Genomic DNA, 57,671 nt, shown 5'->3' with positions numbered 1-57,671 from the left:
AATATATACATTTAATAGAGGGAAAGGTATTCCTAAACTTTCAAACCATGCAGCTGTATCAGAAATACTATTCCATTTATTTATTGCAGGATCTAAAAAACCATAAGCAATTGTAAGTCTTGCAAGGAGTAAGAAAAGACTTTGGAAGTTTTGAAGAATTCTTTCTGAAAGATTATTGATTTTATTAATCATAATATGTCCTTTATATTTTTGTTATTAGTATAATATACTATCAGTATTTAGTTTACGTGTAGTTATAAAGGATTTACTAATATTTTTCTAGTAAATCATTAATTATAACAGATGTAATTCCCCATATAATCTCATTTTCATATTTATAAACCCAAATTTTATGTCTTTTATTTCCCCAAGGTTTTTTATACATATCAGGTAAATCCAATTCTTCAACAGGGAATAAAATCTCTTTTTCACCTTTTTCATTTATCTTATAAGGTTGAATCTCATGGGCTAGTGTATATTCTTCTGCTTTTGTATTCTTAAAAAACGATACTGGAATTAAAAGAGTTTTTTCAACTTCATTTTTATCAATTACCATCGTTTTTAAAACACTTTTTTTTATTTTAGCTACAAAAGGCTCAATAATAGCTCCAATTGGTGCAACATAAGTATCAAGTTGTCCAATAATCTTTATATCTTTTTCTTCTATTCCTAACTCTTCATATGTCTCTCTTAAAGCAGTATCTCTAAAATCCTTATCGATTCCTTCTTCAAAACCACCCCCAGGGAAACAAATATCACCACCTTGTCTTATATGAGCTGCTCTTTTTTGAAAAAGTAAGAAATATTCACCATTAATCTTAATAAGAGGAATTAGTACTGCAGAATTAAAAAGTCTTTCTCTTCCTAATACACCTGGATTCTGGGGTAAATTTTTTGATAATTTTTTTAAATTTTGTTTTTTCATTATTTTGTCTTTACTGATTTAATTGCATCTATCATAGTTTTTATTACTTTTCTTAAATCTTTTTCTTCTATATTATATGCAACAATTGAATAAATAAGTTTACCAAAAGGTCTTATCCAAACTCCATGATTTACGCAATAATCTTGAATTTCTTGAGCATATGACTCCTCTTTTAATTCAATAACACCTATTGCACCAATATTTCTTACATCTTTTACTATTTTTAAATCTTTTGCATTAACTAATTCTTCTTTAAATATCATTTCAATATTTAAAACATTTTCTTGCCACTTACCATCATCAAGTAAATTTAAACTCTCAATTGCAACACTACAACTAAGTGCATTTCCCATAAAAGTTGGTCCGTGCATTAAAATCCCAAGATTTGAATTTGATATCGTATCTGAGACTTCTTTAGAAGTAATCATAGCAGCCATTGTCATATAACCACCTGTTAAACCTTTTCCAAGTGTCATAATATCAGGTTTTATATCTGCCCATTGGCATGCAAACATTTTTCCAGTATGTCCAAAGCCTGTTGCAATTTCATCAGCAATTAATAAAACATCATATTTGGTACAAAGCTCTCTAGCTTTTCTTAAAAACTCTGGATTATAAATCCTCATTCCTCCTGCACCTTGAACAATAGGCTCTAATATAAATCCAGCAACTTCCGAATGATGCTTTAAAAATGTTTCTTCTAAAGCTTTGATAGAAGCAGAACAATCACTTTTAAATCCTAAAGAAGGAGCTTTTGTAAAGATATGTTTAGGTAAATAAGAACCATATATACTGTGCATTGAATTATTCGGATCACATACACTCATAGCTGCAAGAGTATCTCCATGATAAGCGTGTTCTAAAGCAATAAACTTATATTTTTTTAAACCTTTTGCTTCTTGATATTGAATTGTAGTTTTTAATGCTACTTCAACAGATACCGAACCTGAATCACATAAAAATACGCTATTTAAACCTGTAAGTTTAGCGAGTTTTGAAGCTAATATAGAAGCTTTTTCATGTGCAATACCACCAAACATAATATGAGGCATAATATCAGCTTGATCTTTTAATGCTTGCGTTAATTTTGGATGATTATATCCATGAATACAACTCCACCATGAACTCATACCATCAATTAATTCTCTTCCATCTTCTAAAAAAATTGATGTTTTATTTGTACTTTTTACGCTTAACAAATCACTTCGTGAAGGTAAAGAATTATATGGATGCCATACGTGTTGTTTATCTAATTCAATCCAATTCAATAATATTCCTATGTATTTAAATTCGCTTTACAAAATGTTTACATTTCTGGATATAAAGTAATTATAGTTTCTAAACCTTTATACTCTATATCTTCATAAATATATATTTTGTTTGTTGATTCAATTTTACCATTCATATGCTTTGTAATCATCTCTTCACACATATAAAGACCAATTCCTGTTCCCTGTGCTTTGTGTTTAGTAGTAAAATATGGTTCATAAATTTTATCTAAGATTTCGTCCTTTGCTCCACCTGCATTATCTTTTATTCTTATAATAACATTCTCATCATCATTTGTCACATCTATAAAAATAAATTTTTCTTGATCTCCAAGGGTAGAAAATGCATCTCTTGAATTATTTAAAATGCTCATTATAACTTGAATTAATTCACTCTCGTATGCTACAAGTTGAATACTTTCAATGTTTTTAATTATTCTAATATTTTTAGTTTTAAGTTTAGAATTTAATAAATCCAAAGTTTTATTACAACATTCAACTAAAGAAAATTTACTCTTTTCTCTTGTAGGTTTAAAGAAATCTCTAAAATCATCAATTGTAGTTGATAAGTTTGTTGCAGAATTGATTATGGAATCTAATGTATCAATTAAAAATTTATCTTCTAAAACACCTAGTTCTTTTTTTATTTTCAAACCACTTGAACCTGTAGTAATTAAAGATAATGGTTGTCTCCACTGATGTGCAATATTTTCCATCATTTCACCAATTGCAGCCATTTTTGATTGCTGTGACATAATCCTATCTTTTTTTAAGTTTTCCTCAACTGCTTTATAAATTCTTTGTTCTAATTCTTCATTAATAACTTTTAATTCTTTTGTTTTTTCTTCAACTTTTAGAGTCAATGATCTATTCATTTTCTCTAAAAATTTTTGTCGATATAGAATTGCAAATAAAATAATCCCTATAAATATTAATACTTGCCATAACGTTTTATAGTCAAAAGCTTTTTTATATTGAATAAATAACCATTTATTTGTAATATTTTGTTTTAGTTCATCATCAATATTTATTACAAGTTTATTTAAAATCTTTAGTAAACTTTTATCTTCTTTTTCTATTCCCATTCGAACTTCAATTACTTCATCAATTTTTCCAGATATTTTTAGTTTATCAATATAATGTGATTGTAGTTTAATCCAAACACTTGCATTTATTCCAATATATGCAAATACTTCTTTATTTTTTACTTTTAAAAGCCCATCATCTAAGTTTTCTACTTCAATAAAATCAATATCTCTATATTTATTTTTTAGTATATTTAGAATTTCATGATCTTTAGAAACTGCAACTTTTTTATTTTTTATTTCTCTTATATCTGAAATAAAAGGAACAAAATTCTCAGTAACAATTACATAATGTATTTCATTATAAGCTTGCGTAAAATTTAGATGCTTTGCTCTTTCTTTACTGTATGCTAAAGATGGGATAAGATTACATTTATTATCTTCTAAATATTCTAAACTTTGAGATAAAGAGTTTGTTTCAACTGGGAAAACTGCTAAAGCTAGTTTTTCTTCAACTAAACTCATAAAATCTGAAATCGCGCCAATAAATTTACCATCTTGGATATCACTATAAGGCATAAAATCACGAATAACACAAACTTTTATTTCTTTTTTATTTTCTAAATACTCTTTTTCTTTTTCTGTAAACTTTAAATTTTCTATTTTTTTATCAAAATAAATAAATTCATCTATATTTATTCTTTGGCTAGCTAAGCCCATTACATTATACAGATCATAAATTCTTTGCATTTTTTCTTTTTTTATTTCACCTATTTTACTAGTTTTAAAATATGATAATTTTTTTAATTCTTGACCTTCATATTGTAATTCTTCTTTTGTTAATTTTAGGCTATTATATTTCTTAAAAATCAAATCACTTGCTTCTTCAATATTCGAGTATGCATATTCCCAACCTTGCAAAGAAGCTTTTTTAAATTTGTCAACTGTATTAATGTCACTATTAAGTAATTTCTCACTAGTAAATAAAAAATCACTATACATATCAAAACCAAATTTTTTTGGATCAAATATATTATATTCAATACCTTTCTTTTGAAGGTAGAAAGGCGCTTTTGACAAATATGCAGAAATCACATCAGTATTTTTATTAATTAAATCATTAATATTATGTGTATGTTTAATAAAATTTATTTCTTCTGTTTTAATATTATGAGAATTTATCATTGATTTTAAAGAAACTTCACTTGCATCATCTATTGTAGTCATAATAGTTTTGCCTCTGAAATCTTCAATGCTATTAATATTAGATTCTTTTGTTGTTAATAAGATTAAAGGTGTCGCTTGAAATAGTGCATATAAAGCAACAATCTTTTGATCTTTTTTTCTTTCTAAAAGAAGTGTTTCTCTACCAACTGCAAAGTCAGAAATTCCAAGACTTACTTCTTTTGGAATATTTATTCCAAATGCAAAAGGTTTTATTGTTACATCTAATCCCATTTCTTCATAAAAACCTTTTTCTTTTGCCATATAATAACCAGCAAATTGAAACTGATCAAACCAAGACAATTGAATAGTTACAGGTTTTAACTCTTTTGAAAATAAAGAGGTACATAAAAATATTAATATAAAGAATAATGATTTAAAATGTTTAGAAAGCAAAACTGTCCTTTTAAAATAATAATTATGTTTAATATAAGACTTTAGCATTTATTTGATTATATTAAATTAAAATAAGAAAGGAAAGTAAAAAATAAAGAAGAAAAGATAATTTATAAAATATATATAAATTATCTTTAATATAATAAAGTCTTAGTGTAAGAAGTGTCTTTTACCTGAGAAATATAAAGCCATACCAAATTCATTTGCAGCTTCAATAATTTCATCATCTCTTATACTTCCACCTGGTTCAATTACACATTTAACACCAGCTTCTTGTGCAGCGTCAATGCTATCTCTAAATGGGAAGAATGCTTCTGAAGCTAAAACAGAACCAGATACATCAATTCCTAAATCTTCTGCTTTTCTTAAAGCTGCTTTTGCTGCATCAACTCTTGAAGTCATACCCATACCAACAGCTACCATTGCTGAGTCTTTTACATAAACAACACAATTTGATTTTGTTAAAGAAGCCACTTTATATGCAATTTCCATATCTTTTACTTCTTGAGTTGTAGCTTCTCTTTTTGATTTAAGTTCAGAATTTGTAACTTCATCTTCTTCAACTTTGTCAGCATCTTGATAAACAAATCCACCATCAAGAATCTTAAAATTAAATGCATCATTTGACATTTCAAGTTTTTTAGTACCTTGCTTGAATAATTTAATTCTTTTTTTCTTATTTAATTCTTCCTCAGCTTCAGGAGTAAAATCAGCGGCAAATACAACTTCTAAGAAAATTTCATTCATTTTAACTGCTAGTTCTAAATCAACTATACCATTAACAGCAACAACTCCACCAAAAGCAGAAATAGGATCACATCTTAAAGCTTGCTCATAAGATTCAAATAAACTATCTTTAATTGCAAAACCACATGGATTACCATGCTTTACAATACAAACAGCATTATCATCACCAAATGCAGATGCAATTTTAGCAGCTCCACTAATATCACCCATATTGTTAAATGATGCTTCACCTTTTAATGTGATGAATTTATTTGATAAGTGCTTATCAAACTCATATAATGCACCTTTTTGATGTGGATTTTCACCATATCTAGTATCAAATACTTTTTCACCAACAATAAATTGTTTTTGTCCCATACCGTTGTTAAATCTTTTATTCATATAATTAGCAATCATTGAATCATAAGCTGCAGTATGCTCATAAGCTTTAATCATCATATCTCTTCTAAATTCAGCTGTGTTAGTGTCATTTTTAAGATTGTTTAAAACAACATCATAATCAACTACATCTGTAACAATAATTACAGAATCATGATTCTTTGCAGCTGATCTTACCATTGCAGGACCGCCAATATCTATATTTTCAATAATTTCTTCAAAATCATCTGTTTTTTCAATAGTTTCTTTAAATGGATATAAATTTACACAAACTAAATCAATACCTTCAACACCAAGTTCTTTTGCTTGATCAAGATGAGATTGTTTATCACGTCTATGTAGAATTCCACCATGGATATATGGGTTTAAAGTTTTAACTCTACCTTCAAAACACTCAGGAAATTTTGTAACTTCATTTGCTTCGATAACTGCAATACCCGCATCTTTTAATTTATTGTATGTACCACCAGTAGAAATGATCTCATATCCTAAACCAACTAACTCTTTTGCAAAGTTTTCAACACCACTTTTATCACTTACACTAATTAATGCTCTCATATACACTTATCCCTTTGATATATTAAAATTATTTGTCTTTGTCCTTGCGATTATATAAAACAATTAGTTAGTACTAGCTTTTGCCGTATAAACAAAGTTTCTATTTTTATCATTAAAATTAATAAATAATAATATAAAGATAAAAAATTGTCTATTAAATAACTATTTTAAAGATATTTTTATTATTGTAACTTGATAAAATAATTAAAATTAACACAATGGAGTTAATAAATGTACAACTTATCAAATATTGATTTATTATGGATTTTAATAAGTTCCTTTCTTGTATTCTTAATGCAATTTGGTTTTGCCTTAATTGAAACAGGGACAGTACGAACAAAAAACACTATTAATGTTGCAATGAAAAATCTAATCGATACGGTTTTTGGAATAATCTTTTTTTGGATTATTGGCTTTGGGATTATGTTCGGAGTAGATACTTCGGGATTAATAGGTACAAATAACTTTCTAATTGATGGAAAAGATTTAGAACAAAATGCACTATTTTTTTTCCAAGCTATGTTTGCAGCAACTGCAATTACAATAGTTTCAGGTGCAGTTGCAGAAAGAATAAAATTTAATGGATACATTCTTGTTTCTATTGTTGTTAGTGCAATAATATATCCTTTATATGGACATTGGGCTTGGAATGAAAATGGTTGGCTTGCACAAATGGGATTTATTGATTTTGCAGGATCTACTGTTGTTCACTCAATTGGTGCATGGATTGGATTAGCAGGAACAATAGTTTTAGGGCCAAGATTAGGAAAGTTTAAAGATGGGAAAGTAAAACATTTTGCACCAAGCAATCATAACTTTATTGTATTTGGTGTATTTATATTACTTTTTTCATGGTTTGGGTTTAATGCAGGAAGTTTATTTAAATTTAATTTTGATACAACATTAATTTTATTAAATACTTTAATATCTGCTGTATTTGGTGGTATGGGAGCATGGCTACTTACACTATTTAATAAAGAAAAAGTAGCTGTAGAAATATTTAGTTTTGGTATTTTAGCTGGACTTGTAGGAATTACTGCGGGATGTTATGAATTTACATTAATGCAATCTGCAATTGTTGGATTTATATCTTCAATTCTTATGTATTTTTCGGATCAATTTATTTCAAAAAAAATGAGAATTGATGATCCTTTAAGTGTAATTAGTATCCATGGAGTAGCAGGAGTTTGGGGAACAATTGCTGTTGGTATATTTGCAAAATTGCCAGAAGGATTAAATAGATATGAATTTATAAGTGTTCAATTAATAGGTGTTATAACCGCATTTATTTTTGCTTTTTCTTTAGGTTTAATTTTATTTTTTATCTTATTTAAATTTAACTTATTAAGAGTTAGAAAAAAACATGAAGTTATTGGACTTAATGTAAGTGAGCATAATGCAAAACTTCCTTGGGTTGATACAATTGAAAGTATTACAAGTATTATGAAAACAGGTAATTTTGATAAAAATGTTTATGTAGAAAGAGATACCGAAGTTGGGATAGTTGCAAAATTCTTTAATCATTTGCTAGGTCAATTAAGACTTAAAAATGAGAAACTTTCTAATTCAAATAAAAATTTACGACAAAAAGCTTATACCGATGTACTCACGGGAATATTTAATAGAAGAGGTTTATTAGAATATATCAAAACAAAATTATTTGAATACAAATATTCAGTTGTAATAATTGACATTGATAATTTCAAACATGTAAATGATTCATTTGGACATGATGTTGGAGATGAAGTACTTAAACATTTAGCAAAAATAATATCAAAGAATATACGTAAATCTGATGTAATCGCAAGGTGGGGTGGAGAAGAATTTGTTTTACTTGTTAAAAGCTCTGAATTGGAAATTGTTCAAATTATTGCTGAAAAGCTAAGAGTTGACATTGAGAAAGAAAAGTTTCCCGTAGTAGAGAAAATTACAGCTTCTTTTGGAGTTAGTAGTTTTAAAAATAAAGATCAAACCTTTGAAGATGTATTTAAACATGCAGATGATGCTTTGTATCAAGCAAAAGAAAATGGGAGAAATAAAGTATTTGTATATTAAGAAGTTTTAAACTTCTTAATATTTTATATTATTCTAAGATTATAAATCTTGTTCAATAACATTTTTGAATTTATTAAAGTAAACATCAGATGCAGAATCTAACTCTTTATAAATATCATTGATAGAAATTTTATCTCCTTGAACTAAACCTAATTTAGAACAATGAATATCTTTACTATCAGCTAATTTTTCAAAAGCAGCACAATTTTCAGGTTTAACTTCAACAATTGCTCTACTTAAAGACTCAGAGAAAATATCTCTTGATTCATCTAATGAAATACCTGCTTCTACTCCGATTTTACCAACTACAGCCATTTTTGCTAATGCAATTGCAATTCCACCAACATTAACATCTTTTGCTGCTTCTAATAGTGAAGCTTTATTTGCATCAATTACTGTATCCCAAAGTTTTAATTCATTTGAGTAATTTACTTCAGGATGAGCTCCTGCGACTACTGAATACATTTTTTTCATATATAAAGATCCACCAAATTCGCTTTTAGTATCTCCTAAGATATATAAAACATTTCCTGATTGTTGAACACAAGAAGGTAAGACTTTATTTGCATCATCATTAATACCAACCATTGCAATAGAAGGAGTTGGGAAAACACCAACACCATTTGTTTCATTATATAAAGAAACATTTCCACCAATTACAGGAGTATCTAACTCTTTACAAGCTGTTTTAATTCCTTCACAAGATTGAGCAAATTGCCACATTACTTCAGGATTTTCTGGATTACCAAAATTTAAACAATCAGTAATAGCTTTTGGTCTAGCACCGCTCATTGCAACATTTCTTCCTGATTCCATAACAGCAGCTGCAGCTCCTAATTCTGGATTTATGAAACATAGTCTTGTATTACAATCAGCAGACATAGATAATGCTTTTCCTGTCTCTTTAATTCTAATAGATGAACCATCTAATGAACCTGGCCCTTTAATAGTATTTGTTTGAACCATTGAATCGTATTGATTATAAACCCAAGATTTATCAACAACTTCCATATCAGAGAATAAGTCATCAAATGCAGCTTGATTTGAAATTTCTTTATCTAATTTAATATCTTCTAAACCATCTAAATAAGCTGGTTTTGAAGTTGGTCTATCTAAAATAGGAGCTTGTTCAGATACAGGTTGAACTGGAACTTCTGCACATTTTTCACCATGCCAGAATAATTCCATATTTCCTGTATTTGTAACTTCACCAATAACAGCTACGTCTAATTCCCATTTTTCAAAAATATCAATAATAGCTTGCTCACTACCTTTTTTAGCACAAATAAGCATTCTTTCTTGAGATTCAGAAAGCATGAAATCATAAGGAGTCATTCCTTCTTCTCTTGCTGGAACTTTATCTAAATGCATAATCATTCCAGATTCACTTCTTCCTGCCATTTCAAATGAAGATGAAGTAAGCCCAGCAGCACCCATATCTTGAATACCAATAATTAAATCTTCTTTAAATAATTCTAAACAAGCTTCTAATAATAGTTTTTCAGTAAATGGGTCCCCAACTTGTACAGTTGGTCTTTTTGCTTCATTATCTTCTGTAAATGAAGCTGATGACATTACTGCGCCACCAAGACCATCACGACCAGTTTTTGAACCTACGTACATTACTGGATTTCCAACACCTTCAGCAAGTCCTAGAAAAATTTCGTCAGCTTTTGCAAGTCCAATTGTAAATGCATTTACAAGATTATTACCTGCATAACACTCTTCAAATGTAGTTTCACCACCAATAGTAGGAACTCCCATACAGTTACCATATCCACCAATACCAGCAACTACACCACGTAAAAGAAATCTATGTTTTTGTGCAGTTTCACTATCGCCTTCAATACCAGCAAATCTAATTGAATTCATATTTGCAATAGGCCTTGCACCCATAGTAAATACATCTCTTAAGATTCCACCAACACCAGTTGCAGCTCCTTGATAAGGTTCAATATATGAAGGATGATTGTGAGATTCCATTTTAAATACAGCAGCATATCCATCACCAATGTCGATAACACCAGCATTTTCACCTGGACCTTGGATTACCCAAGGAGCTTTAGTTGGAAAACCATTTAAGTATTTTTTACTTGATTTGTATGAACAATGTTCAGACCACATAGCAGAGAAGATACCAATTTCAACATAATTTGGTTCTCTTCCTAAAATTTCTTTAATATTATCTAATTCTTCAAGTGTTAAAGAGTGAGCTAATGCCATCTCTTCTAAGTTCATGTCTTTTTTTTGCATCTTTAGCCTTAAATATGGTTGTTATAGTTAAGGCGATTATATCAAAAAAAGAGTTAAATTTACTTTTAATCTTCAGTTAAAATTTTAACTTCATTATTTACTATTTCTAAAAATAGTTCTTTTTTCCCTTTAAAATCAACTGCAGGACTCTTATACATTTGATCCATAATTATTTTAAACATTCTTTTATTTAGTGAGTTTGGGTAAGGACTTATATTAATATTAGAAAAATGGATTTTTTTTCTCTCTTTCTTTCTAAATATTCGCTTCTTATATTTTGCAAATTTTTTAAAATCACTTCCATCATATTTTTTAAATTCAGGAGAATAGTATTTTAAATATTTATCAATATCAGATCTTTTCCAAGAATCTTTCCAATTGTAAATTGAAGAAAGGACTAATGAGATTTCTTCTTTATTTGCTTTTTGAAATTCATCTTGACTCGTTAATAAGATTGCATTTTCTAAATCTATATTTTTTTCAAGATTTTCTAATTCAGGATTATCTAAAGCAATACAACCTCTAGTATATTTTTCTCTTTCACTATTTTCCAAAGGCATACCATGAATCCAAATACCATGACCTTTTTTATCTAAGGATTTATCAAAAGTATTTGGATATGAAGTAACTAAAGCGAAAGGACCATAAAATTGATCAAGTCTTGTTTTTTTACTAGTTAAATCATAAACACCTTCTGGTGTTTTTTTATCACCCTCTAAATATTTATCACCCTCTTTTTCTCCTACAATAACATTATTTTTTGTAACTAAAGTTGTTTGGTGATTATTTATTTTATATAAAGCTAATTCAGATCTTTTTTTTTGTGTTAAGATAATATATTTTTTTGTTTCATAATAACCTAATTCTACATTTTTATTTTTTAAATAATTGTTCCAATATTCTTTATCTTTCAAACTCTCTTCAAGTTGTTGCTCAACAGCACTTAGTCCTTGATGTCTATATAAATCTACTAAATCACTTGCAAATATATTTATAACCATAGCTAATAAAATTATGATTTTACTCAATTGCTTCTCCATATTATTTTTTAAGTTGTGCAATTGTATAATAGTTGTTCTAATTTCTATATAAAAAGTGAATTTAACAGTGAAAAAAATCATAATAAGTATTATTTTATTTTTAAACTTTCTGCATTCTGCAGAAGTGCAAGAATTACCATGGCCTAAAGGTGAAAGCTTTCTTACCTTCTTAGAAAAATATTCAATTCCTCAAAAACTATATTTTGATCTTGAAAAAGAAGACAAAGAGTTATGTTCTGAGATTGTTGCTGATAAAAGATTTTATCTTTATACTGAAGACAATGGTGACTTTAATCAAGTTTTAATTCCTGTTTCAGATGATATACAATTACATATTTATAAAGAAAGTAATGGACAGTTTAAATTTCAAACACTTCCTATTAATTATGAAGAATATACAGAAACAATCGCAGTGCCTATTAGTGTTTCTGTTTCACATGATTTACAACAAGCAACAGGAGATGTTACTCTAGCTTTACAATTAAAATCATTATTTAAAGGTGTTGTTGATTTTAGGAAAATGCAAAAAGGTGATTTTGTTGCACTAAAATATAAGAAAAAAAGTCTTTTAGGAAGACGTTTAGGATTACCAGAACTAGAAGCAGCAATGGTAGAAATAAGAGGAAAAAAATACTATAGAATCAAAAATAGTAGAGATGATAAATACTATAATGAAAAAGGAAAAGGTTTTACAAAATCATACTTTTTTAAGATACCTTTAACATACAAAAGAATTTCAAGTGTATTTACAAAAAAAAGATGGCACCCTGTATTAAAAAGATATAGAGCTCATTTAGGAACAGATTTCGCAGCTCCTAGAGGAAGAAAAATATATGCAGCAGCTGGTGGAAAAGTAGAATTTAAAGGTCGTAAAGGTGGATATGGAAATACTATAATCATTAATCACCATAATGGATATAAAACTTTATATGCTCATCAAAATGGATTTAAAAAAGGTCTTAAAAGAGGTCAAAGAGTTAAAAAAGGTCAACATATTGGATATGTTGGTACTACAGGACTTAGCTCTGGACCTCACTTACATTTAGGTCTTTATAAAAACGGAAGAGCTGTTGATCCAATGAAAGTAATAAAAAGACCTAAAACAAATGGCTTAAGTGGTAAAAAGAAAGCGACTTTTATTGCTAATGCAAAAAAGATTATAAGCAACTTTAATGATGAAATGAAAAGTGAGAATAGAACTCAAGCTACAAAATTAAATAGACTTACATATAAAAGTGAAGTAAAAAAACTATAAGGAATATCACATGCCTCAAGATGAAATTATAAAAGAACCAAAGAAACTTTTAGAAGAACTTGAGAACTTACATCCCAGTGATATTGCAAATAGCCTTAAAAAAATTGAGAAAAATAGTGAAGAAGATTTCTTTGCTGTACTTAAAAAACTACCTGATGATATATTAGGGGAAGTATTACTAGAACTTCCTGATAACTTAAGAGAAGATGCTTATTCTGAACTTACAATTAAACAATTAACTGATGCAGTAGATGAACTTGAATCTGATGACCAAACAGATATAATCCAAGAACTTGAAGAACATGATGTTGAAAAAGCAAAAGAAATATATGATGGTCTAGAAGTTGAAGATCAAAAAGAGATTGACTGGCTTAAAACGTATGAGGAAGATCAAGCTGGTTCATATATGCAAACTGAGCTTTTTTCAGCAAACTTAAAAGAGACAATTAAACAATCCCTTGATAGATTAACAGAGGGTAAAGCAAAAGATGAATTAGAAAATATTCATCAAGTATTTATTATTAATGATGATAAAAAACTAATTGCATCTATTTTACTTGAAGATTTAATTATTATTGATTTTAAAAAAACTTATCAGGAAGTTTTATCTGAATATGATGAAAATAAATTCAAACCTTTTGTTGTTCAAGATAAAGACGATATAGATAATGTTGCAAAGAAGTTTGAAAAATATGATTTAAATGTTGTTGCTGTTGTAGGCTATCAAGATATGCTTATGGGAAGAATTACTTCTGATGATATTTTAGATGTAATTGAAGAAAATGCAACGGAGCAAATGTATCAATTAGCAGGGGTTGATGATGATTTCGAGCATGAAGATAATCTTTTAGCAACTGCTAAAAAAAGAGCAATGTGGCTATTTCTAAATCTTACAACTGCTATTTTAGCTTCTTTAGTTATTGGTTATTTTGACGAAACAATTCAAGCATATGTAGCACTTGCAATTTTAATGCCTATTGTTGCATCAATGGGTGGAAATGCTGGAACACAAACATTAGCCGTAATGGTAAGACAGTTAGCTTTAGGAGATATTGAGCTAGAACACTCTAAAGATGCGGTTAAAAAAGAAGTTATAATCTCACTATTTAATGGTTTCTTATTTGCTGTAATCATGGGAATAATTGCATGGCTTTGGTTTGATGAAAAGTTATTAGGACTTGTAATTGGAATGTCAATGGTTCTAAACCTATTTGCAGCTGGCTTCTTTGGAGCATCGATTCCTCTACTTCTAAAAAGACTAGATATTGATCCAGCAATTGGAAGTACTGTATTATTAACAACAGTAACGGATATAATTGGATTTTTTAGTTTCTTAATGTTAGCAAAGATTATACTTTTATAAAAAACTAAGAGAGACTCTTAGTTTTTTATTTACGTAAAGAAGAAGAAACTATTGATAAAAATTCATCTTTAGTTTTTTTATTTGATTTAAATAAACCTCTTAATGCAGATGTTACAGTCGTTGAACAAATCTTTTGAACCCCTCTCATTTCCATACACATATGTCTTGCGTCAATCATAACAGCAACACCTTTTGGTTGTAAGTGTTCATTTAATGCATCACAAATTTGCTCTGTTAATTGTTCTTGAATTTGTAAACGTCTTGCAAACACATCAATAACTCTAGGAATTTTTGAAAGTCCCACAACTTTTCCATTTGGGATATATGCAACGTGCACTTTTCCAATAATTGGTAGCATATGATGTTCACACTGAGAATAAAACTCTATATCTTTTACAACAACCATTTCATCATTACTTGAAGTGAATAATGCTTTTTGTAAAATCTCTTTAGGGTCTTGAGTATAACCACTACACATAAACTCAAAAGCTTTTCTTACACGACTTGGAGTATCAAGTAAACCTTCTCTACTTGCGTCTTCACCTACATGCTCAAGCATCTTTTTAATAGAATTTTCAAACTCTATATTTTTATCCATTAAATATTTCCTTTAAACTTTTATGATATTACCCATATCCCAAATTGGCATAAATACTGCAAGTACAATCCAAAGAATCAAACTCATAATACTTACCAAAAAGAATGGCTCAATTAAGGCTGTTAATAAATTAATTTTATCATTAAACCTATTTTTATATATTTTCTTTATTTCACAAACTGTTATATCTAACGAATTAGATACCTCACCTGTATTAATCAGATTTAAAGTAATATCATCAAATATTTCTGTTTTTGAAAAAGAGAAACTAATACCTTTACCATTTTGTAGTAAATTATCAATAATTGACATTTTATCTAAAAGGTATTTGTTTTTAATTAAAACTTTTGAAGAGATTAACGACTTATGAAATTCATATTTGGATTTTAACATAATATCTAAGAACAAAAAAAGCTTGTATAATTGCATATTTAAGTAAATATCTTTTATCAAATATATATTCTTTATAGCAATTTTATGAATAAAATATTCAAAATTTTCATCTTTTTTATAGAAAAAAATGAATAAACTTATTAAAAAAATCACTATAATCAAAAGTATAATTAAATAATTTTCAAATAAATATTGAACATTTAAAAGCATTTGTGTAGCGAGAGGAAGTTCAGCATTAGTTTGTTCAAAAATAGTTTTAAATTTAGGTATTACAAAATAAAAAATTGAAATAAGTGAAAGAAAAAAACTTATCATTAAAATTATTGGATAAGTAATAGATTTTATAAAACTCTTTTTTATTTCATGTGCTTCAATAAGTAATTCAGATAATGCTTTTATATTTGCAACTATATTTCCACTACTTTGTGAAATATCTAAAAAAGATCCGACTAAATAATTAATCTTAAACTTTGATAATTCTTGAGAAACTTTTTTTGAACTTGAAAATGAGTATTTTAGAGTTTGTAAAAACTCTAAGACTACCTTATCTTTTCTATTTTTAATTAAAATATCCAAGGCATCACTTAGTGTAATATTTGACTCTAACATCAAATTTAATTCATAAAAAATATTAATTAGAACTTTTTCTTTTATTGTCTTCTTAGTTTGAAAAAAACTTCCGCTATTTAACTTCTTTATCTCTTTTATATTTATAATATTTGAGGGCAATTTTTCTTTTGATATATCATTAGTCTCAAATAGAACATTTTTAATTCCACTATCACTTTGATATTCAACTTTATATTTTTTCATTAAAAATTCACTACTTTTAAAACTTCTTCTATTGATGTTATTTTTGAAGAAACCTTTTCCTTTCCATCATCAAGAATAGTTTTAAAATCAATACTCTTTAAATATTTTCTTATATCATTAATATCTTCTTTTTTAAATATCATTGAAGATATCTTTTCATCTATCTTCATTGCTTCAGCAATACATGACCTATCATAATATTTTGTATAGTTACATTTCTCACAACCCTTTGCATCACAAAACTTGCAATAGTTTAAAACAAGTCTTTGAGAAAGTATAAGTTTTAAACTTGAAGAAATTAAAAAAGGATCTGCATCTAAATCCATAAGTCTAGAGATTGTTTCAACACTATTATTTGAATGAATACTAGCAAGTACTAAATGCCCTGTCAATGATGCTTGTAAAGCAATATCTAATGAAAGTTTATCTCTAATCTCACCTATAAATATAATATCAGGGTCTTGCCTTAAAATATTCCTCAATATTATTTCAAAACTTAATCCAATTTTATTATTTACTGCAATTTGAGAAATAGAGTCTATCTTATACTCAACAGGATCTTCAACCGTAACAATTTTTTTCTCACTTGAATTTAACTCTTGTAAAATTGAATATAAAGTTGTAGTCTTACCAGCTCCAGTAGGTCCAGTAACAAGAATTAAGCCTTGCGTTAAGTTTAAAGATTTTTTTAATATAGAGTAAATATTTGAAGATAAGCCTAAATCTTCAATACTTTTATTTATATTTTTCTTATCAAGTATTCTAATAACAATAGATTCCGATTCAATTGTAGGCATTGTAGAAACTCTAAAATCATAGGTTTCATTGTTTATAAAAACTGAGAATCTAGAGTCTTGAGGTAATCTTGTTTGGGTTATATCAATATTTGAAATGAGTTTTACATATGAAGAAAGAACCTTTAATAATTCACTAGGAAAAGCAAAAAAAGTTTTTAATTTCCCATCAACTCTAAACCTAAATAGAACAGTATTTATATATTTTTCAATATGAATATCACTTGTTCTAGTTTGAATAGAAAAATTTATTAGAGTATGAAGAAACTTTTCAACTGATTTCTTTTCCTCTTTTTGTAAAGATATAATACTTTTAGCATTAGTATATAAATCAATTTTTATATCTAAAAAACTAAGAAAAAAAAGTAAATCATTTGTATCAACCTCAGTATATTTTAATACCTTGTTAAAATCAGTATTTACACTATTTAAATTTGATTCTTTACACACTAACAAATCTAAAGAAATATCATCTTCTTTTATTGGTATAATTTTATTTTTAAGAAAATACTCTTTAGTATATATAAAAAATAAATCATAATCAATTAATATATTATTTGTATTATTCATTTTTATTTAGCCTCAAATTTATATTTTTGTCTTTATACTTTAAAACTACTAGATTCTTTTCAATCTTTTGAATCTTATATTTTCCTATTTTATCATTCAATACATACCATTTATTATTTAATAACACATGATTTGAGATAATAGCTTTTAGTTTAAACTTATCAACATTTTTTTTCTTCACTTTTTCTATACTTACTATTTTTTCTTTAATATGATATTTTTTAAATTCACTACTTATTTGAAATATATATTGATTCTTATTTATTATCTTTTCAATACTCAAAGAGTTTATTTTTGAGAAGTTATTGATATATTCAAGCTTTAATATTAATTTATTAATCTTTGATAATGAAGTTTTGCCTTTTATTAAAAGTTTTTTTTCATTATAATCTATAGAATTAAGCTTAATTTTTTCTAATAAACAAAAAGCTTCAATATCTTTGGTTAATGATAAATAAGAACCATTAAATTTCTTAGTTAATAAACTATTAATAGTATTTAAACTACTACTTTTACTCTGAACTAAATCATTCTTATTAAAAAAATAAAAATAAAAATAGATACAAATAATTGGTAGTATAAAAAGTTGTAATTTAACTTTTGCTTCACTTTTTAAGAAGCTATTTTCAATTTGACTTAACATTAATCGTACCAATAAATATATTTTTTGAATCAACTTTTACAATACTATTTCCTAATAAACTCTTTTGATATTCATTTAAAAATAAATATATACTCTCTTTCTTTTTTGTACTTAATTTAATATTTGTAACTTCAGGATTATAATCAAGGGAAAGAATTTTTAGATTAAATTTATTCGCAGTATTTATCAATCTTTTATAGCGAGTATTAAAAGGCTTAAACTTTAACGTTTTAGATATTTTAAGATGTTCATTTTTTAAGGCTTTATTTCTTTCTAATTTATCATTTTGAAAACTTTTATTATCATAAGTCTTGTAAAGTACCGTACTAAGAATACAAAAAAGCAAGTAAGAAAGAAAAAGAAGAAAACTTTTATTGTTTTTTTTATTTATATTAGTAAACATTTGATTTTTATTTTCTGTATATTCACTAAGTTTAATCAAACTTGAATCACTAATTTCATTAATATCAGAAATTGTAATATTAAAACTTTTACTTATAAAATTTAATAATTCATCTTTTGAATATTCTTGATTTAAAGTTTGATATGCATAGAGTTTTGAGTCTTTATATATAACAAAAAAGTTTTTTGCTATATATAATCTAAAACTATTTGATGAATCTTCTGAATGTTCATCATCTAACAATTCTATTATCATATATTTAAAATTATTAGAAAAAATAAAAAATTGATACTGCTTTGAGTGTTCTAAAAAGTTAGAATATATTATGTCATTTGATGAGTAATCAATATTATTAAGATCTAAAGAAGTATATACAAAATTTAAAAGATTTTTCTTTTGAATCTCTTCAGAAACATCAACAATTATACTTTTTATATCTGAAGGTAAAGCAATATCTTTCATATAAAACCATTTTAATAATATTTACTTACACTTTATAATAATTTATAGATATATTTATTAAGATTTTATATTAGTTTATTTTTTTAAGTTTTCTATCTAAAGAGAGAGTTCTCTTTAGAATGTTACATCATAACCAAGTTCTTTAAGACCTTGTTTATCTTTAGTCCAACCTTTTTTAACTGAAACAAAAAGTTCTAAGAAACATTTTCTTCCTGTAAGTTTTTCTATTTTAAGTCTTGCATCTCTACCAATTCTTTTAATAGCATCTGCATTTTTTCCAATAATCATACCCTTTTGTGTTCCTTTTTGAACAATAATAGTAGCTTTGATTACATCAATTTTTGGCTTCTCTTCTACTTTATTTATTAAAACATCTGTTTCATAAGGAATTTCATCTGAAATATTTTCAAAAATTGCTTCTCTAATAAACTCTTTAAAGATATCTCTCATATGTTCAGTTGTTAAAATTTCTGGGTCAAATAAATAAGGATGTTCTGGTAAATGTTTAACAACATCATCTAAAATATTTGCATGAGTTGTAGCTTTTTTAATGGATACAGGAATAATAGATTGATATTTATCAGCATGAATTTCATATTCTTTCATTTTTGCTAAAACTTCTTCATTTGACACATTATCAATTTTAGTAAGTAGCAAAATATGATTTATATTCTTTTTGTTTTTTACTAAAAAATCTTCATAATGTGTAAGTTTATCAGTAACAGGTGCTAAAAATAGAATTAAATCACAATCACCCATAGCTTTTAACGCTTCATCTAACATAAACTTATTTATAAGTTTTTCTGTTTCATGAATTCCTGGTGTATCAACAAATACAATTTGATCATCTTCATGCATAACAATAATATTTGATCTTTTTCTTGTAGCATTCGCCTTATGTGAAACCATTGCAATTTTTTCACCAACTAACCAATTTAGTAACGAACTTTTTCCAGCATTAGGTCGACCTACTACTGATACATAACCACATTTAGTCATTAATTCTCCTCAAGCTTTAAAGCTTTTTTAATTATTTGGATAATAGCATGATTGTGATTATAAAGGCTTAAATTGATTTTATCTACGCCTAAAGCTTAAACTCTTCAATAAATCATCTTTTGTAATAGTTTCATTATTGTTTAAATCAGCAATCGTTCTTGCAACTTTTAAAACTTTATTTATACTTCTAAAAGATAATTGATAATTTATTTTTGCATTTTCAAATAAAATATTTGACTCATCATCTAAAAGACAATATTTTTTGATATCAACATCTGATAATTTACCATTTAATTCTATTTGTCCACGCATCTTTTGCTTTACAAAAGCACTTAAAACATTTTTATGTAATTCAGTTGAAGAAACAATATTTTTAGAGTCATTTAATGTGTCATTCATAACAACATATAAATCAATTCTATCCAAGAAGGGTTCTGATAATCTATTTTTATATCTTTGGATTTCAGCATCATTGCATCTACAAGGTTTTATGCTTGATAGAAGATTACCACAAGGGCATGGATTCATTGAAGAAATAAAGATAAATTTAGTTTCATATTCAGTTTTACTATTTACTCTTGAAATTAATATTTTATTATCTTCTAAAGGCTCTCTAAGAGCTTCTAAAATTGATTTTGAGAAGTGCGGCAATTCGTCAAAAAACAGAACACCATTATTGCTAAGTGCTATTTCTCCCACCTTGGCATTGCTACTTCCTCCTCCAAAAATAGATGATTTTGTAGAACTATGATGAGGACTTCTAAATACTCTTAAAGCTGAAAACTCTATATTTTTATAATCTAAAGATTGTAGTTTTGCTTTTTCCAATATTTCATCTAAACTCATAGGAGGAAGAATATATCTAATTCTTTTACTAATCATACTCTTGCCGCAGCCAGGACTACCTTCAAACATTAGATTATGGTTGCCAGCAGCACATATTAAAGCAGCAAACTTTGCATTATCTTGTCCTAAAACATCAGAAAAATCATCTAAATATGAATCTTCATAATAATATGTTTGATTACCTATTTTAATATTTTTACTGCTTAATTCATTAGATATATATTTAAATTTATCTTTTACTTCTGTATTAAAAAAATCTATTGCATCACTAATATTTTTAACAACAAATATTTCAATATTTGGTATATTTGATATCTTTTTTGCACTATCTTCACATACTAACACTTTCATATTTTTACTATTTTTAGCAAGAGATAAAACTAAAGGAAAAATAGTGCTTGTATCTTTAATACTTCCATCAAGCCCTAACTCGCCAAATACATAAAATCCTGCAAATACATCTTTTTTTATATCATATAAAGCAAGTTGTAAAGCAATTGCTAAATCAAAATGTGTACCTTTTTTTTTGATATCAGAAGGAGATAGATTTACTGTTATTTTTAAAGGTGGGAATTTATAATCATTCATTAATAATGCAGATTTTACTCTATCTTTTGATTCTTGAATACTTGTTGATATTAAGCCAACAATTGTAAATGAAGGTAAACCTTTTGTAAAAGATGATTCTACACATATGCTTAAGGCATCTATTCCATCTAATGAGGCTGAATTTATGATTTTCAAAGAAATCCTTTTTTAATAATATCATTCATTATATCTAATTATTTAATATAATAATAATTCATATTATAATAAAATGCTACTCATATTTATTCTTTTTTAATTTTATATCTATGTTTACTCTTTTTAATATCAATACAATCTACAAAAAGGTATAAATATACTTTATAAATTCAATTTTAATTTACGGAGTATTATATATGAAATTAATTTCATGTCCTGAGTGTGAAAACCAAATATTAGAAAGACTTGGAACTGTATGCCCTAAATGTGGTCATACTGTTGGATATTTTAATGAAAGTACAAAAAGACCCAAATATGGTAAGTTTTTTGCATTAAGTGTATTTTTGCCATTTCTATCATTTTTACTTATTATTATCTCATCAATGAATGAAATATTTTTTGCTTTTGGTGTAATTTTCTATTTAGTAGTAGCATATAAATCTTGTCCATATTTACATAAAGATTTATTCATTACAAAATTTGAAGCTATATTTTTCTGGGGAGTTTGGATATTAGTAAATGCATTACTATTATCAATGATATATAATGTGTCTAATAAACTGCAGATAATTTAAAAATCAGAAAAAATATTAATTTATTTTTTCTGTTCTTTTAGTCTTTTTTTCCACTCTTTTTCAAATTTCTTTCTTTTCATAAAAGATAAATGTTCAATAAACAAATGACCACTTAAATGTTCCATTTCATGTTGCCAAGCAACTGCTAGAAAATCATCTGTTTCCATTGTTTGTTTTTCACCGTCTCGGTTATAGTATTCAACAATAATATGTTGAGCTCTTGTAACATCCTCAGTAAAACCAGGAACACTTAAACATCCTTCTGTAAAAACTTGCTCACCATCTTTATGCGTGATAACTGGATTAATAGCTTCTATTAAATTCTCTCTACTTTGAGTATCTTCTTCATTTGGTAAACAAATTATTAAAACATTTAAAGGAATTCCTACCTGAATAGCTGCAAGTCCAACACCAGCATGGTCAATCATGGTTTCATACATATCATCTAAAAGAGTGTGAAGTTCTGAATTGAACTCCACTACATCTTCTGATTTTAATCGAAGTAGTTTATTTGGATAAGTTATAACTTCTCTAAGCATTTTAAAATCTACTTATGTTTAGTAATAACTTCATCAATAAGACCATAAGCACACGCTTCAGTTGCACTCATAAAGTTATCTCTTTCTGTATCATTAGCAATAGTTTCAACACTTTGTCCAGTTTGTTCTGCAATCATTGCATTTAAACTATCTTTCATTCTTTGAATCTCTTTTGCTTGAATTTGAATATCAGTTGATTGCCCTTGAGCACCACCTGATGGTTGGTGAATCATAATTCTAGAGTTAGGAAGAGAATATCTCTTACCTTTAACTCCTGCTGATAAAAGAAAAGCACCCATAGAAGCTGCTTGTCCTATACAAATAGTACAAACATCAGGTTTAATATAATTCATAGTGTCATATATAGACATTCCACTAGTAATTACTCCACCTGGAGAGTTTATATAAAGGTAGATATCTTTATCTGGATCTTCTGCTTCTAAGAAAAGTAATTGAGCAACAATTGTTGATGCTACTTGATCATTTACTTCTCCACTTAACATAATGATTCTATCTTTTAGAAGTCTAGAGTAGATATCGTAAGATCTCTCTCCTCTTCCGCTTTTTTCAACTACGTATGGTATATAACTCATTGTTTATCCTAAAGGTTTATTTTCCTAATTTTTCGTCTAATAATTTAGTAATAACTTTTTCTTCAATCATTGACATTTTAATTGCTGGTAAGTATCCTGCTTCTTGATATTGTTTTAAAACATCTTGAGGATTTTGTCCCATTTGCATTGCTTCATAGTATAATACTTGTGAAACTTCTTGATCACTTACATCAACACTTTCAGCTTTTGCTAATGCATCAACGATAAATGTAGCTTTTACTGAATTTTCAGCATCTGCTCTTAATTCTTCTCTTAATTCTTCAACTTTAGAAGCATCTTCTTGTAAAACTTTGATTTCATCTTCACTCATAGTTCTAGCTTTGTTATTTAAAGCTTGATTAATTTCTTGATCAACTATAGTTGTAGGTAATGCAAAAGTTACTTTTTCAACTAAAGTTTCTAAATATGCAGGTTTTAATTCTTCTCTATAATATTTATTTTTAGCTTCAGCTTTCATTTGCTCTTCTAATTTTTCTTTTAATGTTTCAACAGTTGCATTTTCTTCACCTTGTAACATTTTAGCAGCAAATTCGTCATTAATTTCAGCAGCAGCTTTTTCTTGAATTTCGTGTAAAGTTACTTTAAATACAGCTTCTTTACCAGCTAATTCTTTTGCTTGGTACTCTTCTGGGAAAGTAACAGTGATGTCTTTTTGCTCGTCATATTTCATACCAATAACTTGATCTTCAAATCCTGGAATAAATGAACCTGAACCTACGTGTAATGCAAATTTCTCTGCTTTTCCACCTTCAAATGCAACACCATCAACAAAACCTTCAAAATCAATTAATGCGTGATCTTGATCTTTTACCATTCTTTTTCTAGCAATTTTAGTTAAAGGAGCAGATTGTTTAGCCATTTCTTCTATTTTTGCATCAATTTCTTTTGCATCTACTGCTTTATCTTCAACTTCTGGTAATAATGATTTATAATCACCTAAGTCAACTACTGGTTTACAAGCTACAGATACTTCAATATCAATTGAACCATCTTCTTTTTTATCAAATTTAGAAATTGAAGGCTCACCTACTAAATCTTCATTTTTAATATTTAATTCTTTTAAACCATTTGCTAATACAGCTCTTAATGCTTCACCTTCAGCGTCTTCACTTAATTTGTCAGCATATCTTTGCTTAACAACAGCAACAGGAACTTTACCTTTTCTAAAACCTTGGATATCCATAGTTTTTGCAGCTTCTTTTGCTACTTTATCTAAGTTCTTTTCAATTGTCTCTTTTGCGATTGTTGCAGATATAACTGCATTTGCTTCGTCAACTTTTTTTGCGTTAAATTCCATCAAATTTACTCCGATTGTTATAATTTTAATCGTGATTTTATCTAAAAATTAATAAAGCTTTAATAAAATACATTTCCAAGGAGTTTTCAATTGCAATTTTTATACATAAATGTTATATATTTAATGCTAATACCTTCAATAATATTAATGATTTTAATTATCAAAAAAAAGAATACATTTGATAAGTATTTTTCAAAAGAAGTTCTTGATAAATTAAGTGTTTCAAGTCAATACTTTTCAAACAAAGCAAGAAACATAACTTTATTTATTGCTTTATTATTAATAACTATATCTCTTGCAAGGCCTGTTACAAATGAGAAAACACATGATTCAAAACAACAATTAAATGCAGTTGTAATAGCAATTGATGTTTCAAAATCAATGATGGCAAATGACATATATCCTAATAGATTAGAATTTGCTAAGAAAAAACTCTTAGATATAATTGATACATCTAAAAATAATGCACTAGGAGTAATCCTATTTGCAAAGTCTTCTTTTTTACTTTCACCTGTAACACAGGATTTTACTTCACTTAAAATATTAATTGAGAATTTAGATACAGGAATAAATTTTGATAATGGTACAAATATTTATTCAACATTAGAAACTACAAATAAACTACTTAAAAATTATAAAAGTAAAAATCTCATTCTTTTAAGTGACGGAGCAGATAAAAAAGAGTTTAATGAAGAAATTGAATTTGCAAATAAAAACAATATCAATATATATGTAATTGCAACAGCAACTAAAAAAGGCTCTGCAATTAAACTAAAAGACGGAAACTATTTAGTTGATGCAAAGGGGAATATTGTGACTTTAGGATTAAATGAACATATCAAAACTTTAAGTATGGAAACAAATGGTGGATATATTAACTACTCATTAGATTCAAATGATATTACACAGGTTTTAACTGATATAAATTCAAAATCTCAAAAACAAGAGTTTAAAGAAAAAAGATTTAAAACATATACTGAACTATTTTACTATCCTTTATCATTAGGACTTATTTTCTTACTTATTGCTTTTTCTTCTTTGCCTACTTTTAAAACTAGAAAGAAAAAAACCATTATAAGTATTTTTGCAGTTTTTATATCTTTAAATATAAATCAACTCCAAGCTTCAATCTTTGATTTTAAGACTATTGAAGAAGCGAATAAAGCTTATAAAACTGAAAACTATAAAGAAGCTATAAAAAAATATTCAAGTTTAGAACAAAATGAACAAACAAAATATAATCTTGCTAACTCATTATATAAAGAGGGAAAATATAAAAAGGCTATTAAAAAGTATAAAGAAATTCAAACAAATGACAAAAATTTTGATTTTCAAAAACTTCATAATCTAGGGAATTCTTATGTAAAAGCAGGAAATCTAGAAAAAGCAAAGACCGCTTATGAAAATGCATTAAAATTAAAAAATGATAAACAAACAAAAGAAAACTTAGATTTAGTTAATAAAGCCCTCGATAAGAAAAAAGAAGAAAATAAAGATAAAAAAGATAAAAAGAACAATAAAGAATCAAAAGATAAGAATAAAAATACTGAAAAAAAAGAATCAGAAAAAAACAAGGAAGATAACAACAAGGAAGATAAAAAGAAAGAAGAAAACAAACAAAAAAATAAAAGTCAAGATAAAAAAGAACAAAAAAATTTAAAACCTGCTAAACCACATGAGATATCAGATTTAGAAGAACAAAAATGGCTAAAACAATTAGAAAACCAAAAAACCAACTCATTAATGAAGAAAATGGAAAGCAAAAAAGAGACAAATACACTAGAAAACCCTTGGTAATTACATAAAAGTTTCATAAAAAAGGTACATTTAATACATTTTTTTATATCATTTATTACTAAAAAAAAGGAGAATATATGAAAAAAAGTGTATTAAGTTTAACATTAGTAGGTGCCTTAAGTATTCCAGCAATGGCTGCTCAATTTATTACAATTGGTACAGGTGGAGTTACAGGAACATATTATCCAACAGGTGGTGCAGTTTGTAGAATGGTAAACAAACTGAAAAAAGAAACAGGAATTAGATGTACTGTTGAATCAACTGGTGGATCTGTATATAATGTAAATACTATTAAAGCAGGTGAACTTGATTTTGGTATTTCTCAAAGTGATACTGCATATCAAGCATATAATGGTCAAGGAAAATTCACAGGTAAACCAAATAAAGATTTAAGATCTGTTATTGCTATTTATCCTGAATTACTTGCATTTGTTGCTAGAAAAGATAGTAATATCAATTCTATTACAGATATGAAAGGTAAAAAAATCAATATTGATGTTCCAGGTTCAGGTACAAGAATGACAACTGAAATTGTTATGGATGCATTTGGAGTAAAAGATTCTTCATTAGATTTAAAAAGTGAATTAAAATCTACTGAAGGTCCAAATATGTTAAAAGATAAAAAAATTGATGGTTACTTTGGTATGTTTGGTCACCCAACTGCAAATATCAAAGATGCATCAAACTCTGTAGATATCAATATTGTACCAATTGATGGTGAACAAATTGATAAATTAGTTAAAAAGTATCCATACTATGCAAAAGGTACTATATCTGGAACTTTCTATAAAGGTGTAACTACTGATGTACCAAGTATTGGTGTTAAAGCTGTTTTAGTTTCTAGTACTGCACTAGATAATAAAGCTGTTTATGTTGTAACAAAAGCAATTTTAGATAACTTTGAAGATTTCAAAAAACTTCACCCAGCTTATAAAACTATTACTAAAAAATCATTATTAGATGGTTTATCTGTTCCTCAACATGAAGGTGCAAAAAAAGCATTTAAAGAAGCAGGTCTTTTATAAGACCCGCTATTTTTTGTCAAAAGGTTAAAGAGAATACTCTTTAACCTTTTTTTTTAAGATATTTAAAAAGACTACATTATAATAATTTTTTTTAATATCTAATAACCAAAAGGATTCATATGAAACATGAAGTAGACTTAAGTAATAGAGAAGAAGAACTTCTTTGTCATCTTGAGGATAAAGATAATAGAAAGCATATCCCAGAATCAAAAGAGATACACTCTAATGAAGAGGAATTAATTGCAGATTTAGAAGGTCAAAGATCTTTTGATAAAACAAACTGGGAATTTTGGCTAATAGGAATAGTTGCGTTTCTTTGGTCTTCATACCAACTTTACGTAGCTTTTGTACCAACAAATGGTGCATTTGTAAGATCTGTGCATTTAGCATTTGCAATTGTATTATGTTTTATGATGTACCCAATGTATAAATCACGAATATTAAAATACAAAATACCATGGCATGCTTTTGCTTTTGCTATAGTTGGTGCTATTGGTGCATTATATGTTTATTACGATTATACTGGCTTATCAATGCGTGCAGGAGCATATCTTCAAAGAGATGTAGTAATAGGACTTATAACAATAGTAATCTTACTTGAAGCTTCACGACGTGCTTTAGGTATGGCACTTTCAGTTATTGCAATTTGTTTCTTATTATATGACTACTTTGGTCAATATATGCCGGATTTAATTGCACATAAAGGTGCGAGTTTAACAAAACTTTCTTCACAAATGTATTTAACAACTGAAGGTATTTTTGGTGTTCCATTAGGAGTTTCAGCTGGATTTGTTTTCTTATTTGTACTTTTTGGAGCACTACTTGAACGTGCTGGTGCTGGTGATTACTTTATTAATATGGCTTATGCGGCTTTAGGGAAATATAGAGGAGGACCTGCTAAAGCATCTGTTGCCGCATCAGGACTTACAGGTATTATTTCAGGTTCATCTATTGCAAATACAGTAACAACAGGAACTTTTACTATTCCTTTAATGAAAAGGTTAGGATTCCCAGCACATAAAGCAGCCGCTGTTGAAGTTGCCGCTTCTACAAATGGACAACTTATGCCTCCAATTATGGGAGCAGCAGCATTTATTATTGCAGAATTTTTAGGACTTGCATATACTGATGTTGTAATGGCTGCATTTATTCCTGCTTTTGTTTCTTATTTTGCACTATTTTATATAGTTCATTTAGAAGCATTAAAATTAGGATTAGAAGGTGAAGAACCAAGTAAATTAGCGCGTGTTTGGGATATCTTTAAACAAGGTATTCATTATATCATTCCTATTTTCTTCTTGATTTATACACTAATAGTATTACAAGAGTCAGCTCAAAGTGCTGCTCTTAGTGCAATTCAATTTATGATGTTAATTATGGTTACTCAAAAACCAATTGGTGCAATATTAAGAAAAGAAAAACTTACAAAAAGAGTTTTCTTAGAAGGTTTTGAAGATATTGCTATTGGTATGGTAAATGGTGCTAAAAATATGGTTCCTATTGCAATTGCAACTGGTGTTGCTGGTATTGTTGTAGGATCTGTAACATTAACAGGTATTGGTCAAGTTTTAATTGAAGTAATTGAAGAGCTTTCAGGTGGTTATATCTTAGCTATTTTATTATTTACAGGAATCATTTCTCTAATTCTTGGAATGGGACTGCCTACAACAGCTAACTACATTATTATGGCAAGTTTAACAGCACCTATTATTATTTCACTAGCAGCTGATAATGGATTCTTAATTCCTACAATCGCCGCTCACCTTTTTGTATTTTACTTTGGTATTCTAGCCGATGACACCCCACCTGTTGGTATTGCGGCATATGCCGCAGCTGGGATTGCAAAATCTGATCCAATAAAGACAGGTGTTCAAGGTTTTGCTTATGATATCAGAACCGCTATTTTGCCATTTGCATTTTTCTTTAATAACAAATTATTATTAATCGATGGTGTAGATGCTAATGATCCTGATAATCCAGCATTATGGCAATGGATTACAAATCCTGCTGAAATAGCACTTATATTTACAATGGCTGTAATTGGAATGTTCGCATTCTCTAGTGCAACACAAAGTTACTTTATGATGAAAACAAGCATAATTGAGAGATTTGCATTTTTCTTAATTGTACCTTTTATGTTAGTTCCAAATATTGCTCAAGAGTGGTTACATTTACCACATGAGTATGTGTCTTATGTAATTGGATTAGGTATATATGTAGCTATTTACCTATCACAAAAAGCAAGAATGAAAAATTTAGGATTAGTTTACTAAAAATAAAAAAGAGTAAAATCTAAAAACTAATAGTTTTTAGATTTTCTCATTTGAAGTAGTTCTTTTTGAACTGAAATATTTACAGCTTCATTTGGTTCATAATCAAGTGAATAATTTCTTCCATCATAATCAACCGAATTTAAAATTATCTTCATAGCTTCAAGTCTAGCTTTATGCTTATCATCACTTCTTACAATATTCCAAGGTGCGCTTCTTGAAGTTGTACGTCTTAGCATTTCATATTTCTTTTCAGAGAATTCATCCCATAAGTCTTGTGCTTGCATATCAACTTCTGAAAACTTCCATTGTCTTAATGGATCTTCAATTCTTCTATCAAATCTTCTTTTTTGTTCTTCTTTTGAAACAGAAAAATAAAGTTTGATTAGAATCATTCCTTGTCTTACTAAATCTTGCTCAAAATTTACAACATCTTCCATAAAGATTTCATGTTCTTCTTTAGTACAAAAGCCAAAAATAGGTTCAACCATAGCTCTGTTATACCAAGATCTATCAAATAGTACTATTTCTCCACCTCTTGGAAAATGTTCGATATATCGCTGAAAGAACCATTGTGTTCGTTGTGTTTCAGTAGGTTTCCCAAGTGCTACAACTCTATAATGCTTATTATTCATATATCTAGTCATTCGTCTAATTGCACCACCTTTTCCAGAAGCATCTCTTCCTTCAAAAATAACAATCATTCTTTTACTATTTGATTCTAAATAATTTTGTAACTTAATTAGTTCAATTTGATATTTCTTAAGCTCTTCTAGATCATAAATCTTTTGAATACCTTCTTTTAAAATATCTTCATTTAGTTTTTTATAATCGCCTAAAATTGATATTAAACTCTTGTTTTCTTCTATTAATTTATTAAGTTCTTCATTATCAGAGCTATTGACACTCTCATTTACTATGTTATTTTTAATAGGCTGTGTTACTTTTTTATTTACCATTATTGAATCTTTGAATTTTTGCATTAAATCTAATGCAGCTTTTTTTGTTAGCTTATCTTTTTTTGTATAACCTAATACCTTTACATATCTTTTCTTTTCATATTGAAATCTTGCTATATATTTTTTTCCAAAAGTTGGATGAGCAGCTTTTGAAATATATAATCCACTATGGTTTGTTCTTTCAAAATCACTTAAATTCATAATTAGCGAGACCTTGCAAATTTATTTTCTTGTTCCATATTTTCAATCTCTTGAGTACCTGTTGTTAAAATACGATCATCAGTTTGTATATATGAAGGATCAATTTGATTTGGATATTCAACATGTGATAGAATATACTTCATACAGTTTAATCTAGCTTGTTTTTTATCGTCACTTTTAATTACAGTCCAAGGAGACATATCAGTATTCGAAGCCATTAACATAGAAAATTTAGCAATAGTATATTTATCCCATAATTTCTGAGACTCTTTGTCTACTGGCGAAAGCTTATACTGCTTAAGTGGATCTACTTCTCTTTTTTTGAATCTTTTAGCTTGTTCTTTTTTTGATACAGAAAAATAAAACTTCATTAAAATAATTCCAGATTTTACAAGCATTTGCTCAAATTCTGGAACTTCTTTTAAAAATTCATGATGTTCTGTTTTAGTACAAAATCCCATTACTGGCTCAACACCAGCTCTGTTATACCATGACCTGTCAAATAAAACAATTTCCCCAGCACTTGGTAAATATTGAGTATATCGTTGAAAGTACCATTGAGAAGTTTCTCTATCACTTGGCTTCTCTAAAGCAACTACTCTAGCACCCCTAGGATTTAAATGTTCAGTAATTCTTTTAATAGTTCCACCCTTTCCAGCAGCATCTCTACCTTCAAAAATCATTAAAACTTTTAAACCCTTATCTTTTACATGATTTTGGAACTTTAATAACTCAATTTGCATTTTTCTTAGTTCTTTTTCGTACTCTAAGGTCTCTTTTTTAACCCAAACTTGAACTTTTCTTGCTTTCTTTTTCTTTTTTACCATTGCCAATTAATCCTTTATGAAAGTCTGCTTATATACTCATTATATCCAAAATTGTTTACAATTTGATAACAATCATCCGATACTTTTATTACAACAGAAGGTAATTTAATACCATTGAAAGTTGTAGTTTTTACCATCGTATAATGTATCATATCTTCTAAAATGATTTTATCTCCTACTTCTAAAGGCTTATCAAAAGAATAATCTCCGATAATATCACCCGCTAAACAAGTATTTCCACCTAATCTATAAGTAAACTCTTTTTCATTTGCATTTCCTGCATTTCTAATATCTGCTCGATATGGCATTGCAAGAGTATCTGGCATATGTGCTTCTGCTGAAGTATCTAAAATAGCTAGATTCATTCCATTTTTAATAACATCCAAAACACTTGCTACTAAATAACCTGTTTGCCAACCTACTGCTTCGCCTGGTTCTAAAAATACTTTTAGATGTGGATATCTTTTTTTAAATTCTTTTAATAGTTTTATCAAACCCTCAACATCATAATCATTTCTTGTAATATGATGTCCACCACCAAAATTTACCCATTTTAAGTTTTCAAAATATTGCGAGAAGTTTTTTTCAAAAGCTGCAAGGGCTCCTTCTAAAGCATCTACATTCTGTTCACAAAGAGCATGAAAGTGTAATCCTTCAACTCCTTTAAGATTATCTTCTTGAAAATTTTCTTTTGTAATTCCAAGTCTAGAATTAACCGCACAAGGATTATATAAATCAACCTCAACACTTGAATACTCAGGATTTATTCTAAGTCCAATTGAAGTTTTTCCTAAAGCTTTTTCTCTAAATTGATTTAATTGATTAAAAGAGTTAAAAACTAAATGATTTGAAAGCTCTATGATTTCATCTATTTCTTCATCTTTAAAAGCAGGTGAATAAGTATGAACTTCTCCACCAAACTCTTCCTTAGCAAGTATTGCTTCGTGAAGTCCTGAAGCACAACATCCTTTTAAGTATTTTCTACATAAATCAAATGTTGAATATAATGCAAAACCTTTTAAAGCTAAAAGGATATTTACATCTGCTTCCTCTTGTATTTTTTTTAATAATTTTAAATTATTTTCTAATAAGTCCTGTTCACATACAAAACTAGGACTTGGTAACTTCTCAAAACTATTTACTATTTCATTATTTTTATTTTTCTTCAAATGGCTCAAAATCCTCTTTTGTTACACCACAATCTGGACACTCCCAATCATCTGGTATATTTTCAAATGCTGTTCCTGGTTCAATTCCTGAATCAGGATCACCAATAGCTGGGTCGTAAATATAATCACACACTGTACATATATATTTTTGCATTATTTTCTCCTAATGTTTTATAAAATATTATACAAGTTTTTTAGTTTTAAAAATACTTTATTCTAAAACTAGTTTTATAATTTAAACTTACTTTACTTTTACCTAATCAGCTGGTAATTCTAATATCTTCCAAGGTAACCCTTGAGTCATTAACTCATCCATAAATGGCTTAGCATCAAACTCTTCGATATTAAATACACCTTTTCCATCCCAAATACCTTTATAAATCATCTTCGTTCCAATCATTGCAGGAACTCCTGTAGTATAGGAAACAGCTTGTGCCCCTGTTTCTTTATAACACTCTTCATGGTCACAGATATTATAGATATAAACTTTTTTCTTTTTCCCATCTTTAATTCCACTTATAATACAACCGATATTTGTCTTACCAACTGTACGAGGTCCAAGTGATGCAGGATCTGGTAATAATGTAGCTAAAAATTCAATAGGAATAATCTTTTGACCTTTATGCTCTACTTCTTTTATACCTAACATCCCTACATTTTCTAAACATCTCATATGTTGAATGTATGAATCTCCAAATGTCATAAAGAATCTAATTCTTTTTAAACCTTTAATATTTTTACATAAAGACTCTAACTCTTCATGATATAAAAGATAAGAAGGTTTTACACCAACTTCTGGATAATTATGTTCAACTTTTATTTCTAAAGGTTCAGTTTCAATCCATTTACCCTCTTCCCAATATCTACCTTTTGCAGATACTTCTCGCAAATTTATCTCAGGATTAAAGTTTGTAGCAAAAGGATAACCATGATCCCCTGCATTACAATCCATAATATCAATATAGTTTATTTCATCAAATAAGTTTTGTTGGGCATAAGCACAAAATACACCTGTAACTCCAGGATCAAACCCAGAACCTAAAAGAGCTTTTACACCAGCTTTTTCAAATTGTTCTTGTTTTGCCCATTGAAGTTTATATTCAAATTTCGCCTCATCTGGATGTTCATAGTTTGCTGTATCAACATAATCAACACCTGCTTGAGTACAAGCATCCATGATTGTTAAATCTTGATAAGGTAAAGCCACATTTAAAACAACTCTAGGGCTTACTTGCTCTATTAATTTAACAAGTGCTGGTACATCATTAGCATCAACAGATGCAACATTGATATTAACATTTTGATTTTTCTTTATGTCATCTCTAATTGATTCACATTTTGTAATTGTTCTAGATGCTAATGTAATCTTTTCAAATGTATCGATATTCATCGCACACTTAACAGTTGCTACCCTACTAACACCACCTGCACCTATTATTAGGATACCAGTATTTGAATTTGTCATTTTTGACCTCTTATGTTTTTTATTATAATGATTATATTATCTTTTAAGTAAATATTTGTTAAAGTTGCGAACAAATATATGGGGATGATTTGGCTTCGATTAGAGCATTGAAGCTTAGTTGCATGTCGGCCTGAACATGCCGTTACACGGTTCATAATTTTTAAACGCAAATAATAACAATTATTCTCCAGCTTACGCAGCAGCGTAAGTTTTAATTTAGACTCCCCTTAATTGGGTCGAGACTAGGAGGCTCATTCTACTGATGCTATATAGGTAGATTTAAATGGGCTCACCCCAATAGCTTATCTTTGAAGAGTTGATTGCCCTTTGAAGAGACATTCCAAATCTTAGCTTCTATAAGCCTTGCAGGTTGAGCTTATAAAAAGTGAAATTAATCGACCTCTTCTAAACATGTAGACGCTATGCGGATATGTTTTAAGACTCCGGTTCAATCCCGGACATCTCCACCAAAATATAATTCAAACAAATCTTATAAAGTCTATCTAGACACCAATATATAGGCTATATAGCCACTTTATCTACCAACACAGTCTAAGCTAATACTATCAAATCTATAACTTTTGGGGTACCTTTTAGGGGCATCATGATAAAATTCCCTATACGATTTAAAAAAAGTACCCCATAAGGAATTAACAAATGGCAAAAAGTACCCTACCACTAACAGCTACACAAGTAAAAACTGCAAAAGCTAAAGAAAAAGATTATAAGCTTTTTGATGGTGGAGGACTTTTTTTATTAGTTGCAAAAACTGGTGGGAAAAGATGGAGATTGAAATATAGATTCAATAATAAAGAAAAAGTTATTGCATTAGGAACGTATCCAAGTTTATCTCTAAAAGATGTAAGAGCAAAAAGAGAAGAACTTAAATCTTTAATTGCAAAGGATATAGATCCAAATGAACAAAAGAAACAAAAAAAAGAAGAAATCCAAAAAGTAGAAAAGAAAAAAGAAAATACATTTTATAAAGTTTCTCAAGAATGGCATGAAAACTATCAAACAGAAGTATCAGAAAATTATCATATAAAATTAGGTCGTGCATTAGAAAACTATGTATATAAATATATGAAAGATAAACCAATAGAAGATGTAACAAGATTAGATTTAATTGAAATACTTAAAATACTAAAAGAAAGAGATTTACAAGATACAGCGAGTAGAGTATTTATGATTATCAATAAAATATATAAGTATGCAGTAACTTTAGAATATGTTCCTCATAATATAGTAGCAGACATAGAACAAAAGAATATCTTAGGTAAAAGGGAAAAGAAACACTACCCTACTTTCACAAAAGAAAAAGATATAAAAGGATTACTTTTAGCTATTGATGAATACTCAGGAGATTACACTACAAAGATGGCTTTAAAAATGCTTCCTTATGTATTTGTACGAAGTTATAACATTAGACATTGTGAATGGTTTGAAATAGACTTAGTAAAAAAAGAATGGATAATACCAGCTTCAAAAATGAAAACTAAAATAGAATTTATACTTCCACTTCCAAATCAAGTAATAGAAATACTAGAAGAAGTAAAACAATTTACAGGAAATGGTCAATATGTATTTCCAAGCTTTAGAGCAAAAGATAAACCAATGAGTGATAATACTCTTATTGGAGCATTAAGAAGAATGGGATATACAAAAGAAGAGTTTGTACCTCATAGTTTTAGAGCTATGTTTTCAACTATTGCCTATGAGAATATGGAAGAACATGGATATAGTGGAGAAGTTATTGAAGCTTTACTTTCACATAAAGAATCTAATAAAGTTAAAGAGGCGTATAATCGTGCTTCATATAAAGATAGTATGAGAAGTTTAATTAAGTGGTATGCTAATTATTTAAAAAACTTGAAGAATTATTTATCTACCAATACTTAGATTAAAATAGTAACCCTTAATTTATCTATATCTATCTTGAAGTTAACTAAAATATTATTTTGTTATAATAAATTAAATAATATTTGGTAAGGTTTTTTTTGAACGGTTTTATATATCCTAGTTTTAATTTTTTAATTTCAATTCTGTATTTTACTAATTTAGTTGAATTCTTTAAATTTATTGCAAAAAAAATTGCAATATTCAATTCTAATGGTGAAGAATTAACTTCTATTGATAAAATTAGAAAATACAGTATTTTTGCTATTGATATCTATCAAGTCTTTAAATGGTCTATATTGATTATTTTTTGGATTAAAGAATATAATAATCCTTTATCAAAATATTTTATATTTTATTTACTATATAGTAACTTATTTGTATATTTTTATTATCATACTTGGGGAAGTAAATATAAGCAAAGAGTAGATGACATCGCAATTAAAAAAAACTTTATAAATTACATGTTAGCTATTGCTTTCTATCTATTTTGCTATGCATATTTATATAAATGTCATTATTCAGAAATGATTCTAATTAATGATACATATTTTGATATTCTTTTACTAGATAATTTAACCTCCATTTATTTAAGTGTTTCTACCGCATTCACATTAACATATAGTGGAATACAACCTTTAACTCAAGAGATTAGAATTCTATTTCTTTCTGAAGTGATTAATACATTTATATTTTTAACAATTATAATAACTAATTCAATACCAAAAACTTTAGATAAAGGAAATACATGAGTTATAAGAATAAGACTTATATAATATTTGATGCTGATAATGATATGAAATATTATAGGCTAATGACAGCATGGAAAGAAAATAATAGTATTGATTTTAACTTTCATAATGCACATGATTTAAATAATTTAAGAGATGGGTCTTTAGAGGATACAATCAAAAGAAAACTTCGTGAGAGAATGATAAATACGAAGCAAGTATTAGTTTTAGTGGGCGATAATACAAAATTTTTATATAAATTTGTGAGATGGGAAATAGATATAGCAATAAGCATGGATATACCAATTATTGCTGTAAATTTAAATAAAATAAATGGTTCACATAAAATGACACCTCCTATATTAAAGAAAACTTCTTATTTTCTATCCGTACCTTTTGAATTACATAAAATAAAATATTCTTTAGATAATTTTCCTACTAATTATCTGAAAAACAAGCATAAAGCACCTAGTGCACAAATATACAGAAGAAATAATTAAATAAAAAAAGGATTTTCATGAAAGTATTTATAAGTTGGTCAGGTGAATTTAGTAATCAATTTGCAGAAGTATTGAGAGATTGGATTAAATGTACATTACAAGCAACTGAACCTTGGATTTCTTCTAAAGATTTAGATAAAGGGGCAATATGGTTTAGTGATATTCATAAGAGCCTAGAAGAAACTAGAATTGGAATATTATGTTTAACTAAAGATAATAAAGAAAAACCTTGGCTTTTATTTGAAGCTGGTGCTTTAGCAAAAGGAATTGCAACAAATAGAGTTTGTCCTATATTGTTTAATTTAGAGCCAAAAGATATTAAAGGTCCTTTAGCCCAATTTAATCATACTTTACCAAATAAAGAGGGCATGTTTTCACTACTATTAACAATTAATAAAGAACTAGGTGAAAATAAACTTCCTGAGAAAATATTAGAAGATGTATTTGCCGTATATTGGGATTCCTTCAATGAAAAGATTACAGAAATTATGAAAGAAGAACCAAATCAGGATATTGAATACCCTGAACGTACTGAAAATGATATGTTAGAAGAAATATTGTATGCAACTAGAAAAATGGATAAGAAAATTCAAGAACTAGAGGAAAAGAGTATCTCATCTTCTTCATCACCTAGGAATAAGGGTATAAAAAGTTCCAATTATGAGCTATTCAAAAATTCTATATTAATGGGGTTAAAGGATGATGTAATTAAGAAAAATTTTAAAGTGACTGAGGATGAATTAGGTAATATAAGAACTTTTTTAAAGAAAGACAAAGGATTTATTAAGTCATAAATTTAATAAGTTAAGGATAATATTTTAATGAAGGGGTCAGGTCATGAACTGCCACCTTATTCAAGTATTTGGTTATCAGCCTATAGAACGTAGATTATACTTTTTTAATTATTTATTTTGTTTTTAGTTATAATCATTCATGTATAAAAAATATAATATTAAATACTTTAAATCAGAAAAACAAATAATAGACTTATTTAATAAAATTAGTAAAAATGTATTAAGTGACATTGCAGATGATGAAAAAAGACATTCACTAGAAAATGTAATAAAACAATACCTACCAGAGGAAACAATACATTTTAAATCTCTAAAAGAATTATTTAAAAAGTATAATACTTCAAAAAAGAAAATGATTAACGATAGTATATTAATAGGCTATCCTGATATTGATGAAGATTTAATCCCTACATTAAAACAAGAATTTAAAATTCTTATAAAAAAGAAGAAGATTAAAATAAATCTAGAATCAGATACTCCAATATTTAATGAAATTGTTTCAATTATGACTTATGCAAAAAAAGTAGATAGTTTATTAAAAGAATATCCATTAAAGAAATCTACTTACAATGGTACAAAGTCTGCTAGTACTAGTTTAAAAGATATGATTAATACCCAATTAACAGCACTAAGAGATAAACTGAATAATCCTTACTTCAAAATAAATGATGATTTTGAAATTAAAAAAACTGAACATCAAATAAGAATTCTAGAAAAATGTCAAGATAAAAGATTTAAAGATTTACCAGAAATTATCAATACTGCAAATAATCTATATGGAATAGATTATAAAAATGATGAATCAACAGACCTTGAAAATGCATCCTTTAGAGAATTAACACAGTTATTCAATGGTACTCTTACCTCTGAACTAGAAATATTATATAGCTTTGCAATTTTTATATGTGAAACAATAGGAATTTATGATAAAAAGTTTAGTATAAAACAAGCTGATGCAATTGCCAATATTTCTTATACACTTTATAGAGAAAATATAGATAGTCTAAACTTAGAAAACAAAAGAGCTGTTTTTACTTATACTACTGATAAAATAGGTAAAAGTTATATACAAAAAACAATTATAGAGAATACTCCTATATTTGTTTATGAAAAGAAGGCAGAACAAATAAATGCTCTAGATAAAATGATTGAAATTGGATTTAAAAGCTTATCAGGAGTTAGACATGATTATAATAAAGACTTACCCTTAGAAAGTGAAATATCAGATATTGAACAACTTAAAAACTTAATAAGAAATTTAAAAGAGATGAATTTCATACCTAGAGAAGTGTTCTTTCTTTTTTCATATTATGAATATATTTCAAATAGACTAAAACCTCAACACTTACTTATCAAAATATAAAAATAATTTCAACTTAACTAGAATTAATTTTTAATTTCAGTTAAGAAGATTTTTTCCTTCCTTATATTCTATACTTCTTTTATCGATATCAAAACAAAGACATATAAATTTATATAACAGTAAAGACGTTTACTAAACTTTCTATTTAAACAAATAGATAAATTCATAAAGGAATTAAAAATGTTAGTTTTAAAAGCTGAATTAATGGGAATATATAAATCAAATGATTTCACAGATAAAAATACAAATGTTACAACAATAGGTAAAACAAAATTACAACTATTAAGTAAACAAGTTATGAAGGATAGTTCAACAAAGATTACTCTACTAGATGTAAGTATTCCAAATGAAAAAGTAAATCTTTTCACAAAAGATAGAATTGGAAAAATTGTAGAAGTAGATGTTGGTGTAATTGGAGAAGTCAAATATTATGGTGTCTAAAAAGAAAAGAAACATTGCAGAGGGACGGATGCAATGTTTTTTTCTTTGTGACAATGAATAGTTTAAAAGGGGTCTTTAGTAACACCCCTTACTACACGTCAAAAGGAAAAATAAATGAGTACTACTAAAAAGATATTTGGTATTGATACACTTTATTACTTTTGTGAATCAAACGAAAACTATGATGATTTATATCTAGAAATGTTAGACCAAATAGAAGAAGTAAAAGGAAATTTTGAGAAGAAAGATATTGAGTTTGAGAATAATGATATTCACATTAACTTAAATGATATTCCATTAAATTTCTTAGGAAAAAATGAAGGCTTTCATTGGTTTAAAGATATCAATGATTATTTTAAAATAGGTTTAAAAGATAGATATAAAAACAGAGGTTTAAACGATATTAGAATTCAATTACTAGGTATTGGTATTTATACTATTGGAATAAGAAGTTTAATTGATTTTATTAACGACATCTTATTAAAAGATTATGTTAGTGGATATTATCCAATAACAAGAGCAGATTTAAATTGTTTTATTCAATATGATTTTTCATTTGTAAGCAAAGAAATGTTTGTATCAAGAAAGAAACAATATTCAACTATTAGTGAAATTGGAAGTTCAACAGAACTACAAACAATATATGTAGGTAAAGCACCTTTTAAATTAAGACTTTACAACAAGAAAGAAGAGTTAAAGAAGAACAAAAAAAGAGACTTAATGTATGAGTACTTTTTAAATAATGGCTTTGATTTAGAAGAGCCTATTTTTAATGTTGAGTTTGAGATGCAAAGAGGCTATTTAAAGACATTTAATATCTTAACTATTGAAGACTTACTTTGTAATGCAGAGAAGTTATTTAAAGCTTCTATGGATGATATAAGGTTAATAGATATAACAACTCTTAGTGATAATGCAGTAAAGCACAATAACAAACATAGAGGAGATACTCTTCCTATTTGGGAAGAGATAAAACAAGAGTATTTATTAGAAGATTTTTTACAAATACAATTACCTCTACAAAGAGTTAAAAGAGCTGTATCTATTTATGACGATTACAAGTTTAAATTAGAGTACATAGCACTAGTAAGACGTGCTTTAGTAAATAGATTGAACATTGATGTTGATTTCTTAGAAGAACTCTATACAGAGGCTAAAGAGTCGTTAAATAAGACTAGTACTCCAAAGAGTATGAGAAAAAGATATACAGAAGTTGAAGTTATTGATAAAGATGGTAATTCTGAGCATTTAAGATTATTAGAGGATGGTAATTTAATTAAACCATTAGCTATTGAAACAGTAGTGCAGTTACAAAACTATGATTTATTAACTTACTTAGACAAGGTAAGAGAAAAACAAAACTTATCTACAAAAAATAAGCATATATATGAGGTTGCTTTGAAAGAAGCTATGAAAAGAGGATTGGTTTTAGATATTAGTCCTCAGGAAGTGAATGATTAGAACAATAGTAAAAAGAGGGATTTATTCCCTCCTTTAAACAGCCAAGGAAAGGAGAGTAAAGAATTATGAGTAATTTTTTGAGAATAACAGAAGTTATGAAAAAGACGGGTATTGCCAAAAGTACAATATGGTTGTGGGTAAAAGAGGATAAATTCCCTAAACCTATTAAATTAAGCCCACGTATTACAGTTTGGGAAGAAGAAAAAATAAATAATTGGATGTCAAGATTAAGATAATATAAATAATTTAATAAGTATAATCATTTTATTATTTTTTATAAAAAGCACAAAGGATACGACTTGAATAAATTATTAATACCATTAATAATTACATTACCATTATTATTTACAGCTTGTTCATCTAAACTTAATTATAATTCTAGTTTTAAAAAAAATGTAAACCTAGAAGAAGATTATAAAATAAGTGGAAATATTGAACTTTATAGAAATGTAGGTTTTCTAACTGAAACAGTACAAAATAGAGTTATACTATATATTGATAACAAACTAATTGTAAAAGCACCACTTAATGAAAACTTTTCAGGAAGAATAGAATTGTTCTACAATAAGAAGCCACTTACAATTGAATGTGGCAAAGATAATCTTTTTTCTCAACCAAAATGTAATGTATTTTTAAATAATCAGAATCTAGGTAATTTAGAATTTAGACCTGATTACCTGGGATAAAAGAATCTAATATTTTATGATATAATTATCATTATGAACAAAAAAGAAATCTTAAATAAATTATTTGTATCTGATTCAAATAAAAAGATTATGAAAGGCTTAATATATGTCTAAACAAATCAATAAAGCAAATATCTTAAACTATTTAAAAGAGCATTATTCTGAATTCAAAGAAAATTATAGTGTAGAACAAATAGGACTATTTGGAAGCTATGCAAGAGATGAAGCAACAGAATCTAGTGATATAGATATTTTTGTAAAAATGAAACCATCTTTATTTGATATGGTAGCTATTAAAAATCAAATTGAGCATGACTTAAATAAAAAAGTTGATATAATAAGAGAACACAAAAATATAAAACCTTTCTTCCTTCAAACAATTAAAAAAGATTTAATCAATGTCTAACAAAGAATTAATACTTTCAACATTAGAAGATATAAAATATTCTCTTGAGTTAATCCAAACAAGAGTAAAAAATATTAAGTCTAGTGATGACTTTTTAGAAACTGAAAATGGACTTGAAAAACTTGACAGTATTGCAATGAGATTAGTTGCTATTGGAGAAGGATTTAAAAATATTGATAAACTATCAGATAATCAACTTTTATTAAATTATTCAAATATTCCATGGAAACAAGTTAAAGGAATTAGAGATATTTTATCACATCACTATTTTGACTTAGATGCTGAAGTAATTTTTAATCTTTGTAAAAAAGATGTAAATGAATTATATAAAACTACAATTCAAATAATAAAAGATATTCAATAAAACTTACTTTATAATAAATTATAGGGTACTTTTTAGGGGTGCTTTTATAAAATACATTCTTAAATACCTATATAATAAGAAACTTAAATCCCGGACATCTCCACCAAATATTAATATAATCAAAAATCTTAAAACATCTACTCTCTCAAATCTAAGAAACGTAAACTTATTTTTATAATATCATTGCTTATATTGTAAGTATCATATATTTTAAAATCCAACAAAAGCATTTAAAAAAATAAAATGTAATCTATAAAAAAGATTACTTTTCAAGCAATCTTCATTAAAATCATTGTTTTGAATATGTGAATAAGTTAATTTAAATTTTTCAAAATCTTTTTCATTATCAATTACAAATCTATAAACTTTATTGTGAACTGACATTAAAGAATTTTGTTCTTTTGTGTATTCATTATATGTAAAAGAATTAGTTTCATCACAAATATTATTATCAATGATAATTGAATTATTAAAGTTATCAGTTAATAGAATACCTCGTAAAAGATATTTATTAAAGAAAAAATCATTTCCTAAATAATCTAGAACATCTTTTTTTATATTTTCAATATTCATTTTTGAGCTACTAATGTTAGCCATTCAATACCATCTCTTTGCAGTCCATCTTTATTAATATATGTATATAGTATTCTAAAACCAATAGATTCGCAAATATTTATCCAGTTTTCAAGTGTCAAAATTAAAAAGAACCTTCCTTTATTATCAAAACCTTCTTCGTTAATATCATCTCTTGACAATGACACTGATATTAAAAATTTACCATTGTGCTCTAATAGATTATAAATCTTTGAAATTGTTTTATTAAGATCATTTTCTGATAAGTGCATTAGAGTTGCAATTGAATATATTCCATCAAATTTCATCTCAAAATTTAAATCATTCGGCAAAGATTTATACAAAAGTTTTTTTGATAATTCAGGATGAATATTTTTTGCTTCCTCAATCATTTCTTTTGAACCATCTGTTGCAATAATAGAATAACCATTTTTAATCATATATGCGGCATCTCTACCAGAACCACAACCAACCTCAAGAATTTTTGATTCTTTTTTAAAAGTTTCAATTAAAAGTTTTGAACTTCTTTTACATTTGCTGATTCATAACGATTTGCTAATTGTTTTGAATTATTATTGTAATAAATAATTGTATTATTTTGCATTATTCTCTTTTTTATAAAATGTGATTTTATTTTATCTAAATCATTTTTATAACTTCTAGTTAAGTCTTATACTTACAATTATTTTAAACATTATTGATAGAGAAAATGATATAATTCACGATGATATAGATGAAAATAGATTTTTTGAATAGTGTCACATAAATTGAATCTATATATTCAAAATATTAGATGTATAGGATAAATAGGTAAATTTAATTTTTACTTCTAAAAGTAAATAAAAAAAGATATAGATTTAATTTAAATAAAGGAGTTAAGTTATGAGTAAACCACCTTTTTCTAGAAAAAAAGCTTTAAAAACTGCTTCAATTTCAAATCAAATTGAGGGTTATAAACCTATTAAAGATAAAGAGACATTAAAAAAAGTAAAACAATATTTATCTTTACTTAAATAATGAAATACTATCCTCCTTCAAACCACATTTATTATGAAAATAGTGATGTTCCTATAAATAAACTAAATATCAAAGAGCTTGAAATTATAACTGAGATTGAAAAAGAGTTATTAGCTAGAGCTTATGAAAATCTACATACAAAGCTAGATGAAAATATTAAATTTGATGAAAAATACCTTTGTAAAGTTCATGAACAAATCTTTTTCCAACTATATGATTGGGCAGGAAAATTTAGAACTGTAAACTTACTTTTTACTATTTTGATGTACATGCAGCCTTGTATCCCATACCATAAATATTTTTAATATATAAGTTTGGTACTTTTTTTCGTAAACGTGATATCATATTTTTGAGATTTTTAATATCTGCATTAAAATCAAATTCTTCGAACCAAATAGCATTGATTAATTCATCTGCGGTGCATATTTTTTCATTATTACTTAATATTGTGTCTAAAAAAATAATTTCTTTTTTCGTTAATTCTATTTCACTATTATTTTGAAGTAATCTTTTATTCTTTTTTTCCCAGATTAAAAACTCATCAATTTTTATAATATCATTATTATGATTTAAATTATTATTGTAAATTTGATTACATAACTTAAATATATCATCCAAAAAACTAGAATAGTCTATAGGTTTGGTAAAAAATTGATGTATCCCTAAATTAACTAAAGGTAAAAGATAATTAAATTCACTCCGTGCTGATAAAATTACAACTGTTTGATCTTCTTTAATTTTATAAATGGCATCTATTAATTCTACACCATCATAATTTGGCATTTTTATATCTGAAATGATTAAATCATAATATTTATTTGTATCTTTGTGATATTGTTTATATTTATTAAGTCCATCTAATCCATCGATTGCAACTGTTACACTTGGAAAAATATCTTGCAGTAATTCAGAGAATTCTTTTCTAAAATCTATGTCATCTTCAACTAAAAGTACAGTTAAATTTTTAGTATATTTTTTTAATAAGCCATAGTCCATTAGAATCCTTTTTATCATATTAGCATTTTGTTTCTTACATTAATCTATAAAAAATCTTGTTAAAACATCCTATAACTTATTTATTTAAATATATTAATATTATGATAGAATTGAATACTATTTGAGTGCTATTTATTGATATGATATAAAAAAAGCAAAAGAGATTATTATGATGGATAAACAAATTCTTAAAAATATAACTGTTCTGTATGCAGAAGATGAATCGGTAATACAAGAAGGAATAACAGAAACACTAATTCTTTTTGGTATAAATGTAATTTGTGCAAAGAATGGTCAAGAAGGTTTATCTCTTTTCCAATCTAACAGGGAAAGTATTGATCTAATTTTAACTGATATAAAAATGCCAGAATTAGATGGATTAGGCATGATTGAAAAAATCAGAGAACTAGATGAATATATTCCTATAATTATTACAACAGCTCATCAAGAAACAAACTTTCTTATGCAATCCATAGAATATAATATTAATGATTATGTATTAAAACCTATTGACATATATAAATTAGAAAAAAATATAATCAAAGCAATTGAAGCAAAAGTATTAAAAGAAGAGCTATTAGAAAAAAATAAAAAACTAGAAATAGAAATCCAAAAAAATGAAGAAAAGCAACATATTATCGAAACGCAATCTAGATTTGCAGCAATGGGTGAAATGATAAATATGATAGCTCATCAATGGAGACAGCCCTTAGCCTCAATAGGAACGGCATCTTTTAATTTAAAATATAAATTACTCAGAGAAGAATTTGATTTAGAGACAAAAGAAGGTAGAGAGCAACAATCTTATTTTTTTAGTAAGAAACTTGATGAAATTGAATTTTATGTACAAAATCTAACTACAACAATAAATGATTTTAGAAACTTTTTTAAAACAGATAAGATATCTGTTAATACAAATATTCAAAATTCAATTCAACATACATTAAAAATAATTCAAAAAGATTTACAATCAAACAATATTCAAGTTATTCTAGATCTTAAAAGTAAAAAACAAATTGATATTTATGAAAATGAGATTATTCATGTACTTATAAATATATTAAAAAATGCACAAGATAAGTTTGTTGAAAAAGAGACAGAAAATCCTAAAATTGAAATTAAAACAGAAGATTTAGAAGATACAATTAAAATAGATATATATGATAATGGAGGAGGAATTGAAGATGATAAACTCAATATTATATTTGAACCCTACTTTTCAACAAAAAAAGAAAAGAATGGTACAGGAATAGGTCTTTATATGTCAAAAATCATAGTTGAAAAAAATCATAGAGGAAGCATCTTTGCCTCAAATGTTAATGATGGTATTTGTTTTTCAATAATACTTCATTCTATGATATAATCTTATAAAGATATTTGGAGTTATTATTTGAAGTTTTTTGTTTTATTTATTATCTTTTTTGGTACATTATTTGCAGATTCATCAATCTTAAGTAAAGAAGAGAAAGAATGGATAAAGAATAATAGTATGAAAGTTGGTGTTACAGATTTGTATCCATTAAGCTTTCTAAATAAAGATTATGAAAGAGATGGTTTTGCAATCGATGTACTAGAACTTATTATAAAAAAATTTCAAATTAAAACTAAAACTGTTGATCTTAACCAAGGTAATATAGGATTTGCTTTTGAAAATGGCGAAATTGATGTAGTACCTGTAGTAAATAATTCAAGAATAAAAAATAATTATGGGGTATATTCTTCTGAAATTTTACAAATCAAAAAAATCTTATTTGTAAAAAAAGAACAAAATGATATCCACTCTCTTCAAGATTTAAAAGATAAAAAAGTTGCAATTATCACAGAAGAAGATGAAACCTTCAAATTAAAGAATAAAGATTATGAAATTAAAATCATTCAAACAGAAAGTATTCAAGAATCTGTAGAAAAGCTTTTAGAAGGAAGTGTTGATGCTTTTATAGCTTCTCCAATTATTATTCAAAAATACTTAGAAGATAATTTAATTATTGATTTAAAAGCAATGCCTCTAATTAATTTTGAACCTTCAAATTTATCTTTTTTTATAAATAAAGAAAAAACACATTTACAATCAATTTTAGAAAAAGGCTTAAATTCAATATCCGTAAAAGAAGAGAAAGTACTTTTTGATAAATGGTTTTTAAAGGATTTAGCAATTTTACCTTTAAAACTTACTAAAAAAGAATTAAATTATTTAAAAAACAAAGTAAGTATAAATATGTGTGTTGATCCAGATTGGATGCCTTATGAAAAAATAGAAAATCATAAACATGTTGGTATTGTTGCTGATTATATGAAAGATTTTCAGAAAAAAGTTGGAATTCCTATAAACCTTGTAGAAACAAAAGATTGGACACAATCCTTAGAATATGTAAGAAATAGAAAATGTGATATTCTCTCTTTAGTCATGGATACTGAAAAAAGACGAAAATATATGAATTTTACAAAAGCATATATAACAGCACCTTTAGTTTTAGTTACAAAAAGAACTGTAACTTTTATTAGTGACTTAAAGACTTTAAAAGATAAAAAAATAGGTATTCAAAAAAACTTTGCGTACAATGAAAAAATTAGAAAGAATTATCCTAATATTGATGTAATAGATCAAGAACACTTACGTGTTGGTTTAAAAAAAGTTGAAAGAGGAGAGCTTTTTGGACAAGTTACAACACATCTTAACGTAGCTTATGCTTTTCAAGAAGAGTTTTATGGAAGCTTACAAATATCAGGTAAATTTGAGAATCAATGGGAATTAGCTGTAGGGGTAAGAAATGACGATCCTATACTTTTAAATATATTTGATAAAATAGTATCATCTATAAGTGATGAACTTAGACAAAAAATTATGAATGATTGGGTACCTGTAAAATTAGAAAAAATCTTTGACTATAACCTCTTTTGGAAAATTCTTGCATCATTTATTATTATTTTATTAATAATTTTATATACATATATGATGCAACGTAGATATATTAGAAAATTAACAAAAGCAAAAGATGAAATTGAAACTTTAAATAGTACCTTAGAAAGAAAGGTACAGATTAGAACTCAAGAATTAGAACTTTCAAATAAAAAACTTAAGATTAAAACTCACGAACTTGAACATTTAAATAATACATTAGATACAAGAATAAAAGTAGAAATTAATAATAGAAAAAAACAAGAACAAATATTAATCCAACAATCAAAACTTGCCGAAATGGGAGAAATGATTAGTATGATTGCTCATCAATGGAGACAACCATTAAGTGCATTAAGTACAATTGTTCAAAATATACATCTGAGATATTCTCTTGAAAAACTTGATAAAGAGTATTTAGAAAAACAAAGAATTCTTAGTAATGCACTTACAGAAAAAATGTCTCAAACTATTAATGACTTCAGAGACTTTTTTAAACCTAATAAAGAGATGCATCCTTTTTCAATAGAAAAAGCTCTTCAACAAACTATTTTTCTTATAAATGACAGTTTCAAAAGTAATAGTATAAAAATCGAAGTTATAATTTCAGATGACGTAATTATCTATGGATTTGAAAGTGAACTTTCACAAGTTTTTTTAAATATTATTACCAATTCGAAAGATGCTTTTTTAGAAACAAAAGTTAAAAATCCAAATATTATCATAGAAACTAAAAAAAATAAAAATGACATTCAAATATCAATCTCCGATAATGCAGGAGGAATTAATGAAGCTATCATCAACAAAATATTTGAACCTTATTTTACAACAAAGAATAATTATAATGGTACTGGCCTTGGTTTATATATGAGTAAAATGATTATTGAACAAAATATGCAAGGTCAATTAAGTGTACAAAATATCCCAAATGGAGTTACTTTTTGTATTCATATTCCTATTAATATCTAATATAAGCAACTTATAATTATTTACTCCTCTTAATTATTAATATTTCCATTAAAACAAAGCATAATGATACTTTTTCAATACATTCTTCTGTAATAATTTAATAAAGAAGAAGATAGAAAATATAGGATTTTTATATGGAAATGTTATTAGTTTTTTTAGTAGGTATATTTGCATGGTATTTTCACGATAAATATGTACAAAGAACACATCAAATTTTGGTCAATTATCCAATTATAGGAAGACTTAGATTTATTTTTCAAGAGTTCAGAGAACCTTTTAGACAGTATTTTGGTGATGAAAAGTTTTATGAATCAATGGATAAATTAGATTGGGTTTATGCTGCATCAAGGGATAAAGTTAATTATTCCTCTTTTTCACCATCTCAACCTTTGCCAAAACCAAAACTTATGTTAAAACACACAAATATTGTTTTAAATGACGATGAAGTTGATAATGACTTTTCAGTTACTTTTGGTGAAAATAGGGAAAAACCTTTTTTTGCAAATTCAATTATAGGAAGAGGACCTATGAGCGATGGTTCAATTTCTCCAGAAGGAACTAGAGCCTTTGTTTATGGTGCAAAAGGAGGAAATTTCCCAATTAATTCAGGAGAAGGTGGATTAACATCAAACTTTTTTGTAACTCATACTAACTATGATCCTATATATATGAAAGAAGTAAAAGGAACTCCTTTTCAAGAATGGTTATTTAAATTATCAAAATCATTACTTAATACACCAGTAGCAATTGAATTTTATAGAAAATCTGTATTTAAAGGTGATTTAGAAGCAGATACTTATATATTTAATAAAGAAAAAGACTGTTTTTATAGACCTAATTGGGATGTTCCTATAGAAAGTTTTCCTCAAGATGTTCCAGAAGATATGGCTGACATAATTTTGCAAATTAGTTCAGGATTATATGGGGTTAGAACTAAAGATGGAAAGTTTGATAAGGAACGATACAAAAAACAAATGGCCTTTTGCCGTATGACTGAAATTAAAATTGCTCAGGGAGCAAAACAAACCGGTGGAAAATTAATTGCTGAAAAAGTCACACCAGCTATTGCTTATTATAGAAATATTGAAGTTAATAAAGATGCATTTTCTCCAAATAGATTTCCATATGCAAATTCAAATGAAGAATTATTTGATTTTATAGGAGAACTACAAGAGGCATCAGGGAAACCTGTTGGTATAAAAATTGTTATCTCTGATTATGATAATATCGTGCCTATTGTAAAGGAAATAAAAAGAAGAGTCTCTTTAAATCTACCATATCCAGATTATATTTCTCTTGATGGAGGGAGTGGTGGAAGTGCTACTGCACCTTTAGATATGATGGAAAGAATTGGTATGGATATTCGTGATGCTTTATATTTAGTTGATAAAGTTCTTAAGGATTTTGGTGTAAGAGATAAAGTGAAAATTTCTGCTAGTGGAAAAATATTAACACCTGATGACGTAGTTATTACATTATGTATTGGAGCAGATTTTGTGCAAATTGCACGTGGTTTTATGATGAGTGCTGGGTGTATAAGAGCAAGATATTGTTCTGGTGCAGGAAAACATCAATGTCCAGTTGGTTTAGCTACACAAGATATTAAAAAGAGAAAGCATTATTTTGTTAAAAAGCATTCAGACTTCATTAAAAATTACCATAATAATATTTTAAAAAGTATGAAAAGTTTATTGGCAGTTATGGGATTAAAAAATGTAAATGAACTAGATAAAGAAAAATTAATTTTTTTAGATAAAGATTCAATTATTTATGATGATATGGAAAGCGTATTTGAGAGAAGAGTTTTTAACAAACAAGGTTCTTTTAATAATGATGAAAATACTTATAAAAATAAAATAAGCTAATAAGGATAGCATAATGTTAATAGAAGAATTAAAAGATTATTTAGGATTTGCTGTCGCTGGTAATTTTCCTAATCATTTAAATGAAGCTGGGGAAGAAAATGAATTTACACAGATTCAAACAGAAGGGGAAAATACACCAAAAGGTTTATTTCCTTTTTATATAAAAGGAGATAAGTCTTTTTTAGGAACATATCCTATTTCTGAGAAAATCATATTAACACATGAAAGAGAAAAAGATAAGATACAAGCAGAACCAGAAGTTGCATTAATCTGTAATTTTATTTACGAAGACGGTAAAGTTATTGATATAATACCTAGATATTTTACTGCATTTAATGATTGTTCTCTTAGAATACAAAACGGAAGTAAATTAAGCACAAAAAAAAACTGGGGTATTAATACAAAAGGTATTTCAAGTCAAATTATTGAAATTGATAACTTTACAGAAAATGGAATTCTAAATGAATATCATATTTCTTCTTTTATAAAAAGGAATGATCAAATTCATAACTATGGAACAATTTCTGCAATTAATTCTTATAGTTATTTCTTTACTCAACTAAAAGATTGGATGGTAAACCAGTTTAATACACAAAAAGATTGTGGTCCATTAGAAGAAATAACTCAATTTATGAAAAATGCTAAAGATGCTAAAGGTATATTAATTGCAGCTGGTGCAACATCATATAGTGAATTTGCAAAAAAAAACTACTTACAAAAAAATGATGAATTATATATATACGTTTATAATGCTCATATATACAGTCATCAAGATATCATAAATAATATACATGCTAAAAATGAACTTTTAGAACATTGTTCTAAACTTCATCAAATCATAAAATAAAACTCCCTTTTACTTCTAATAATAAATATTTAAAAACATATAAAATTAATCCATAATGATACTATTTGAATACTGTCTTCAGCAATAATTTAATTAAGCAAATATTTAAATACAAAAAAGGTTGGAAAAATGAATAATCATGAGTTACAAAATAGAAAGAATAAAGTTTTTGCAAGAGGTCAAGGAAATGCTTATCCTATTTATGTAAAGCACGCAAAGAACGCTGAATTATGGGATGTAGAAGATAATAGATACATTGATTTTGGTACAGGAATTGCTGTGTGTAATACAGGACATAGCCATCCTAAGATTGTTGCTGCAGTAAAAGCACAAATTGAGAATTTTTCTCATACATGTGTAATGGTAAATCCTTATGAGGTAGCAGTTGAATTAGCAGAAAAATTAACAAAATTGGCTCCTGGGGACAGTGAAAAAAAAGCTATTTTTGTAACAACAGGGGCTGAAGCTGTTGAAAATTGTGTAAAGATTGCAAAAGCTTATACAGGCAGACGTGGAGTTATTGCATTTAATGGCTCTTTTCATGGTAGAACAAATTTAACAATGGGACTTACTGGAAAAATAGCTCCATACAAAAAAGCATTTGGACCATTCCCTGGTGATATATATCATGTTCCTTTTCCAGCTAGCTCTTATGGTGCAACTATTGAAGATTCATTAAAAGCTATTAAAAACTTATTTAAAGTTGATATTGAACCAAGTGATGTTGCCGCAATTATCATTGAACCTGTACAAGGAGAAGGTGGATTTTATTCAACTCCAGTAGAACTTTTACAAGAGCTAAGAAAAATATGTGATGAGCATGGAATTGTATTAATCGCAGATGAAATCCAAACAGGTTTTGGTAGAACTGGGAAAATGTTTAATTGTGAATATTCAGGTGTTGAGCCAGATTTAATCACTATGGCTAAAGGTATTGCAGGTGGATATCCTCTTTCTGCTGTAGTTGGAAAACAAGAGATTATGGATGCACCTATTCCTGGAGCATTAGGTGGAACATACGGTGGGTCACCAGTAGCTTGTGCTGCAGCATTAGCTGTTTTAAAGATTATGGAAGAAGAAAATTTAATAAATCGTTCAAATGAAATTGGAAAAACTTTCAATTCAAGATTAAGTGAGCTTCAATCTCAATTCCCAGATTTAATTTCTGATGTAAGAAATAAAGGGGCAATGATTGCAATTGAATTAATGTGTGATGGTAATCCAGACAAACCAAATGCAGATTTAACAAAAGCAATTATTTCAAAAGCAGCTGAGTTTGGATTAATCTTATTATCTTGTGGATTTAATAGTAATGTAATTAGATTCTTACCAGCACTTACAATTAGTGATGACATCATGAACGAAGGTTTAGACAAATTTGCTGACCTTTTTTCAAGTTTAGTAGAAAAATAAAAACTTAGAGTAGGAGGTATAAAATAGACAAAATGAATATATTTAAATTAATCTTTGTTATAAAAATTCACTCTTTAAGTGTTCTTTATTATCAAAGGTAACTAGTCAAAATAAAATAAAAGGAAAGAAAAATGTTAAAATTATTTACTAATATCAAAAAAAGTTTAATGACAACATCAATCGTTGCATTATTAAGTGTTATGACAATGGTTGATACTGCAAAAGCTGCAGATCATAACTGGAGATTTGCAAACCTATATGGAAGAGGTACTGCATTTGGGGAACTATATAAAGACCTGGCTACTGACATAGAAAAAAGAACAGATGGAAAGATTAAAGTACAAGTTTTATTTTCAGGTGAAGGTGTTGGAACTTCTGGTTTATTAGGAGCTGCAAAATCTGGTTTAATTTCTATGGCAGCGCCATTCCAATCAATGCATGCAGGTGAATTACCAGCAGGTATAGTTGAAATTGGATTACCTGGTGGTACAGATGATGCAGTAGCATTACATAAACTTTTCCATGAGCAAGGTTTTGGTGATGTTCTTAAAAAAGCATATGGTTCTCAAGGACTTGCATGGTTAGAACCATATATTCAACCAGCTGTTTATATTATTACTAAAAAACCTATTAAATCAGTTGCAGACTTTCAAGGTCTAAAAATTAGAGCTCCAGGTGCTTATGGTAAATTCTTAAGAAATTTAGGTGCTTCTCCTGTATCTTTGGCATGGAGTGAAATCTATACAAGTTTAGCTACTGGTGTTATTGATGGTTCTATTGGTTCAAATATGATTGACCATAGAGATGGAAATCATGTTGAAGTTGCTAAATATATGTATAAATTACCATTAGCAGGTGCACAAGTTTTACCAATTGTTGTTAATAGATCTGCATGGAAAAAACTAACTCCTGAATTACAAAAAGCAGTTTATGATGCAACAGTTGCACATGCAAAATCTCAATTAGAAAATTCTAAAAAATGGGAAAAAGAAGCTGTAGATCAAATGGTTGCAAAAGGTTTACAATGGTCACCTACACCCTCAGAAGCTGATAAAGCTGCATGGGCAAAAGCAGGTGCTGGGTTATGGGATGAGTATTCTTCTAAAGATAAATATAGTAAACAACTTGTTGATATTCTTAGAAAAACACAAACAAAATAATTTGAATTTTAAAACTGGTATTAATCATGTTTAAAAAAAATCTAAAACTATTTTGTACAATTAATGACAAAATTATAATGTTTTTAGGAAAGGCGGCATCATATATGATGCCTGTCCTGGCCTTTATTGTTGTATACGAGGTTGCAGCTCGATATATATTTGATGCCCCTACAATTTGGGCATATGACTTATCTTTATTTCTTTTTGGTTATATATCTGCTTTAGGTGGAGCTTATGCTCAACAAAAAAGAGCACATATCAATGTAGATATACTTTACTTAACAGTTTCTCCAAAAGTTAAAAATATTTTTAATATTATCTCATTCTCATTAGGGATTTTCTTTCTTATGGTTATATTTTATGTAAGTATTGGAAAGTTTGAAGAAGCAATTGAATTTGATTTTAGACGTCAAAGTGAATGGGCCCCTGCTATGTGGCACTTCTGGGTTATGTTGTGTATTGCTAGCGGATTATTTATAATGCAACTAACAAGAGATATTGTTACTGAACTTTATCACTTAATTACAGGTGATGAATTATTTGAAAAGGAGTTAGCAGATGGGTGTTGAATTACTTACCGTTGTTTTATTAGTTTGTATTTTAATCTTTTTCGCTTTAGGTGCACCTGTAGGCTTAGCTCTAGGTGGAATTGCCATGATAATTGGCTATTTTACATGGGGAGATGGAATATTTAATGTTATTCCAACTACTGTAGAATCAACTTATTTTAGTTTTATCCTACTTGCAATTCCATTGTATATATACATGGGACAACTTTTAACCCATTCAGGTATTGGTGATGCTATGTTTAGTGCAAGCCAAATGCTAATTGGAAAAATCCGTGGTTCACTAGCAATTAGTGTTGTTTTTATTTGTTCTATGATTGGAGCAATGGTTGGTATTATTGGTGCTGGTATTATGAGCTCAGGTAGTATTGCGTTAAAACCTATGTTAGATGCAGGTTATGATCGTAAACTAGCCCTTGGAACAATTATGTCAGGAGGAGCACTAGGTATTTTAATACCTCCAAGTATTCCTATGATTATGTTTGCAGCTTCAACTCAAAATTCTGTTGGACGTATGTTCTTAGGAGCAATGGTACCAGCTGTATTTACAATTATTTTATTAATTACTTATATTGTAATTAGTACAAAATTAAAACCAGAAAAAGCGCCACTTCTTAGTGAAAATCTGACTTTACCAGAACTTACTAAAAAAGAGAAATTTAAAATTGCAAGAGATGGTTTTTTTGCTATTGGATTAATTTTTGTTGTTTTAGGAAGTATTATTTCAGGTATTGCAACACCAACTGAATCTGGTGCATTAGGAGTTGCCGGAGCTATTCTTCTTGCTATCTTCTTTAAACGTTTTAAACTTGATATGTTTAGATTAGTTGGTTTCCAAACAGCAGCACTTGTTAGTGTTGCAATGTGGATTATTTTAGGAGCTTCTGTATTTAGCAATTACCATTTATTAATGGGGATTCAAGGTATGATTGCAGACTTTACACATGGATTAGAGTTACCACCAATTATGATTATTCTTATGTTTCAACTTATCATGTTGTTCTTAGGATTTATTATTGATGAATTTATTATTGTATTAATGTGTGCACCATTATTTACACCAATTGCAGTTGCTCTTGGTTATGATCCAATTTGGTTTGGGGTATTAATGATTATTAATATTTTAATCGCAGTACAAACTCCACCTTATGGTTTTGCACTGTTTTACTTAAAAGGTATCGCGCCACCAGATGTTGGAATGGGAGAAATCTATAAGTCAGTTACTCCTTTTATTTTAGTAAATTTAGTAGTATTAATTACTTGTATGATTTTCCCAGAAATTGTTCTATGGTTACCAAACTTAGTCATGGGATAAAGGAGATAATAAATGTTTAAAAATATTTTAGTACCTATTCATTTAGAGTATACAAAGAATCATAAGAAATTATTCAAAGGTGCCTTTGAAGTACTAGATGATGATGGGAAGATTACATTATTATATGTTAATCAAAATCGTTCGCATGGTTCGGTATATCCTATTTTAGATGATAATACACAAACTAATTATGACCATGTCGCATTAGATAAATTAAAAGAAATTATAAAAGAACATTCTTTACCATTAGACAAAATAACATTAATGGTAAAAGATGGATCAGCACATCAAGAAATACTTGAAACAGGAAAGAAAATAAATGCTGATGCCATTGTAATGATGGCAACAAAGCCAGGATTACATAGTTATTTTATAAGTAGCACAGCAGAAAGAGTTATTCGTCATGCAGGTTGTTCCGTATTTGTTATACGTCTTACTGACTATTAAATTTATGACGTTTTTATATAATTAAAAAAAGGAAAATTATGAGTACAATAGAAGTAACATCACCATTTGATGGAAGTGTAGTTGGAAAAGTTCCATATGGATCAGTTGTAGAAGTAGAAGCAGCTTTAGATTTAGCAAAAGCTACTTTTTTAGACCATAAAAATGCATTGCCAACATATAAAAGAGTTGAAATTTTAGAAAATGTAGTAAAAATTATGTCTTCACAAATTGATGAATTAACAAAACTTTGTGCAAGTGAAGGTGGAAAACCTTGGATGGATTCAGAAGTTGAAGTATATAGAGCAATAAATGGAGTTAAACTTGCAATTGAAGCTTTAGGGGTAAGAGAAGGTAAACAAATTGCAATGGGGCATACAGCTTCGTCTGCAAATAGAATGGCATATACTTTTAAAGAACCAATAGGTGTAGTTGCTGCAATTTCTGCATTTAATCACCCACTTAACTTAGCAATTCA

55 protein-coding genes and 1 other RNA gene (1 of these 56 running past the window's edge) are annotated in these 57,671 nt (G+C 27.4%); 31 read left to right on the top strand and 25 right to left on the bottom strand.

Translation table 11 applies throughout. The annotated features are described in order from the left end of the window. The 5 genes from KO488_RS13055 to purH all read right to left on the bottom strand — a co-directional run. A protein-coding gene (locus tag KO488_RS13055; protein WP_216059253.1) for a DoxX family protein crosses the window boundary here: on the bottom strand, positions 1-192 show its 5' end (the start). It extends 240 nt beyond the left edge of the window; the window shows 192 of its 432 coding nt (coding positions 1-192); its start codon is at positions 190-192; the stop codon falls past the left edge of the window. Between the two features lie 76 nt (positions 193-268). After that, a complete protein-coding gene (locus KO488_RS13050; RefSeq protein WP_216059252.1) occupies positions 269-925 on the bottom strand; it encodes an NUDIX hydrolase in 657 nt (218 codons plus the stop codon). Continuing rightward, positions 925-2,193, bottom strand: coding sequence for an adenosylmethionine--8-amino-7-oxononanoate transaminase (gene bioA / locus KO488_RS13045; RefSeq protein ID WP_216059251.1), 1,269 nt, complete (start codon positions 2,191-2,193; stop codon positions 925-927). The genes KO488_RS13050 and bioA overlap by 1 nt, the downstream gene beginning before the upstream one ends. A 38-nt stretch (positions 2,194-2,231) precedes the next feature. Next, a complete protein-coding gene (locus KO488_RS13040) occupies positions 2,232-4,838 on the bottom strand; it encodes an ABC transporter substrate-binding protein (RefSeq protein ID WP_228319179.1) in 2,607 nt (868 codons plus the stop codon). Between the two features lie 150 nt (positions 4,839-4,988). Further along, positions 4,989-6,521, bottom strand: coding sequence for a bifunctional phosphoribosylaminoimidazolecarboxamide formyltransferase/IMP cyclohydrolase (purH, locus tag KO488_RS13035; protein WP_216059249.1), 1,533 nt, complete (start codon positions 6,519-6,521; stop codon positions 4,989-4,991). Between the two features lie 231 nt (positions 6,522-6,752). On the opposite strand from purH, the gene amt reads away from it, so the two are divergent. Then, a complete protein-coding gene (amt, locus tag KO488_RS13030) occupies positions 6,753-8,576 on the top strand; it encodes an ammonium transporter (protein WP_216059248.1) in 1,824 nt (607 codons plus the stop codon). Positions 8,577-8,615: 39 nt separating this feature from the next. Here amt and purL read toward each other — a convergent pair whose 3' ends face one another. Together purL and KO488_RS13020 are read right to left on the bottom strand one after the other, a co-directional pair. Then, positions 8,616-10,829, bottom strand: coding sequence for a phosphoribosylformylglycinamidine synthase subunit PurL (gene purL, locus KO488_RS13025; protein WP_216059247.1), 2,214 nt, complete (start codon positions 10,827-10,829; stop codon positions 8,616-8,618). 65 nt (positions 10,830-10,894) lie between these two features. Then, the gene (locus KO488_RS13020; RefSeq protein ID WP_228319178.1) at positions 10,895-11,857 is read right to left on the bottom strand and encodes a L,D-transpeptidase family protein; all 963 of its coding nucleotides are present in this window, start codon (positions 11,855-11,857) and stop codon (positions 10,895-10,897) included. Positions 11,858-11,936: 79 nt separating this feature from the next. Here KO488_RS13020 and KO488_RS13015 point away from each other — a divergent pair, with 79 nt between their 5' ends. Further along, a complete protein-coding gene (locus KO488_RS13015) occupies positions 11,937-13,124 on the top strand; it encodes a peptidoglycan DD-metalloendopeptidase family protein (protein ID WP_216059245.1) in 1,188 nt (395 codons plus the stop codon). A 10-nt stretch (positions 13,125-13,134) separates the two neighbouring features. Next, the gene (gene mgtE / locus KO488_RS13010; protein ID WP_216059244.1) at positions 13,135-14,487 is read left to right on the top strand and encodes a magnesium transporter; all 1,353 of its coding nucleotides are present in this window, start codon (positions 13,135-13,137) and stop codon (positions 14,485-14,487) included. A 25-nt stretch (positions 14,488-14,512) separates the two neighbouring features. On the opposite strand, the gene folE is transcribed toward mgtE, so the two are convergent. From folE to KO488_RS12975, 7 genes are all read right to left on the bottom strand, one after another. Beyond that, on the bottom strand, positions 14,513-15,085 hold the full coding sequence (folE, locus tag KO488_RS13005; protein WP_216059243.1) for a GTP cyclohydrolase I FolE: 573 nt from the start codon (positions 15,083-15,085) through the stop codon (positions 14,513-14,515). Positions 15,086-15,097: 12 nt separating this feature from the next. Beyond that, the gene (locus KO488_RS13000) at positions 15,098-16,291 is read right to left on the bottom strand and encodes a type II secretion system F family protein (RefSeq protein WP_216059242.1); all 1,194 of its coding nucleotides are present in this window, start codon (positions 16,289-16,291) and stop codon (positions 15,098-15,100) included. Next, entirely contained in the window at positions 16,291-17,655 is a 1,365-nt protein-coding gene (locus KO488_RS12995) for a GspE/PulE family protein (protein WP_216059241.1), read from the bottom strand. The genes KO488_RS13000 and KO488_RS12995 overlap by 1 nt, the downstream gene beginning before the upstream one ends. Then, positions 17,648-18,298: a hypothetical protein gene (locus tag KO488_RS12990; RefSeq protein ID WP_216059240.1), complete on the bottom strand. Its 651-nt coding sequence runs from the start codon at positions 18,296-18,298 to the stop codon at positions 17,648-17,650. The genes KO488_RS12995 and KO488_RS12990 overlap by 8 nt, the downstream gene beginning before the upstream one ends. Then, positions 18,282-19,163 carry a hypothetical protein gene (locus tag KO488_RS12985; RefSeq protein ID WP_216059239.1) on the bottom strand — a complete coding sequence of 294 codons (882 nt, stop codon included), beginning with the start codon at positions 19,161-19,163 and terminating at the stop codon, positions 18,282-18,284. The genes KO488_RS12990 and KO488_RS12985 overlap by 17 nt, the downstream gene beginning before the upstream one ends. 114 nt (positions 19,164-19,277) lie before the next feature. Further along, complete coding sequence (era, locus tag KO488_RS12980) at positions 19,278-20,162, bottom strand: GTPase Era (RefSeq protein ID WP_216059238.1); 885 nt, start codon at positions 20,160-20,162, stop codon at positions 19,278-19,280. A gap of 78 nt (positions 20,163-20,240) precedes the next feature. Then, a complete protein-coding gene (locus KO488_RS12975) occupies positions 20,241-21,752 on the bottom strand; it encodes a YifB family Mg chelatase-like AAA ATPase (RefSeq protein ID WP_216059237.1) in 1,512 nt (503 codons plus the stop codon). 197 nt (positions 21,753-21,949) lie between these two features. Here KO488_RS12975 and KO488_RS12970 point away from each other — a divergent pair, with 197 nt between their 5' ends. Next, a complete protein-coding gene (locus tag KO488_RS12970; RefSeq protein WP_216059236.1) occupies positions 21,950-22,327 on the top strand; it encodes a hypothetical protein in 378 nt (125 codons plus the stop codon). A 20-nt stretch (positions 22,328-22,347) separates the two neighbouring features. On the opposite strand, the gene def is transcribed toward KO488_RS12970, so the two are convergent. The 3 genes from def to tig are packed head-to-tail and all read right to left on the bottom strand — an operon-like array spanning position 22,348 to position 24,777. Beyond that, positions 22,348-22,866, bottom strand: coding sequence for a peptide deformylase (def, locus tag KO488_RS12965; RefSeq protein WP_216059235.1), 519 nt, complete (start codon positions 22,864-22,866; stop codon positions 22,348-22,350). Between the two features lie 8 nt (positions 22,867-22,874). Further along, on the bottom strand, positions 22,875-23,459 hold the full coding sequence (gene clpP, locus KO488_RS12960; RefSeq protein WP_216059234.1) for an ATP-dependent Clp endopeptidase proteolytic subunit ClpP: 585 nt from the start codon (positions 23,457-23,459) through the stop codon (positions 22,875-22,877). 16 nt (positions 23,460-23,475) lie between these two features. Beyond that, entirely contained in the window at positions 23,476-24,777 is a 1,302-nt protein-coding gene (gene tig, locus KO488_RS12955; RefSeq protein ID WP_216059233.1) for a trigger factor, read from the bottom strand. Positions 24,778-24,867: 90 nt separating this feature from the next. Between tig and KO488_RS12950 the strand changes: the two genes are divergently transcribed. The 3 genes from KO488_RS12950 (at position 24,868) to KO488_RS12940 (ending at position 29,872) form a co-directional block, all read left to right on the top strand. Further along, complete coding sequence (locus tag KO488_RS12950; RefSeq protein WP_216059232.1) at positions 24,868-26,574, top strand: VWA domain-containing protein; 1,707 nt, start codon at positions 24,868-24,870, stop codon at positions 26,572-26,574. A 77-nt stretch (positions 26,575-26,651) separates the two neighbouring features. Beyond that, positions 26,652-27,599: a TAXI family TRAP transporter solute-binding subunit gene (locus KO488_RS12945; RefSeq protein ID WP_216059231.1), complete on the top strand. Its 948-nt coding sequence runs from the start codon at positions 26,652-26,654 to the stop codon at positions 27,597-27,599. Between the two features lie 119 nt (positions 27,600-27,718). Continuing rightward, a complete protein-coding gene (locus KO488_RS12940) occupies positions 27,719-29,872 on the top strand; it encodes a TRAP transporter permease (RefSeq protein WP_216059230.1) in 2,154 nt (717 codons plus the stop codon). A 26-nt stretch (positions 29,873-29,898) separates the two neighbouring features. Here the strand turns inward: KO488_RS12940 and ppk2 (KO488_RS12935) are convergent, their stop codons facing one another. The 5 genes from ppk2 (KO488_RS12935) to KO488_RS12915 form a co-directional block, all read right to left on the bottom strand. Then, the gene (gene ppk2, locus KO488_RS12935) at positions 29,899-31,029 is read right to left on the bottom strand and encodes a polyphosphate kinase 2 (protein ID WP_216059229.1); all 1,131 of its coding nucleotides are present in this window, start codon (positions 31,027-31,029) and stop codon (positions 29,899-29,901) included. Positions 31,030-31,031: 2 nt separating this feature from the next. Further along, positions 31,032-31,856, bottom strand: a complete 825-nt coding sequence (gene ppk2 / locus KO488_RS12930) for a polyphosphate kinase 2 (protein WP_216059228.1) — start codon at positions 31,854-31,856, stop codon at positions 31,032-31,034. 14 nt (positions 31,857-31,870) lie between these two features. Further along, positions 31,871-33,025 carry a carboxynorspermidine decarboxylase gene (gene nspC / locus KO488_RS12925; protein WP_216059227.1) on the bottom strand — a complete coding sequence of 385 codons (1,155 nt, stop codon included), beginning with the start codon at positions 33,023-33,025 and terminating at the stop codon, positions 31,871-31,873. Next, complete coding sequence (gene rd, locus KO488_RS12920; protein WP_216059226.1) at positions 33,012-33,179, bottom strand: rubredoxin; 168 nt, start codon at positions 33,177-33,179, stop codon at positions 33,012-33,014. The genes nspC and rd overlap by 14 nt, the downstream gene beginning before the upstream one ends. A 102-nt stretch (positions 33,180-33,281) precedes the next feature. Continuing rightward, positions 33,282-34,490 (bottom strand): saccharopine dehydrogenase family protein, encoded by a 1,209-nt coding sequence (locus KO488_RS12915; protein WP_216059225.1) that lies wholly within the window; start codon positions 34,488-34,490, stop codon positions 33,282-33,284. Positions 34,491-34,570: 80 nt separating this feature from the next. Between KO488_RS12915 and ssrA the strand changes: the two genes are divergently transcribed. The 12 genes from ssrA (at position 34,571) to KO488_RS12855 (ending at position 43,132) form a co-directional block, all read left to right on the top strand. Beyond that, positions 34,571-34,960: a transfer-messenger RNA gene (gene ssrA, locus KO488_RS12910) on the top strand. Between the two features lie 187 nt (positions 34,961-35,147). Beyond that, a complete protein-coding gene (locus KO488_RS12905; protein ID WP_216059224.1) occupies positions 35,148-36,389 on the top strand; it encodes a tyrosine-type recombinase/integrase in 1,242 nt (413 codons plus the stop codon). A gap of 98 nt (positions 36,390-36,487) precedes the next feature. Next, on the top strand, positions 36,488-37,138 hold the full coding sequence (locus tag KO488_RS12900) for a hypothetical protein (RefSeq protein WP_216059223.1): 651 nt from the start codon (positions 36,488-36,490) through the stop codon (positions 37,136-37,138). Continuing rightward, positions 37,135-37,617, top strand: coding sequence for a TIR domain-containing protein (locus tag KO488_RS12895; protein ID WP_216059222.1), 483 nt, complete (start codon positions 37,135-37,137; stop codon positions 37,615-37,617). The genes KO488_RS12900 and KO488_RS12895 overlap by 4 nt, the downstream gene beginning before the upstream one ends. Positions 37,618-37,634: 17 nt before the next feature. Further along, positions 37,635-38,411, top strand: a complete 777-nt coding sequence (locus tag KO488_RS12890) for a toll/interleukin-1 receptor domain-containing protein (RefSeq protein WP_216059221.1) — start codon at positions 37,635-37,637, stop codon at positions 38,409-38,411. Positions 38,412-38,550: 139 nt separating this feature from the next. Next, the gene (locus tag KO488_RS12885) at positions 38,551-39,774 is read left to right on the top strand and encodes a hypothetical protein (RefSeq protein WP_216059220.1); all 1,224 of its coding nucleotides are present in this window, start codon (positions 38,551-38,553) and stop codon (positions 39,772-39,774) included. A 180-nt stretch (positions 39,775-39,954) separates the two neighbouring features. Then, the gene (locus KO488_RS12880; RefSeq protein WP_216059219.1) at positions 39,955-40,215 is read left to right on the top strand and encodes a hypothetical protein; all 261 of its coding nucleotides are present in this window, start codon (positions 39,955-39,957) and stop codon (positions 40,213-40,215) included. Positions 40,216-40,329: 114 nt separating this feature from the next. Continuing rightward, positions 40,330-41,676, top strand: a complete 1,347-nt coding sequence (locus tag KO488_RS12875; RefSeq protein ID WP_216059218.1) for a hypothetical protein — start codon at positions 40,330-40,332, stop codon at positions 41,674-41,676. A 65-nt stretch (positions 41,677-41,741) separates the two neighbouring features. After that, positions 41,742-41,912, top strand: coding sequence for a helix-turn-helix transcriptional regulator (locus tag KO488_RS12870; protein ID WP_216059217.1), 171 nt, complete (start codon positions 41,742-41,744; stop codon positions 41,910-41,912). A gap of 63 nt (positions 41,913-41,975) precedes the next feature. Next, positions 41,976-42,362: a hypothetical protein gene (locus tag KO488_RS12865; protein WP_216059216.1), complete on the top strand. Its 387-nt coding sequence runs from the start codon at positions 41,976-41,978 to the stop codon at positions 42,360-42,362. Positions 42,363-42,468: 106 nt separating this feature from the next. Continuing rightward, positions 42,469-42,768: a nucleotidyltransferase family protein gene (locus tag KO488_RS12860; RefSeq protein WP_216059215.1), complete on the top strand. Its 300-nt coding sequence runs from the start codon at positions 42,469-42,471 to the stop codon at positions 42,766-42,768. Then, entirely contained in the window at positions 42,761-43,132 is a 372-nt protein-coding gene (locus KO488_RS12855; protein ID WP_216059214.1) for a DUF86 domain-containing protein, read from the top strand. Before KO488_RS12860 ends, KO488_RS12855 begins: the two co-directional genes overlap by 8 nt. Positions 43,133-43,342: 210 nt before the next feature. Here KO488_RS12855 and KO488_RS12850 read toward each other — a convergent pair whose 3' ends face one another. Both KO488_RS12850 and KO488_RS12845 read right to left on the bottom strand, forming a co-directional pair. Further along, positions 43,343-43,729: a hypothetical protein gene (locus tag KO488_RS12850; RefSeq protein ID WP_216059213.1), complete on the bottom strand. Its 387-nt coding sequence runs from the start codon at positions 43,727-43,729 to the stop codon at positions 43,343-43,345. Then, positions 43,702-44,214: a class I SAM-dependent methyltransferase gene (locus tag KO488_RS12845; protein ID WP_303572650.1), complete on the bottom strand. Its 513-nt coding sequence runs from the start codon at positions 44,212-44,214 to the stop codon at positions 43,702-43,704. Before KO488_RS12845 ends, KO488_RS12850 begins: the two co-directional genes overlap by 28 nt. A 373-nt stretch (positions 44,215-44,587) precedes the next feature. On the opposite strand from KO488_RS12845, the gene KO488_RS15355 reads away from it, so the two are divergent. Further along, positions 44,588-44,722 (top strand): hypothetical protein, encoded by a 135-nt coding sequence (locus KO488_RS15355; protein ID WP_266099299.1) that lies wholly within the window; start codon positions 44,588-44,590, stop codon positions 44,720-44,722. After that, positions 44,722-45,027, top strand: a complete 306-nt coding sequence (locus KO488_RS12840; RefSeq protein ID WP_216059212.1) for a hypothetical protein — start codon at positions 44,722-44,724, stop codon at positions 45,025-45,027. Before KO488_RS15355 ends, KO488_RS12840 begins: the two co-directional genes overlap by 1 nt. Here KO488_RS12840 and KO488_RS12835 read toward each other — a convergent pair. Then, on the bottom strand, positions 44,978-45,718 hold the full coding sequence (locus tag KO488_RS12835; protein WP_216059211.1) for a response regulator transcription factor: 741 nt from the start codon (positions 45,716-45,718) through the stop codon (positions 44,978-44,980). The genes KO488_RS12840 and KO488_RS12835 overlap by 50 nt on opposite strands. Positions 45,719-45,887: 169 nt before the next feature. Here KO488_RS12835 and KO488_RS12830 point away from each other — a divergent pair, with 169 nt between their 5' ends. The 10 genes from KO488_RS12830 to KO488_RS12785 form a co-directional block, all read left to right on the top strand. Beyond that, positions 45,888-47,081: a hybrid sensor histidine kinase/response regulator gene (locus KO488_RS12830; protein WP_216059210.1), complete on the top strand. Its 1,194-nt coding sequence runs from the start codon at positions 45,888-45,890 to the stop codon at positions 47,079-47,081. Positions 47,082-47,108: 27 nt separating this feature from the next. Beyond that, positions 47,109-49,583 (top strand): transporter substrate-binding domain-containing protein, encoded by a 2,475-nt coding sequence (locus KO488_RS12825; RefSeq protein WP_216059209.1) that lies wholly within the window; start codon positions 47,109-47,111, stop codon positions 49,581-49,583. A 134-nt stretch (positions 49,584-49,717) separates the two neighbouring features. Further along, a complete protein-coding gene (locus KO488_RS12820; protein ID WP_216059208.1) occupies positions 49,718-51,448 on the top strand; it encodes an FMN-binding glutamate synthase family protein in 1,731 nt (576 codons plus the stop codon). Positions 51,449-51,461: 13 nt separating this feature from the next. Further along, the gene (locus KO488_RS12815; RefSeq protein WP_228319177.1) at positions 51,462-52,295 is read left to right on the top strand and encodes a DUF5718 family protein; all 834 of its coding nucleotides are present in this window, start codon (positions 51,462-51,464) and stop codon (positions 52,293-52,295) included. Positions 52,296-52,424: 129 nt separating this feature from the next. Further along, positions 52,425-53,708, top strand: a complete 1,284-nt coding sequence (gene gabT / locus KO488_RS12810) for a 4-aminobutyrate--2-oxoglutarate transaminase (protein ID WP_216059207.1) — start codon at positions 52,425-52,427, stop codon at positions 53,706-53,708. A 131-nt stretch (positions 53,709-53,839) separates the two neighbouring features. After that, positions 53,840-54,868 carry a TRAP transporter substrate-binding protein DctP gene (gene dctP, locus KO488_RS12805; RefSeq protein ID WP_216059206.1) on the top strand — a complete coding sequence of 343 codons (1,029 nt, stop codon included), beginning with the start codon at positions 53,840-53,842 and terminating at the stop codon, positions 54,866-54,868. Between the two features lie 26 nt (positions 54,869-54,894). Then, on the top strand, positions 54,895-55,437 hold the full coding sequence (locus KO488_RS12800) for a TRAP transporter small permease subunit (RefSeq protein WP_216059205.1): 543 nt from the start codon (positions 54,895-54,897) through the stop codon (positions 55,435-55,437). Next, complete coding sequence (locus KO488_RS12795; protein ID WP_216059204.1) at positions 55,427-56,749, top strand: TRAP transporter large permease; 1,323 nt, start codon at positions 55,427-55,429, stop codon at positions 56,747-56,749. Before KO488_RS12800 ends, KO488_RS12795 begins: the two co-directional genes overlap by 11 nt. A gap of 12 nt (positions 56,750-56,761) precedes the next feature. Next, entirely contained in the window at positions 56,762-57,196 is a 435-nt protein-coding gene (locus KO488_RS12790) for a universal stress protein (RefSeq protein WP_216059203.1), read from the top strand. 38 nt (positions 57,197-57,234) lie between these two features. Further along, positions 57,235-57,671: aldehyde dehydrogenase family protein (locus tag KO488_RS12785; protein WP_216059202.1), on the top strand; the 437-nt coding region annotated here is incomplete at its 3' end.

It is taken from the genome of Poseidonibacter lekithochrous (assembly GCF_018861145.1).
GTDB classification, from domain to species: Bacteria; Campylobacterota; Campylobacteria; order Campylobacterales; family Arcobacteraceae; genus Poseidonibacter; species Poseidonibacter lekithochrous_A.
Note: the sequence above shows the minus strand (reverse complement) of the source record. Positions and strands in the feature narration are given on the sequence as shown.

Excerpts from the sequence above, each read along its gene's own strand:
- KO488_RS13050 (WP_216059252.1), bottom strand. The coding sequence starts at position 925 with ATGAAAAAACAAAATTTAAAAAAATTATCAAAAAATTTACCCCAGAAT.
- purH (WP_216059249.1), bottom strand. The coding sequence starts at position 6,521 with ATGAGAGCATTAATTAGTGTAAGTGATAAAAGTGGTGTTGAAAACTTT.
- amt (WP_216059248.1), top strand. The coding sequence starts at position 6,753 with ATGTACAACTTATCAAATATTGATTTATTATGGATTTTAATAAGTTCC.
- purL (WP_216059247.1), bottom strand. The coding sequence starts at position 10,829 with ATGCAAAAAAAAGACATGAACTTAGAAGAGATGGCATTAGCTCACTCT.
- mgtE (WP_216059244.1), top strand. The coding sequence starts at position 13,135 with ATGCCTCAAGATGAAATTATAAAAGAACCAAAGAAACTTTTAGAAGAA.
- folE (WP_216059243.1), bottom strand. The coding sequence starts at position 15,085 with ATGGATAAAAATATAGAGTTTGAAAATTCTATTAAAAAGATGCTTGAG.
- KO488_RS13000 (WP_216059242.1), bottom strand. The coding sequence starts at position 16,291 with ATGAAAAAATATAAAGTTGAATATCAAAGTGATAGTGGAATTAAAAAT.
- KO488_RS12995 (WP_216059241.1), bottom strand. The coding sequence starts at position 17,655 with ATGAATAATACAAATAATATATTAATTGATTATGATTTATTTTTTATA.
- KO488_RS12990 (WP_216059240.1), bottom strand. The coding sequence starts at position 18,298 with ATGTTAAGTCAAATTGAAAATAGCTTCTTAAAAAGTGAAGCAAAAGTT.
- KO488_RS12985 (WP_216059239.1), bottom strand. The coding sequence starts at position 19,163 with ATGAAAGATATTGCTTTACCTTCAGATATAAAAAGTATAATTGTTGAT.
- era (WP_216059238.1), bottom strand. The coding sequence starts at position 20,162 with ATGACTAAATGTGGTTATGTATCAGTAGTAGGTCGACCTAATGCTGGA.
- KO488_RS12970 (WP_216059236.1), top strand. The coding sequence starts at position 21,950 with ATGAAATTAATTTCATGTCCTGAGTGTGAAAACCAAATATTAGAAAGA.
- def (WP_216059235.1), bottom strand. The coding sequence starts at position 22,866 with ATGCTTAGAGAAGTTATAACTTATCCAAATAAACTACTTCGATTAAAA.
- clpP (WP_216059234.1), bottom strand. The coding sequence starts at position 23,459 with ATGAGTTATATACCATACGTAGTTGAAAAAAGCGGAAGAGGAGAGAGA.
- tig (WP_216059233.1), bottom strand. The coding sequence starts at position 24,777 with ATGGAATTTAACGCAAAAAAAGTTGACGAAGCAAATGCAGTTATATCT.
- KO488_RS12945 (WP_216059231.1), top strand. The coding sequence starts at position 26,652 with ATGAAAAAAAGTGTATTAAGTTTAACATTAGTAGGTGCCTTAAGTATT.
- KO488_RS12940 (WP_216059230.1), top strand. The coding sequence starts at position 27,719 with ATGAAACATGAAGTAGACTTAAGTAATAGAGAAGAAGAACTTCTTTGT.
- ppk2 (WP_216059229.1), bottom strand. The coding sequence starts at position 31,029 with ATGAATTTAAGTGATTTTGAAAGAACAAACCATAGTGGATTATATATT.
- ppk2 (WP_216059228.1), bottom strand. The coding sequence starts at position 31,856 with ATGGTAAAAAAGAAAAAGAAAGCAAGAAAAGTTCAAGTTTGGGTTAAA.
- rd (WP_216059226.1), bottom strand. The coding sequence starts at position 33,179 with ATGCAAAAATATATATGTACAGTGTGTGATTATATTTACGACCCAGCT.
- KO488_RS12915 (WP_216059225.1), bottom strand. The coding sequence starts at position 34,490 with ATGACAAATTCAAATACTGGTATCCTAATAATAGGTGCAGGTGGTGTT.
- KO488_RS12905 (WP_216059224.1), top strand. The coding sequence starts at position 35,148 with ATGGCAAAAAGTACCCTACCACTAACAGCTACACAAGTAAAAACTGCA.
- KO488_RS12895 (WP_216059222.1), top strand. The coding sequence starts at position 37,135 with ATGAGTTATAAGAATAAGACTTATATAATATTTGATGCTGATAATGAT.
- KO488_RS12890 (WP_216059221.1), top strand. The coding sequence starts at position 37,635 with ATGAAAGTATTTATAAGTTGGTCAGGTGAATTTAGTAATCAATTTGCA.
- KO488_RS12885 (WP_216059220.1), top strand. The coding sequence starts at position 38,551 with ATGTATAAAAAATATAATATTAAATACTTTAAATCAGAAAAACAAATA.
- KO488_RS12880 (WP_216059219.1), top strand. The coding sequence starts at position 39,955 with ATGTTAGTTTTAAAAGCTGAATTAATGGGAATATATAAATCAAATGAT.
- KO488_RS12875 (WP_216059218.1), top strand. The coding sequence starts at position 40,330 with ATGAGTACTACTAAAAAGATATTTGGTATTGATACACTTTATTACTTT.
- KO488_RS12870 (WP_216059217.1), top strand. The coding sequence starts at position 41,742 with ATGAGTAATTTTTTGAGAATAACAGAAGTTATGAAAAAGACGGGTATT.
- KO488_RS12860 (WP_216059215.1), top strand. The coding sequence starts at position 42,469 with ATGTCTAAACAAATCAATAAAGCAAATATCTTAAACTATTTAAAAGAG.
- KO488_RS12855 (WP_216059214.1), top strand. The coding sequence starts at position 42,761 with ATGTCTAACAAAGAATTAATACTTTCAACATTAGAAGATATAAAATAT.
- KO488_RS12850 (WP_216059213.1), bottom strand. The coding sequence starts at position 43,729 with ATGGCTAACATTAGTAGCTCAAAAATGAATATTGAAAATATAAAAAAA.
- KO488_RS15355 (WP_266099299.1), top strand. The coding sequence starts at position 44,588 with ATGAGTAAACCACCTTTTTCTAGAAAAAAAGCTTTAAAAACTGCTTCA.
- KO488_RS12840 (WP_216059212.1), top strand. The coding sequence starts at position 44,722 with ATGAAATACTATCCTCCTTCAAACCACATTTATTATGAAAATAGTGAT.
- KO488_RS12835 (WP_216059211.1), bottom strand. The coding sequence starts at position 45,718 with ATGGACTATGGCTTATTAAAAAAATATACTAAAAATTTAACTGTACTT.
- KO488_RS12830 (WP_216059210.1), top strand. The coding sequence starts at position 45,888 with ATGATGGATAAACAAATTCTTAAAAATATAACTGTTCTGTATGCAGAA.
- KO488_RS12820 (WP_216059208.1), top strand. The coding sequence starts at position 49,718 with ATGGAAATGTTATTAGTTTTTTTAGTAGGTATATTTGCATGGTATTTT.
- KO488_RS12815 (WP_228319177.1), top strand. The coding sequence starts at position 51,462 with ATGTTAATAGAAGAATTAAAAGATTATTTAGGATTTGCTGTCGCTGGT.
- gabT (WP_216059207.1), top strand. The coding sequence starts at position 52,425 with ATGAATAATCATGAGTTACAAAATAGAAAGAATAAAGTTTTTGCAAGA.
- dctP (WP_216059206.1), top strand. The coding sequence starts at position 53,840 with ATGTTAAAATTATTTACTAATATCAAAAAAAGTTTAATGACAACATCA.
- KO488_RS12800 (WP_216059205.1), top strand. The coding sequence starts at position 54,895 with ATGTTTAAAAAAAATCTAAAACTATTTTGTACAATTAATGACAAAATT.
- KO488_RS12795 (WP_216059204.1), top strand. The coding sequence starts at position 55,427 with ATGGGTGTTGAATTACTTACCGTTGTTTTATTAGTTTGTATTTTAATC.
- KO488_RS12790 (WP_216059203.1), top strand. The coding sequence starts at position 56,762 with ATGTTTAAAAATATTTTAGTACCTATTCATTTAGAGTATACAAAGAAT.